Annotated in this window: 54 protein-coding genes and 1 pseudogene (2 of these 55 running past the window's edge); 25 read left to right on the top strand and 30 right to left on the bottom strand. The window is 62.5% G+C overall.

Annotated elements, in window-relative coordinates; translation table 11 throughout:
* The 6 genes from IF189_RS03245 to IF189_RS03270 all read left to right on the top strand — a co-directional run.
* Window positions 1-223, top strand: the end of a protein-coding gene (locus tag IF189_RS03245; protein ID WP_114881278.1) for an NUDIX hydrolase. It extends 335 nt beyond the left edge of the window; 223 of the gene's 558 nt are visible here — the last part of the coding sequence; its start codon lies off the left edge, out of view; its stop codon occupies window positions 221-223.
* Between the two features lie 187 nt (window positions 224-410).
* A complete protein-coding gene (locus tag IF189_RS03250; protein ID WP_065260252.1) occupies window positions 411-782 on the top strand; it encodes a translation initiation factor Sui1 in 372 nt (123 codons plus the stop codon).
* Window positions 783-1,001: 219 nt separating this feature from the next.
* A complete protein-coding gene (gene speA / locus IF189_RS03255; RefSeq protein ID WP_114881280.1) occupies window positions 1,002-2,915 on the top strand; it encodes an arginine decarboxylase in 1,914 nt (637 codons plus the stop codon).
* A 232-nt stretch (window positions 2,916-3,147) separates the two neighbouring features.
* Window positions 3,148-4,491, top strand: coding sequence for a type VI secretion system Vgr family protein (locus IF189_RS03260; RefSeq protein ID WP_134825349.1), 1,344 nt, complete (start codon window positions 3,148-3,150; stop codon window positions 4,489-4,491).
* Window positions 4,488-5,282: a DUF4123 domain-containing protein gene (locus tag IF189_RS03265; protein ID WP_134825350.1), complete on the top strand. Its 795-nt coding sequence runs from the start codon at window positions 4,488-4,490 to the stop codon at window positions 5,280-5,282. Before IF189_RS03260 ends, IF189_RS03265 begins: the two co-directional genes overlap by 4 nt.
* Before the next feature lie 17 nt (window positions 5,283-5,299).
* Window positions 5,300-6,175, top strand: a complete 876-nt coding sequence (locus tag IF189_RS03270) for an alpha/beta hydrolase (protein ID WP_134825351.1) — start codon at window positions 5,300-5,302, stop codon at window positions 6,173-6,175.
* On the opposite strand, the gene IF189_RS03275 is transcribed toward IF189_RS03270, so the two are convergent.
* Window positions 6,169-7,518 (bottom strand): MATE family efflux transporter, encoded by a 1,350-nt coding sequence (locus tag IF189_RS03275; protein WP_134825352.1) that lies wholly within the window; start codon window positions 7,516-7,518, stop codon window positions 6,169-6,171. The two genes, IF189_RS03270 and IF189_RS03275, sit on opposite strands and share 7 nt — an antisense overlap.
* A gap of 37 nt (window positions 7,519-7,555) precedes the next feature.
* Window positions 7,556-7,849, bottom strand: coding sequence for a hypothetical protein (locus tag IF189_RS03280; protein ID WP_085711241.1), 294 nt, complete (start codon window positions 7,847-7,849; stop codon window positions 7,556-7,558).
* 145 nt (window positions 7,850-7,994) lie between these two features.
* On the opposite strand from IF189_RS03280, the gene IF189_RS03285 reads away from it, so the two are divergent.
* From IF189_RS03285 to IF189_RS03305, 5 genes are all read left to right on the top strand, one after another.
* A complete protein-coding gene (locus tag IF189_RS03285) occupies window positions 7,995-8,297 on the top strand; it encodes a MazG-like family protein (protein WP_134825353.1) in 303 nt (100 codons plus the stop codon).
* A complete protein-coding gene (locus IF189_RS03290) occupies window positions 8,297-9,046 on the top strand; it encodes a methyltransferase (protein WP_134825354.1) in 750 nt (249 codons plus the stop codon). The genes IF189_RS03285 and IF189_RS03290 overlap by 1 nt, the downstream gene beginning before the upstream one ends.
* A gap of 12 nt (window positions 9,047-9,058) precedes the next feature.
* On the top strand, window positions 9,059-9,670 hold the full coding sequence (locus IF189_RS03295; protein ID WP_085732749.1) for a DUF4136 domain-containing protein: 612 nt from the start codon (window positions 9,059-9,061) through the stop codon (window positions 9,668-9,670).
* A 54-nt stretch (window positions 9,671-9,724) separates the two neighbouring features.
* Window positions 9,725-10,282, top strand: a complete 558-nt coding sequence (locus IF189_RS03300) for a DUF4136 domain-containing protein (protein ID WP_114881287.1) — start codon at window positions 9,725-9,727, stop codon at window positions 10,280-10,282.
* A gap of 148 nt (window positions 10,283-10,430) precedes the next feature.
* Window positions 10,431-12,428 (top strand): pilus assembly protein TadG-related protein, encoded by a 1,998-nt coding sequence (locus IF189_RS03305; protein ID WP_134825355.1) that lies wholly within the window; start codon window positions 10,431-10,433, stop codon window positions 12,426-12,428.
* Here IF189_RS03305 and IF189_RS03310 read toward each other — a convergent pair.
* Window positions 12,425-15,175, bottom strand: a complete 2,751-nt coding sequence (locus tag IF189_RS03310; protein ID WP_134825356.1) for an ATP-binding protein — start codon at window positions 15,173-15,175, stop codon at window positions 12,425-12,427. The genes IF189_RS03305 and IF189_RS03310 overlap by 4 nt on opposite strands.
* The gene (locus tag IF189_RS03315; RefSeq protein ID WP_119429367.1) at window positions 15,172-15,618 is read right to left on the bottom strand and encodes a TadE/TadG family type IV pilus assembly protein; all 447 of its coding nucleotides are present in this window, start codon (window positions 15,616-15,618) and stop codon (window positions 15,172-15,174) included. The genes IF189_RS03310 and IF189_RS03315 overlap by 4 nt, the downstream gene beginning before the upstream one ends.
* 75 nt (window positions 15,619-15,693) lie before the next feature.
* On the opposite strand from IF189_RS03315, the gene IF189_RS03320 reads away from it, so the two are divergent.
* Together IF189_RS03320 and IF189_RS03325 are read left to right on the top strand one after the other, a co-directional pair.
* Entirely contained in the window at window positions 15,694-16,164 is a 471-nt protein-coding gene (locus tag IF189_RS03320; protein WP_134825357.1) for a prepilin peptidase, read from the top strand.
* 125 nt (window positions 16,165-16,289) lie between these two features.
* A complete protein-coding gene (locus IF189_RS03325; RefSeq protein WP_134825358.1) occupies window positions 16,290-17,066 on the top strand; it encodes a response regulator transcription factor in 777 nt (258 codons plus the stop codon).
* A gap of 37 nt (window positions 17,067-17,103) precedes the next feature.
* On the opposite strand, the gene IF189_RS03330 is transcribed toward IF189_RS03325, so the two are convergent.
* The 8 genes from IF189_RS03330 to cpaB are packed head-to-tail and all read right to left on the bottom strand — an operon-like array spanning window position 17,104 to window position 24,557.
* Window positions 17,104-17,376 (bottom strand): DUF3613 domain-containing protein, encoded by a 273-nt coding sequence (locus IF189_RS03330; RefSeq protein WP_085711249.1) that lies wholly within the window; start codon window positions 17,374-17,376, stop codon window positions 17,104-17,106.
* 16 nt (window positions 17,377-17,392) lie between these two features.
* On the bottom strand, window positions 17,393-18,115 hold the full coding sequence (locus IF189_RS03335) for a tetratricopeptide repeat protein (protein ID WP_134825359.1): 723 nt from the start codon (window positions 18,113-18,115) through the stop codon (window positions 17,393-17,395).
* A 15-nt stretch (window positions 18,116-18,130) separates the two neighbouring features.
* On the bottom strand, window positions 18,131-19,015 hold the full coding sequence (locus IF189_RS03340) for a type II secretion system F family protein (RefSeq protein ID WP_134825360.1): 885 nt from the start codon (window positions 19,013-19,015) through the stop codon (window positions 18,131-18,133).
* Between the two features lies 1 nt (window position 19,016).
* Entirely contained in the window at window positions 19,017-19,901 is an 885-nt protein-coding gene (locus IF189_RS03345) for a type II secretion system F family protein (protein ID WP_192552801.1), read from the bottom strand.
* A gap of 18 nt (window positions 19,902-19,919) precedes the next feature.
* The gene (locus tag IF189_RS03350) at window positions 19,920-21,188 is read right to left on the bottom strand and encodes a CpaF family protein (RefSeq protein ID WP_192552802.1); all 1,269 of its coding nucleotides are present in this window, start codon (window positions 21,186-21,188) and stop codon (window positions 19,920-19,922) included.
* On the bottom strand, window positions 21,185-22,375 hold the full coding sequence (locus IF189_RS03355) for an AAA family ATPase (RefSeq protein WP_192552803.1): 1,191 nt from the start codon (window positions 22,373-22,375) through the stop codon (window positions 21,185-21,187). Before IF189_RS03355 ends, IF189_RS03350 begins: the two co-directional genes overlap by 4 nt.
* Window positions 22,372-23,595 (bottom strand): type II and III secretion system protein family protein, encoded by a 1,224-nt coding sequence (locus IF189_RS03360; protein ID WP_114881296.1) that lies wholly within the window; start codon window positions 23,593-23,595, stop codon window positions 22,372-22,374. Before IF189_RS03360 ends, IF189_RS03355 begins: the two co-directional genes overlap by 4 nt.
* A gap of 20 nt (window positions 23,596-23,615) precedes the next feature.
* Complete coding sequence (gene cpaB / locus IF189_RS03365) at window positions 23,616-24,557, bottom strand: Flp pilus assembly protein CpaB (RefSeq protein WP_192552804.1); 942 nt, start codon at window positions 24,555-24,557, stop codon at window positions 23,616-23,618.
* A gap of 331 nt (window positions 24,558-24,888) precedes the next feature.
* Between cpaB and IF189_RS03370 the strand changes: the two genes are divergently transcribed.
* From IF189_RS03370 to IF189_RS03380, 3 genes are all read left to right on the top strand, one after another.
* Window positions 24,889-25,098, top strand: a complete 210-nt coding sequence (locus IF189_RS03370; RefSeq protein WP_192552805.1) for a Flp family type IVb pilin — start codon at window positions 24,889-24,891, stop codon at window positions 25,096-25,098.
* Window positions 25,099-25,215: 117 nt separating this feature from the next.
* Window positions 25,216-25,428 carry a Flp family type IVb pilin gene (locus IF189_RS03375; RefSeq protein WP_134825365.1) on the top strand — a complete coding sequence of 71 codons (213 nt, stop codon included), beginning with the start codon at window positions 25,216-25,218 and terminating at the stop codon, window positions 25,426-25,428.
* A 63-nt stretch (window positions 25,429-25,491) separates the two neighbouring features.
* Complete coding sequence (locus tag IF189_RS03380; protein WP_085732763.1) at window positions 25,492-25,899, top strand: response regulator; 408 nt, start codon at window positions 25,492-25,494, stop codon at window positions 25,897-25,899.
* A gap of 81 nt (window positions 25,900-25,980) precedes the next feature.
* Here IF189_RS03380 and IF189_RS03385 read toward each other — a convergent pair whose 3' ends face one another.
* From IF189_RS03385 to IF189_RS03400, 4 genes are all read right to left on the bottom strand, one after another.
* Window positions 25,981-27,651 carry a ShlB/FhaC/HecB family hemolysin secretion/activation protein gene (locus tag IF189_RS03385; RefSeq protein ID WP_192552806.1) on the bottom strand — a complete coding sequence of 557 codons (1,671 nt, stop codon included), beginning with the start codon at window positions 27,649-27,651 and terminating at the stop codon, window positions 25,981-25,983.
* A 134-nt stretch (window positions 27,652-27,785) separates the two neighbouring features.
* The gene (locus tag IF189_RS03390) at window positions 27,786-29,339 is read right to left on the bottom strand and encodes a collagen-like triple helix repeat-containing protein (RefSeq protein WP_192552807.1); all 1,554 of its coding nucleotides are present in this window, start codon (window positions 29,337-29,339) and stop codon (window positions 27,786-27,788) included.
* 349 nt (window positions 29,340-29,688) lie between these two features.
* Entirely contained in the window at window positions 29,689-30,543 is an 855-nt protein-coding gene (locus IF189_RS03395) for a MaoC family dehydratase (RefSeq protein WP_192552808.1), read from the bottom strand.
* Between the two features lie 2 nt (window positions 30,544-30,545).
* Window positions 30,546-31,898, bottom strand: coding sequence for a 3-oxoacyl-ACP reductase (locus IF189_RS03400; protein ID WP_192552809.1), 1,353 nt, complete (start codon window positions 31,896-31,898; stop codon window positions 30,546-30,548).
* A 177-nt stretch (window positions 31,899-32,075) separates the two neighbouring features.
* On the opposite strand from IF189_RS03400, the gene IF189_RS03405 reads away from it, so the two are divergent.
* On the top strand, window positions 32,076-33,353 hold the full coding sequence (locus tag IF189_RS03405) for an acetyl-CoA C-acetyltransferase (protein ID WP_192552810.1): 1,278 nt from the start codon (window positions 32,076-32,078) through the stop codon (window positions 33,351-33,353).
* A gap of 215 nt (window positions 33,354-33,568) precedes the next feature.
* Here IF189_RS03405 and IF189_RS29075 read toward each other — a convergent pair whose 3' ends face one another.
* Entirely contained in the window at window positions 33,569-34,336 is a 768-nt protein-coding gene (locus IF189_RS29075) for a methyl-accepting chemotaxis protein (RefSeq protein ID WP_371850984.1), read from the bottom strand.
* A gap of 138 nt (window positions 34,337-34,474) precedes the next feature.
* Window positions 34,475-35,617, bottom strand: a pseudogene (locus IF189_RS29080) (cache domain-containing protein); the annotation flags it as partial.
* 343 nt (window positions 35,618-35,960) lie between these two features.
* Here IF189_RS29080 and IF189_RS03415 point away from each other — a divergent pair.
* The gene (locus tag IF189_RS03415; RefSeq protein WP_085684872.1) at window positions 35,961-36,857 is read left to right on the top strand and encodes a PA4780 family RIO1-like protein kinase; all 897 of its coding nucleotides are present in this window, start codon (window positions 35,961-35,963) and stop codon (window positions 36,855-36,857) included.
* A 56-nt stretch (window positions 36,858-36,913) separates the two neighbouring features.
* Complete coding sequence (locus IF189_RS03420; RefSeq protein WP_192552812.1) at window positions 36,914-38,131, top strand: MFS transporter; 1,218 nt, start codon at window positions 36,914-36,916, stop codon at window positions 38,129-38,131.
* Here the strand turns inward: IF189_RS03420 and cueR are convergent.
* The 3 genes from cueR to IF189_RS03435 all read right to left on the bottom strand — a co-directional run bounded on the left by cueR (window position 38,085) and on the right by IF189_RS03435 (window position 41,380).
* Complete coding sequence (gene cueR, locus IF189_RS03425; RefSeq protein WP_134825374.1) at window positions 38,085-38,498, bottom strand: Cu(I)-responsive transcriptional regulator; 414 nt, start codon at window positions 38,496-38,498, stop codon at window positions 38,085-38,087. The two genes, IF189_RS03420 and cueR, sit on opposite strands and share 47 nt — an antisense overlap.
* Window positions 38,495-40,885, bottom strand: coding sequence for a heavy metal translocating P-type ATPase (locus IF189_RS03430; protein ID WP_134825375.1), 2,391 nt, complete (start codon window positions 40,883-40,885; stop codon window positions 38,495-38,497). Before IF189_RS03430 ends, cueR begins: the two co-directional genes overlap by 4 nt.
* A gap of 108 nt (window positions 40,886-40,993) precedes the next feature.
* Complete coding sequence (locus IF189_RS03435; RefSeq protein WP_114881306.1) at window positions 40,994-41,380, bottom strand: hypothetical protein; 387 nt, start codon at window positions 41,378-41,380, stop codon at window positions 40,994-40,996.
* A 148-nt stretch (window positions 41,381-41,528) separates the two neighbouring features.
* On the opposite strand from IF189_RS03435, the gene IF189_RS03440 reads away from it, so the two are divergent.
* Entirely contained in the window at window positions 41,529-41,726 is a 198-nt protein-coding gene (locus tag IF189_RS03440) for a heavy-metal-associated domain-containing protein (protein ID WP_085711270.1), read from the top strand.
* 117 nt (window positions 41,727-41,843) lie between these two features.
* Window positions 41,844-43,046, top strand: coding sequence for a multidrug effflux MFS transporter (locus IF189_RS03445; protein WP_192552813.1), 1,203 nt, complete (start codon window positions 41,844-41,846; stop codon window positions 43,044-43,046).
* 11 nt (window positions 43,047-43,057) lie between these two features.
* On the opposite strand, the gene IF189_RS03450 is transcribed toward IF189_RS03445, so the two are convergent.
* From IF189_RS03450 to IF189_RS03460, 3 genes are all read right to left on the bottom strand, one after another.
* Window positions 43,058-43,231, bottom strand: a complete 174-nt coding sequence (locus IF189_RS03450) for a hypothetical protein (RefSeq protein ID WP_167443758.1) — start codon at window positions 43,229-43,231, stop codon at window positions 43,058-43,060.
* 166 nt (window positions 43,232-43,397) lie between these two features.
* Complete coding sequence (locus tag IF189_RS03455; protein WP_134825377.1) at window positions 43,398-44,411, bottom strand: zinc-binding alcohol dehydrogenase family protein; 1,014 nt, start codon at window positions 44,409-44,411, stop codon at window positions 43,398-43,400.
* Between the two features lie 36 nt (window positions 44,412-44,447).
* Window positions 44,448-44,741, bottom strand: coding sequence for a putative quinol monooxygenase (locus IF189_RS03460; RefSeq protein WP_134825378.1), 294 nt, complete (start codon window positions 44,739-44,741; stop codon window positions 44,448-44,450).
* A gap of 116 nt (window positions 44,742-44,857) precedes the next feature.
* Here IF189_RS03460 and IF189_RS03465 point away from each other — a divergent pair, with 116 nt between their 5' ends.
* The 3 genes from IF189_RS03465 (at window position 44,858) to IF189_RS03475 (ending at window position 48,335) form a co-directional block, all read left to right on the top strand.
* Window positions 44,858-45,787, top strand: a complete 930-nt coding sequence (locus IF189_RS03465; RefSeq protein WP_134825379.1) for a LysR family transcriptional regulator — start codon at window positions 44,858-44,860, stop codon at window positions 45,785-45,787.
* Between the two features lie 307 nt (window positions 45,788-46,094).
* Window positions 46,095-46,829 (top strand): ArsR/SmtB family transcription factor, encoded by a 735-nt coding sequence (locus IF189_RS03470; RefSeq protein ID WP_134825380.1) that lies wholly within the window; start codon window positions 46,095-46,097, stop codon window positions 46,827-46,829.
* A gap of 126 nt (window positions 46,830-46,955) precedes the next feature.
* Window positions 46,956-48,335, top strand: a complete 1,380-nt coding sequence (locus IF189_RS03475) for an MFS transporter (protein ID WP_134825381.1) — start codon at window positions 46,956-46,958, stop codon at window positions 48,333-48,335.
* A 49-nt stretch (window positions 48,336-48,384) separates the two neighbouring features.
* On the opposite strand, the gene IF189_RS03480 is transcribed toward IF189_RS03475, so the two are convergent.
* From IF189_RS03480 to IF189_RS03490, 3 genes are all read right to left on the bottom strand, one after another.
* Entirely contained in the window at window positions 48,385-49,338 is a 954-nt protein-coding gene (locus IF189_RS03480) for an adenosine deaminase (RefSeq protein ID WP_011332312.1), read from the bottom strand.
* Window positions 49,339-49,418: 80 nt separating this feature from the next.
* Window positions 49,419-50,384, bottom strand: coding sequence for an isopenicillin N synthase family dioxygenase (locus IF189_RS03485; protein ID WP_192552814.1), 966 nt, complete (start codon window positions 50,382-50,384; stop codon window positions 49,419-49,421).
* Window positions 50,385-50,445: 61 nt separating this feature from the next.
* Window positions 50,446-51,519 (bottom strand): BMP family ABC transporter substrate-binding protein, encoded by a 1,074-nt coding sequence (locus IF189_RS03490; RefSeq protein ID WP_134825383.1) that lies wholly within the window; start codon window positions 51,517-51,519, stop codon window positions 50,446-50,448.
* Window positions 51,520-51,805: 286 nt separating this feature from the next.
* Between IF189_RS03490 and IF189_RS03495 the strand changes: the two genes are divergently transcribed.
* The gene (locus tag IF189_RS03495) at window positions 51,806-52,897 is read left to right on the top strand and encodes a calcium:proton antiporter (protein ID WP_134825384.1); all 1,092 of its coding nucleotides are present in this window, start codon (window positions 51,806-51,808) and stop codon (window positions 52,895-52,897) included.
* Between the two features lie 57 nt (window positions 52,898-52,954).
* Here IF189_RS03495 and IF189_RS03500 read toward each other — a convergent pair whose 3' ends face one another.
* The 3 genes from IF189_RS03500 to IF189_RS03510 all read right to left on the bottom strand — a co-directional run.
* Window positions 52,955-54,313 carry an 8-oxoguanine deaminase gene (locus IF189_RS03500; RefSeq protein ID WP_134825385.1) on the bottom strand — a complete coding sequence of 453 codons (1,359 nt, stop codon included), beginning with the start codon at window positions 54,311-54,313 and terminating at the stop codon, window positions 52,955-52,957.
* A gap of 183 nt (window positions 54,314-54,496) precedes the next feature.
* On the bottom strand, window positions 54,497-55,192 hold the full coding sequence (locus IF189_RS03505) for an SDR family oxidoreductase (RefSeq protein ID WP_192552815.1): 696 nt from the start codon (window positions 55,190-55,192) through the stop codon (window positions 54,497-54,499).
* Between the two features lie 27 nt (window positions 55,193-55,219).
* Window positions 55,220-55,408, bottom strand: partial view of a MerR family transcriptional regulator gene (locus IF189_RS03510; protein WP_192552816.1) — the 3' portion only. 162 nt of this gene lie beyond the right edge of the window; the window shows 189 of its 351 coding nt (coding positions 163-351); its start codon lies off the right edge, out of view; its stop codon occupies window positions 55,220-55,222.

The following is a 55,408-nucleotide window of genomic DNA, read 5'->3' on the forward strand; positions in this document are numbered from 1 at the left end:
TTTCTACTTCGAGGACCCCGGCAATCGCCTGTGGTGTTCGGCGTTCTCGGCGGTGTGGGACGGGCCGCTGATCCTGCAGCCGGAAGAAGTGCTCGAAGCGCGCTTCATTCCGGTCGATCAGGTGATGCTGGAAATCGAGCAAAAGCCTTATTGCCCGGACTCTCTGGCAGCCTTGAAGCGCTATCTGAAGGCTCAACGAAGCGACGTCGCAAAGAACTCATAAATTGGCGCCGATTGGCACTTAGCAATCGGCGTTTTTGCCGTTACACTGCGCGACCTTTTCAAGCTGTGCCGGCCTGCTTTACAGGAGCAACCGGTGCAGTAGCGCTGCCCCTGCCTGAGTGGGGCTTCGCGGTCGATAGCCTTGCCCAAGGCTGCGATCAGTCTTTGTCCTCCCGAGAGGATTGCCGGTGGCCAAAAAAGCCGCATCCTTCGCCGCCCTGGGCGGCCTGGTATTTTCCACCGACGCAGGTCGTCATTGCCCGGAATGCAGTAAGCCGGTGGACGCCTGTATCTGCAGACAAACCGTGATCCCGGCCGGCGACGGCATTGCCCGCGTACGCCGCGAGAGCAAGGGCCGTGGCGGCAAGACGGTGACCACCATCACCGGCGTGCCCCTGGCCGAAGACGCACTCAAAGAGCTGGCGACAACGTTGAAGAAGCGTTGCGGCACCGGCGGTGCGTTGAAAGACGGGGTCATCGAGATCCAGGGCGATCATGTCGAGCTACTCTTGGCCGAGTTGGTCAAGCACGGTTTCAAGGCGAAGAAGTCCGGCGGCTAGCAGCCTCTGTGAAAACCACCAGCGGCTTGATCCGGCTCTGATTGTCATCAGTCCCGGCGTCGTCTCCATGGTTTTCACAGAGCCTGTTCATGACCGGTTTCTAAACTCAACGCTGTCAGCGCGGTCTACCGCCCCGCTGACGAACCGTCATTTTCATTCTTTAGACTGCGCCGGCCTGCAATCAGGCGACGCACTATGACTTCTTTATAGGGGACTTCGATGTCCGTACGACGCACACGCAAAGACGATGGCAGCCAATGGACAGTTGCGGACAGCCGCAGTGTTTACGGGATTCGCCATTGGGGGGCCGGGTATTTCGCGATCAATGACGCCGGTCGCGTCGAAGTTCGTCCGAACGGCCCGAGCAGTTCACCGATCGACTTGTTCGAACAGGTCGACCAGTTGCGCAAGAGCGGCCTGTCGTTGCCGCTGCTGGTGCGTTTCCCCGACATCCTGCAAGACCGCGTGCGTCAGCTGACCGGTGCTTTCGACTCGAACATCGAGCGTCTGGAATACCAGAGCAAATACACCGCGCTGTACCCGATCAAGGTCAACCAGCAGGAAGCGGTGATCGAAAACATCATCGCCACCCAGAATGTCTCCATCGGTCTGGAAGCCGGCTCCAAGCCTGAGCTGCTGGCCGTGCTGGCGCTGGCGCCGAAGGGCGGCACCATCGTCTGCAACGGTTACAAGGACCGCGAGTTCATCCGTCTGGCGCTGATGGGCCAGAAGCTCGGCCACAACGTGTTCATTGTGATCGAGAAAGAATCCGAGGTCGGGCTGGTGATCGAAGAAGCCGCCTCGCTGCGGGTCAAGCCACAGGTCGGCCTGCGCGTGCGCCTGTCGTCGCTGGCCTCGTCGAAGTGGGCGGATACCGGTGGCGAGAAATCCAAGTTCGGTCTGTCGGCGGCGCAACTGCTGTCGGTGGTCGAGCGTTTCCGCGCGGCGGGTCTGGATCAGGGCATCCGTCTGCTGCACTTCCACATGGGTTCGCAGATCGCCAACCTGGCCGACTACCAGCACGGTTTCAAGGAAGCGATCCGATATTACGGCGAGCTGCGCAACCTCGGTCTGCCGGTCGATCACATCGACGTCGGCGGCGGTCTGGGTGTGGACTACGACGGTACCCACTCACGCAACGCCAGCTCGATCAACTACGACATGGATGACTACGCCGGTGTCGTGGTCGGCATGCTCAAGGAATTCTGCGATGCGCAGAGCCTGCCGCATCCGCACATTTTCTCCGAGAGCGGCCGTTCGCTGACCGCGCACCACGCGATGCTGGTGGTGCAGGTGACCGACGTCGAGAAGCACAACGACGACGTGCCGCAGATCGAGAACAAGGAAGCGCTGCCGGAAACCGTGCAGTGGCTGGTTGACCTGCTCGGCCCGACCGACATCGAAATGGTCACCGAAACCTACTGGCGCGCCACTCACTACATGAGCGACGTGGCCGCCCAGTACGCCGACGGCAAGCTGACCCTGGCCGAGAAGGCCCTGGCCGAGCAGTGCTACTTCGCCGTGTGCCGTCGCCTGCACAACTCGCTGAAGGCGCGTCAGCGTTCGCACCGTCAGGTGCTGGACGAACTCAACGACAAGCTGGCCGACAAGTACATCTGCAATTTCTCGGTATTCCAGAGCCTGCCGGACACCTGGGCGATCGATCAGGTCCTGCCGATCATCCCGCTGCACCGTCTCGACGAAGAGCCGCTGCGTCGCGCGGTGCTGCAAGACCTGACCTGCGACTCCGACGGCAAGATCAACCAGTACGTCGACGAGCAGAGCATCGAGACCAGCCTGCCGGTGCACGGGCTGAACGAAGGTGAAGACTACCTGCTGGGCGTGTTCCTGGTCGGCGCCTATCAGGAAATTCTCGGCGACATGCACAACCTGTTCGGTGACACCGACTCGGTGAACATCTACCAGAACGCCGACGGCAGCGTGTACCACGCCGGGATCGAGACCCACGACACCATCGAAGACATGCTGCGCTACGTGCACCTGTCGCCGGAAGAGCTGATGACCCACTACCGCGACAAGTGCGCCAGTGCCCGCATCAGCGCCAGCGAGCGCACCCAGTTCCTCGATGCATTGCGCCTGGGGCTGACCCGTTCCTCTTACCTGTCTTCCTGACGGCAGGTTCCGAATCCATCGGGTTGTCTGAAATTGTTCCGCACGCAGCGGAAGTTTCGGATGACCTGATGCGACTTCTCTTTTTCTGCTAGCGAAATGACCTTCATCCTCACAAGAAAAGTGATGTCGTCTGCTTTTCGCGTAGGCCATTTCCTAATTTGTACTTCGGCTCTCTACTCGGCCATGGCTCTCAGCGAGAATCCCCGGCCGCCCCTCCTGTAGAGAATCGCCCATGTTCGATCCAGCCGACGAGCCGTCGTTTTGTCTCGATGTCGCGGGTCTGTCCGCCCCCCTCGAAGTCCTGGCCTTTACCGGTTGCGAGGCGATCAGCGAGCCTTTTGCGTTCGAAATCGATCTGTTGATCGACGATCCTCATCTCGACCTTGCCGGTCTGTTGTATCGCTCGGCACGCCTGTGCTTCGGGCCTCCTGGCAATGGGGTGCACGGACAGTTGCAGGGCCTCGTCCAGCATGAACATGGCGACGGCGTCCGGTTGTGCCGGGCGCGGCTGGGTCCGAAGCTGGGATGTCTGGGGCTGCGCCATAGCCAGCGAATGTTCAGTGGCCGATCGGTGCCACAGATTCTCGATCAGATGCTCAGGGAGCACGGCATTACCGGCCATCAGCGCCGGTTCGAATTGCAGGCCGATCATCCGCCCCGCAGATTCTGTACCCAATACGGTGAATCGGACCTGCAACTGCTGCAGCGTCTGTGCGCGCAGTCGCGGATCCACTATCACTTCGAGCATGGGCGCGAGAGCCATTGTCTGGTGTTTGGCGACAACCCGGCGCGGTTGCCGCGAGCGGGGGTGGTGACATTCGATGCTCATGCGTCGGCTCCTGCGGTGCGCCGTTGGCTGATTCGAGAGCAAGCCAGCGGAGCCTCTGAGGCAGCTGTGCATTCCCGGACGGCGCAGGGACATTCGGACATGCCAACCCTGCGTTGCGGTTGGTGGCTGAGTTTGTCCCCGCAGCCGTTTGCAGAGTGCGACAACCACTGGCTGTTGACCCGTATCGAGCACCGCGCTGATCAGATGCTCGAACCCTCCTACAGCAACCGCCTCTGTGCCGCCGAGCACCTGAAGGCGTGTGAACCGGTCGTCGAACGTCCGGTATTGCGCATGGGCAGTCTGCAGCGGGCCTGGGTGGTGGCGGTCGACGAGCCACAACCGGATCGTTCACGGCCGGTCGCGGTGCAGTTCGACTGGCTCTATCAGGGCGAGGGGGCAAAACCCAGCCACTGCTGGCTGCCATTGGCCCCGGCGTTGGCGGATACGACGCTGACGTCATTGCATGAAGGCGTCGAGGTGGTCGTGAGCTTTATCGAAGGCGACCCCGAGCAGCCGGTGATCAGTGGTGTTCTGCAGCCGGTGGCAAGCGCCGAAAGCCAGGGGGATGACGAACCGCTCCCGCTGCCCGACACCCTGGCAAGTGAAGGCCTGGCGCCATGGCTGAGTGCGCGCGAGCCTTTGCTGCTGTTATGTCTGATGCCAGGGGGCGGTAGCTACCGGCACTGTCGGGAGTTGGTATGCAGCTGTCGACTGGTCACCGGACTCAGCCCTGGCGACGGACGATGAGCGGGAAGGTACCGGGGCAGCGTGCGCAATGGCTTTTGCTGGATGTCGTGCATTCACCGCAGGCGTTGAGCGTGTTGCGTCAGGCGTTCTCTGGCGTACCGAGCCTGAAGCTGTTTGACGGTACGGAGTTTCAGCCCGTGTGCGAGCAGGGGCCGTTGTTGGTCGATTTGCGCGATTGCCCGGTGCTGTCGGCGTTGTGCCACACCGATCCGCACACCTGGTGCGGGCTGCTGCTGGGCAGCGATGCCTCGATTGAATCGCTGCGTGCGCATTTGCAGCGGATGCTGACAGTCTCTGTGGGCCTGAATCATCGTGCGCTGCTCAATTACTACGACCGGCAGACCGCCAGCTACTTTTTCGACGCCTGCGATGCTCGTCAATTGAGCTGCTGGCTCGGACCGATCAACTGGCTGCGCTGGTTCGGCGGTACCTGGGCTGACCGGGCCAGCGGCAGCCTGGGCTGGCAACAACTGCGCAACCCGGGCCTGGACGTAGAGCCGCTGGAGATTGAACAGGGGCTGACCCGTCATCAACGCGAGCGCCTGCATCGCTGCCTGCTGGAACAGCATATCTGGCGCTGGAGCCAATCGACGGGAACCGATTACTGCACGCTGTCCTCTCACGTTGAACAAGGCCTGACATTGGGTTTCAGCGAACGGTCGGTGCTGGACGACTGGTTGTGGCTACGCTTGCTGCATCCGCGCGCAGAACTGGTGCAACCGCTACAAGGGTTGACCCAGCAAGAGCGGCTCGATCATCTGCGTCGCCGCTGGCAGAACGACCCATCCTGACACGAGGTTTCGCGCGCATGGCCCACTCTTTACGGCATTGGTTTTGCGCGATTCCCGCTGGTTTTCTGCTGTTGGTACTCAGTGGTTGTTCGCCGCTTAAAATACTCAACGGCCTGACGCCTGCGGACAGCTACGTCAAAACCGCAGACATCGCTTACGGAGAAGAGCCGCGCCAGAAGCTCGATGTCTACGTGCCGCGCCATCTGCTCGAAGACGCCCCGGTTGTGGTGTTTTTCTATGGCGGCAGCTGGAACAGTGGCGAGCGTGGCGATTACCGGTTTGTCGGCGAGGCGCTGGCCTCCCGGGGCATCGTGACGGTGGTGGCGGACTATCGGTTGTACCCGCAGGTGCGTTACCCGTCGTTTCTCGAGGACGGGGCTCGCGCCGTCGCGTGGACCAGGGCCCATATCCATGAATATTCCGGCAATCCCCGGCGGCTGTACCTGATGGGACACAGCTCCGGGGCCTACAACGCATCGATGCTGGCGCTGGATTCGCGCCTGCTGGGCGCGGTCGGGATGTCCCCCGCCGACCTGAGTGGCTGGATCGGCCTGGCCGGGCCTTACGATTTCCTGCCGATCAAGAACCCTGAGGTGCGCCCGGTGTTTTTCTGGCCGGACTCGCCGCCGCAATCGCAGCCGATCCGGCATGTCAGCCACGGCGCGCCACCCGCACTGTTGATTGCCGCGAGCCGCGACAGCCTGGTCGATCCGACCCGAAATACCGGCGGCCTGGCGCGAACACTGCGCGAGGCCGGCGTGCCGGTGCAGGATTTGTACTACGCCCGGCCCAACCACGCGACGCTGGTGGCGACAATGTCTCGGCCATTACGTTGGCTGGCACCGGTACTGGATCAGGTTGTCGCCTTCATCCGGCACACGCCGTCTCAGTGAGCGGCGCCGGCAAACCAGCCGTCGTTGCGCCGCAGTCGCCAGGCCAATGTGCCGAGGGTCAGGCTGCGCAGCACCATGAACAGCAGGAAAGATATCCACAGCCCGTGATTGCCCAGCCCGCTCAATGCCCAGGCGAACGGCAGCAGCAGAGCGACCGTCAACAGCATGCCATTGCGCATTTCCCGGGCGCGGGTGGCGCCGATGAACAGGCCGTCGAGCAAGTAGCTCCACACCGCAATCAACGGCAGCACGGCGAGATAAGGCAGATAGATGAACGCGGTTTCGCGCACGCTCTGGATGTCGGTCTGCATTTCGATGAACAAGTGCCCGGCGAACAGAAACAACGCAGCAAAACCCAGGCTCGCCAGCAACGACCAGCCGCCGGCCACTACCAGCGAGCGACGTAGCGCAAGACGATCGCGAGCGCCGATGGCATGCCCGCACAAGGCCTCGACCGCGTGGGCCAGACCGTCCAGCGCATGGGCGGTCAGCAGCAGGCCGTTGAGCAGCAGCGCATTGGCCGCGACTGTGGCATCGCCCAACCGTGCGCCTTGCACGGTGATCAGAAAAAACACCGACTGCAGCGCCAGGCTGCGGATGAAGATGTCGCGGTTGACCCCCAGCAGCGGCCGCCAGCTCTGCCACACCCACAATGCCGCCCAGACGATATGGCCGGGATATGCGCGCAAGGCCTTGCGGGTGAGCGCCAGGCCGAGCAGGGCGCCGCACCATTCGGCGACCACCGAGGCCCGGGCCGAACCGACCACGCCCCAGTCCAGGCCGATGACGAACCACAGATTCAGCACGATGTTGATCAGATTGGTGGTCAGCAGAATCGCCAGCGGCGCCCGGGCGTTCTGGGTGCCGAGGAACCAGCCGACCAGCGCATAACTGGCCAGCGCCGCCGGCAGGCCGAACAGACGAGTGTGGAAGAAATCGCGGGTCAACTGATTGAGTTCCGGCGACGGCTGCATGAAGTGCAGGGCGACCCCGCTCAGCGGCACGCCCACAGCTCCCAGCAGCAGAGCCAGCCCCATCGCCAGCAACAAGCCTTGCAGCAGGATCTGCCGCAGCGCCGCACCATCGCTGCGCCCGGCCGCCTGCGCGGCGAACCCGGTGGTGCCCATGCGCAGGAAACCCATGGCCCAGGCCAGCACGGTGTAAAGGCTGGCCCCGACCGCCACCGCGCCCAACTGATGGGCGTGAGGCAGGTGACCGATGACGGTGCTGTCGACCAGCGCCACCAGCGGCACGGAAATGTTGGAAAGGATCATGGGGGCGGCGAGGGCCCAGACCCGGCGGTGGGTCGGGCGGTCGCGCCAGTCGGCGATCAGGTTGGACATGCGGGCTCCTTGGGGAGCGGCATTGTAGCGGGAGGTGTCAGTGAATGATCCAGCTCAGCAGCCACAACCCCAGCAGCAGCCAGATGATCCCGGCAATGATCGACGCATTCATGAACGCGCGGATCGCCGACCACAGCAGCATCAGCCCGACGATCAGCGCGATGATGCTGATGATCGAAGTGTCCATGCCCAGGGCCTTCGCCAGCCCGTCGACGAAGTTGCCGCCAGCATGGCTCAGCACGTTGAACAGGCCGCTCAGGCCGTCGACGATGAAGCGGATGATCGAGCCGAGCGCCTGGCCCAGCCATTCGAAAAAGCTTTCTACCTGCATGTTTGCATCCTGATGAAAGAGCTGAGCCTTGGGCCGCGCCGGGGGCGGCCGAGTTCCCTGCAAGCATAGAGGGTTTGCCGGGTGGTGGCTGCCCCTTGCCTTCGCGCGGCATCCCCCCGAAGCTATACACCTTCAGGAGAACCCGATGAACCTTGTTGAACTGACCGAACGCCTGCACGCCATTCGCGACCGCAATGACTGGCGGCAATTTCACAGCCCGAAAAACCTGGCCATGGCCGCCAGTGTGGAAATGTCCGAGCTGGTGGAAATCTTCCAGTGGCTGAGCGAAGACCAGTCCCGCGAACTGCCGGCGGACAAACTGGCCCACGCCGGCCAGGAAGTCGGTGACATCGTCCTTTATCTGTTGCTGCTGTGCAGCGAGCTGGGGCTGGACATGAATGAAGTGGTGCGCAGCAAGCTCGCCGACAGCGAACGGCGGTTCAGCTGATGAGCGACCGTCATTTCGATCAGTTGGCGACCCGTTTCGCGGAAAAAATCTACGGCGGCGCCAAAGGCGCGATCCGCCTCGCGGTGCTGCAGGCCGACCTCGCCGAAGCCTTGCCGGATCGTCCGTTGCGGGTGCTGGACATCGGTGGCGGCCTGGGACACATGTCGCTGTGGCTGGCCGAGCGCGGGCACGACGTGACCTTCACCGAGCCGGCTGAACCGATGCTTGAAGGCGCGCGTCAGCGTTTCGCCGAGGCAGGGCAGACCGCAACGTTCATTCAGGCGCCGTGGCAGGAACTGCTCGGTCAACTCACCGAACCCTATGACGTGGTGATCTGCCATGCGGTGCTCGAGTGGCTCGCCGAACCTCATGCGATCCTGCCGGTGCTACATCAACTGACCAAACCCGGCGGCTGGCTGTCGCTGGCGTTCTACAACCGGGATGCGCTGGTTTATCGCAATCTGCTCAAAGGCCATTTCAAGAAAATGCGCAAGAACGACATGGCCGGCGAAAAGCAGAGCCTGACCCCGCAGCAGCCACTCGATCCACGGGAACTGGCCACGCAACTCGACGGGTTGTGGCAGGTCGAAACCCAGAGCGGGATCCGGGTTTTCCACGATTACATGCCGGTGGAATTCCAGGCTCGTGCCGAGTTGATTGATTTGCTCGAGATGGAGCTCGCCCACCGTCGTCACCCAAGCTTCGCCGGGCTTGGGCGCTACTTGCACTGGATCTGCCGGCCGATCTGATCGGAGCATGAAATGAAAGGTCATTCCGGGTTATTGCTGATCTGTCTGGGGTTGGCCGCGTGTCAGGGCAGCAACCCTTACGTGGCGCAGTCGCGGCCCTTGCCGCCGGCGCCACCACAAGCGGCGACCACCTTCGACCGCAGCGCTTATCCCGCGCCGCCACGGGATTACGGGCGCTACCGCAGTTGGGCGTGGCTCAACGGACGCCTGCCGCCGGGCAGTGCCTGGGCGGATTCGGCGCAAGTGGCCGAGGCGGTCAGCAGTGCGCTGGACCAGCGCGGCTTGCGCCCGTTGCACGACAATCGCCCGGCCGACTTGTTCGTCAGCGCCAACCTGAGCCTGGAAACCCGCTTGCGTCAGGTCCAGGACGATTACGGTTACTACGGCGGATATGGCGGTTATGACCGTTACGGCCGCGGTTACGGCATGTACAACACCGTGCCGATTGTCCGTACTTATCAGGAGCAGGTCGTGGTGGTACGGGTCGATCTGTTCGACGCCGGCACCGGTCAGCCGGTCTGGAGTGCCAGCGCCGAAACCGGCACCCAGGGCAATCAGAGTGACCGGGCCGATGCGATCCGCGAGGCTGTCGAAAAGGCCATGTCGGCGTATCCTCCCAGTTAGCTTCCCGTGAACCGGAAGCTCCCTCAGGTTCATGTTTTCCACCGGAGAAAAACCATGTTCCGCCGTTTTGCTTTACTGGCCATGGCCGCGCTGCTCAGTGCCTGCGCCGCCAACCAGGTCAATCATGACTTTGACGCCAGCCGCGACTTTGCCGCCTACCGCAGCTGGAGCTGGAAAGAACCCGCCCTGCAATACCGCCCCGACGACCCACGGATCAAGAGCGACCTGACCGAACAACGGATTCGCCAGTCCGTCGCCGATCAACTGGATCAGCGCGGCCTGCGTCCGGCCGCTGCGGGCACCAAGGGTGACTTGAGTGTGCAAACCTACCTGATCGTCGAGGATCGCCAGCAACAGGTCACCACCAACTACGGCGGTGGTTGGGGTGGCCCATGGAACGGTTACTGGGGCGCACCGATGTACAACGAAACCCGCAACATCACCTACAAGGTCGCGACGATCCAGATCGACCTGCTCGACGGCAAGGACGGCAAACTGGTGTGGCGCGGCAGCGATGAACAGATGCTTAGTCGCACGCCGAATCCGGCGGATCGCAGCAGCGCCATCCATGAAACGGTGACGCGGATTCTGTCGAACTACCCTCCGCGCTGAGCCTGCGCACAAAAAACGGGAGCCAATGGCTCCCGTTTTTTATGGAGAAGCGGCTGGCGCGTTGCCAGCAGTGTCGTTGCGCCGCGTCTACACTGACATCCACCAATGGAGCTTGCGCCCGGCCCGTGCGCCGGCAAAGGAGTGCGCCATGTCGCGTCTTTCGCAGTGTCGCGGCCCCGCCCGACAGCGCGGGGCCATCGGCTTGATGGCGGCCGCGACCCTAAGTCTCGCGCTGATCCTGATGTTGCTGGTGGTGGACACCGGCCGTCTGTACATGGAACAGCGCAAGTTGCAGCGGCTGGTGGATAACGCGGCGCTGGAGGCGGTCAGCCGTGGCGGCAATTGCCTGCCGGGCCTCACGGCGGCCAGTTACGCGGGGCAAAGTGCGACACGCAACGGTTTTGTCACGGATGCGAACAACGTGCTGGTGGTCGACTGCGGCAAGCTGGTAACGGCCTCCAGCGGTTTGCGCACGTTCAGCGTGGACGCCACCCAGGCGGTGGCGGTCAAGGTCGCGGCCAACCACACCGTGACCACCAGTTTCGCCGGCGGCGTGCAGTCACTCTTCAGCGGCACGCCGTTGAGCCTGAACACCGTGCTCTATGCCTCGGCCGTGGCCGCGCAACCCCAGCCGACCGTGGCCCAACTGAACATCCGCAGCAACCTGGCCAACATCAGCACCGCCCAGTCGAGCATCCTCAATCCACTGGTCTCCGGCCTGCTGGGCGGCAGTGTGAATCTGACGGCGGTGGGCTGGAACGGCCTGCTCAACACCGACATCAACCTGCTCAGCTACCTGAATCAACTGGCGATCAACCTCAACGTCGCCGCCGGCAACTACACCCAGTTGCTCAATACCCAGACCACCGTGACGCAATTGATCCAGGCCGCGATTACGGTGGTCCAGCTCAATGGCGCAACCGCCGACGTGATTACCGCGCTGGGGCAACTGCAAGTGGCGGCGATCAATGCCGCGCCACTCAAGCTGGGTGACATCCTGCAATTGCAGACCGGCACCACGGCGGCCGGACTCGACGCCAATCTGCAACTGCTGCAACTGATCCAGGGCGTGATCCAGCTGGCCAACAGCAACAGCGCGGTGGCCGCCACCCTGCCGATCAGCGTGCTGGGGCTGGCCAATGTCACGGTGCGGGTCAAGGTCATCGAGCCACCGCAGTTTTCCGCCATCGGCGATCCGGCGCTGGCCAAGGCCAACCCCACCGGGCCGAACCGTATTTATGTGCGCACGGCACAGATCCGCACGATGCTCTCGGTGAATCTGCCGGTGTTGTCCGGAGTGACCGGGCTGACCAACGCCGTGCTGGGACTGGTCGGAACCCTGACCCCGACGCTCAATGCGCTACTCAGTCTGAACCTGGTCGCCACCCTGAATTCGGTGGGTTGCCTGCTCGGCGCCGGTTGCGAGCAACTGGACCCGTTGCTGCTGCCATCGCCGGAAATCGACATCAGCCTCGATGCCGGCGGCGCCATCAGTTACGTCACCGACTACAGCTGCCCCACCGGCAACACCGGGACCAAGAGCCTGACCGCCCACACCATCACCTCCGTTGCCGATCTCAAGGTGGGCAAGATTGATCCGACCAACGCCTTTTCTTCATCTGCCGAACCGACGGTCACGCCGTTGCCGCTGGTGGATCTGGGCACTGTGACCTGTCACAAGATTCTGGGGATCGGCAGTTGTGACGAAAGCACCCACGTGCAATACGGCGCCGGCGGCATCGCGATCATGGTCAACACCAGCGTGGCGCAGAACACTCAGGATCTGGTGTTTTCCAGCGGCACGCCGTTCCCCACGCCGCCCAACCTGAAGCTGCCGCCGAGCGTGATTTCCGCTGCGCCCACCAGCAATATCGTCAACAGCCTGGCAAGCACGCTGGCGGGGATCAATCTGATTGTTTACAAGCCGCAGGGCAGCAATCCGCTGGGGGCGATCATCACTGGCGTTGCCAGCCTGATCAGCGGTGTCACGACAATTCTGCAACCGCTGATCACCAATCTGGTCAGCCCATTGCTCGACCCGCTGCTGAACAACTTGCTCAACGGGCTGGGCATCAATCTGATGGACGTGGACGTCGGCGCCAACATGACTTGCGGCCAGACCGGCAAGGCGTATCTCGTCATCTAGTCGTCGGGGGCGATCGGCAGTTCGATGCAGAACCGCGCACCGTCGGCCGAGTTGCGCACGCTCAGATGGCCGCCCATGTTCTCGATGATCCCGTAACTCACCGACAACCCCAGACCGGTACCGACGCCCACCGGTTTGGTGGTGAAGAACGGTTCGAAAATCCGCTCCAGCAGACGCGGATCAATGCCGCCGCCGTTGTCCTCGACCCACAGGCGCACCTTTTCTTCATCCCGTTCGGCATAGATTGAAATCCACGGTTTGAAGCCTGACTCCGACTCACGCTTGCCCAACAAAGCATCCCGGGCATTGACCATCAGGTTGATCAACACCTGCTCCAGTTGATCGACGTAACCGCGCACCTGGACGACAAAAGCCGTCTCACTGATGCGCAAGTCGACGCCTTTGCCACGCATGCCTTCGGCCAGCAGCGACAGCGTGCCTTCGATAGCGCTGGCGGGATTGAACAGTTGTTGTTCGATTTCCGAACGGCGGCCGAACACCCGCATGTGATCCACCACTTTCGCGGCGCGCTGGACCTGGGCGTCGATGCGGTTGAGTTTGTCGGTCAGGTAATCGATCTGCACGTCGCCATTGCTCAGGCGCTTTTGCACGTTGACGATGGCCATGCGCATGACGTTCAGCGGCTGATTGATTTCGTGGGCGAGACCGGTGGCCATTTCGCCGAGGGTGGCCATTTTCGCGCTCTGGGTGAGTTGCTGCTGGGAGCGGCGCACTTCGGTGTTGTCGCGGCCGACGGCTTGCACTTCGATCAGTGTCCCGTGCTCATCGAACACGCCGCGATCCGACCACACCCACCACGCATGCTCGCGCCCCGGCAATTGCAGATTGATTTCGGCGGTGCTGACGGGGGACTCCGGGGTCAACAACGCCAGACGCTCGACGAAGTCTGCGCGTTGTACGTCCGACATCCAGCTGCCCAGATTGACCCCGGGTAATTCTTCGGGCGCGCATTCCAGATACTTCGCCAGCGGCTGGTTGCCGAAGGTCAGGATCAGGTCCGGACGATAGCGGCAGATCATCGCCGGCGAGTCCTCCACCAGTATTCGATAGCGTTCTTCACTCTGTCTGACTTGTTCGGCGGCCAGCGTGGCTTCGGTGACGTCCAGCCACAAGCCGACGGCTTCCACCGGCAGGCCGAGGTCATTGCGCAGCAGCCGGGCCTCGTCGAGCAGCCAGTGGTAATCGCCGCGACTGTCACGCAGGCGATAGCGGGCGCGTACCGAGCCCTCGCGCAACAGCTGGCGGGTGCGTTCGAAATACAGCGCCCGATCATCCGGGTGTATCCGCTCCACCAACGCACCGGCATCGCAGTCTTCCAGGCTCCAGCCCAGCAACGGTTGCAGGCTGGCGCTGAAAAACGCCGGCAGTAAGGCCCCTTCGACGTAGTGCTGGACGTAGATGACCGCCGGCGAGCTGGCGATCAGGTTGTCCAGTCGCGCATGGGCCGCGGCGGCCAGTTGCTGCTGGTTCTTGATGTCGCTGATGTCCAGCATGAAGCCCGCCAGCCGGCGGTGATCGCCGGTGCCGCTGACCTGCCCCTGAAGGCGATACCACGCCGGCGTCTGACTGGCGTCGCGAGGATGCAGGCGCACGCATAGATCGAGGATTTCTCCGTGCATCTGCAGGGCCTGCAGGCGGCTGCGCACTTCTTCGCGGTCAGCGGGGTGGATCAGGTTCAGCCAGTGTTCCAGGGTCAGCGTCGAGGTGTCCTGTTGCAGGGTGGCGGCCAGCGTCGGGGCCAGTTGAATGTGTTCGCCACTGCTGCCGATTTCCCACCAGCCGGTGCCCAGCAATGTCTGCAACGACTCGAGGCGCTCCAGTTGCAGTTGATGCTGCTGTTCACGCAAACGCCCGAGCAACGGCCCCGCCAGTGCGCCGGCCAGCATCAGCCAGTCACGGTCGGTCAGATACGGTGCGGTCTTGTCGACTGCGTAAAAGCCGCAGAGCAGCCACGCCATCACGCCTCGATCATCGCTGTAGGGCACGGCGAACCCCTCGGCATTGCCGAACACCCCCTGCACCCGTGAATGTTCATATTGGCCGTAATGCGCGCCGAGGCGTTGCGGGCCGGTGCCATTGAGACTGTCCAGCGGCGTACCAAGGCGCTGGCCGTCGTGCCACAGCGCGGGTGCGTCGTGGGCGTGGAACTGGTAGTGAACCTGCCACACCTGTTCCTGCTCATTGAGCAAGGCGAGCGCCACACAGGGGATCTGCCAGCGCTGAGCGATGATCTGCAGTTGATCGCTGACGACCACCGGCAGTCGTCCCAGGCTGCAACTGCGCAACTGCTTGCTGATCTGCCCGGCAATCCCTTGGCACGCCTCGCGTTGATGGGCTTGCTGGCGTTCGGACAAGAGGTCGGCAATGTCGATCAGTTGCAGCAGCCAGCCGTTGCCCAGAGGCTGGGCCCAGCCGCGCAGGTGCAGGGTCTGTTCGCCCAGGCCGGGGAAATCCAGGTCCAGCAGCAGCCCTTGCCATTCCTGTGGCCGGCCTTCGATCGCCAGGGTGCTGTGGGGCAGCAGTAAATCGTGCAGTGGCAACGGTTTGTCATGGGGTATCTGCTGTGCCAGCAACAGGCGCAAGGGGCCGGCCATCTGCAATACGACGCCTTCGCCATCGAGGTACAGGTGCAGGCCCGTCGCGGGTGAGCCGAGCACGTCCGGCAGGTCGCCGGCCAGCGGCGCGCGCTTGAGCAGGCGGCCGAACAGATTGTCCCCGGACGTCAAAATTTCAGGCTCGAGCTGGCGGTCAGGTTGGTGGGCAGGCTGGGGACGGCGCCGACGCCCGGCAACACCAGAAACGGAATGACCTGATTGAGTTTGCTGACGGGGTAATTGACGCTGACGGTGAGCGTACCCTGCGTCGTGTCATAGATCGCTGAAGTGTCCACGCCGACCACCACGTTCAGGGCGCTGGGCAGGCCTGAAAACTGCTGGGTCAGGGCGGCATTGGCGGTGTTGACGACGACTGTCGAGTAGTTGGGCGTCGTGGGGTCGACCGCGACGCTGCGCCGTACCGCTTCAGCGGTGGCCTGATTGAACGTCTGCATCAGCACGAACGGCAGGGCGTAGCTGACCAGGCCGTAAAACACCGCGAAAAAGATCACGAACACCAGGGCGAATTCGATCGCCACCGCGCCTTTTTGCGCCTTCCGAGAGCCGGTTTTCATCCGTGCGTCTACCCTGACAGTCACTGCGTAGTATCAGCATAGAATCATTCAGCCAAAACGGACGGTTTTTACCGGATGCAAAGCCTTGTTCTTCTGATCTGGTTGACCTTGTGTGCGGCCCAGGATGCCCGGCAACGGAGGATCGCCAATGCCATGACCTTGGGTGTTGGCGCCCTGGCACTGGTTTATCTGCTGTATTTCGGAACGACCTGGATCGGTGCCGCGGCGGAGCAGGGCGGCTGGGCCTGTCTGGTGGCGCTGGCGTTCACCCTGCCGGGGTATTTCATGGGGCGCATGGGGGCCGGCGATGTGAAATTAATGACAGCCCTCGGCCTTGCGACGGACGGTCTTTCGTTGCTCGGGGTTTTTATCGGCGCCGGCGTCGCAAGCGTCGTCTGGATCCTGCTGGCGCCAAGAGTCTGGCTGCATATGAGTCAAGGGCTTAGGCATCGTCTTCGATATATGGCGCCATCCATGTCAAAAAAGCTGCCATTTGCGCCGTTCGTGCTGATCGGTTTCCTGCTTGTACTACCTTGGATCCATTAGTCGCCAAACGCCACTAGTCTTATGTACATAGTCGGAAAGTGCGTCTACTTTCAAAGGTACTGGTTATACGGCCAACGGCTGACAGTACAGGAATGGTCAGTTTTGGCCCGGGCATGGAGTGGCACGTGAACAAGCTTACATCTGCGGTAAAAGTCCTCGTTGTCGATGATCAGGCGCTGATCGTCGAGGAACTCTGTGAGTTCCTCGAGAGCAACGGCTATCGCTGTGTCCCCTGCGGATCCGGCAAAGAGGCCGTCGAGCGTTTTGCCGAGGATCCGGCGATCGGTCTGGTGCTGTGCGATCTGCACATGCCGGACCTCGACGGCATTCAGTTGGTGCAGGAACTGCAGCGACAGGCCGGCAAGGCGCGGGTGTTCGAAGCGATCATGCTCACCGGCCGGGCCGACAAGCAGGATGTGATCAAGGCGTTGCGCGCCGGGATTGCCGACTACTACCAGAAACCGGTCAACCTCGACGAACTGCTCGAAGGTCTGCAGCGTCAGGAGGCGGTGCTGCAGGAGCGGCAGAAAACCCTCCAATTGGGGCACTTGAATCAGAAACTGCAGGACCTGTCGTCGTCCATCGATGATCTGTACCAGGACCTGGACAAAGTGCGCCGCGGGCCGGCTCCCGTCAGTGAGCAGGCATCGGGTGACACCGACGCGCTGGAGATCCCGGCCATCTTCAATCAGTTGTCGCCGCGACAACTGGACGTGGCGCGCCTGGTGGGCAAGGGGCAGACCAACTACCAGATTGCCTGCGAGCTGGGCATCACCGAAAACACCGTCAAGCTTTACGTCTCGCAGGTGCTGCGTCTGACCCACATGCACAACCGCACCCAACTGGCGCTGGCCTTGTCGCCGAGTGCGGCAGCGTTGCGGCAGCGGGTGACCGCGCACTAGTCCGTTGTCCCTGGCCGCCATCGTGCGGCCAGGGACGTCAGTTCTTCCTTTCGATCTTGCCCCCGGCGTCGGGGTCATAGAAATCGGGGATGTCGTATTTGTATTTCTTCAGCCAGCGCTGCATGGCCAGTTCACGTTCGGTCGCCGTGGCGGCCTGCGGATCGGGAGAGGCGGCCTTGTTGCGGCTTTGCAGCAGCAGCCAGCCTTCGGTTTCCTGCTGCTGGGCCGAGGCGGGGCCGGCGTCGATGGCCAGTGCGCCGAGCGGCAGGCTCAACAGACTCATGCAGCACAGTGTCTTGCAGATGTTCATGTGGCCTCCCTGAGGTTCACTTGATCGTCGCCGGTTGCGGGTCGGTCGCCACTGCGACCTGATTGCCGGTGGCAGGTTTTGCCTTGATCGGGGACTTGAGTTTTTCCGCCCGCTCCTGAGCGTCGGTGAACTGTTCCGGGGTCAGGTGCGCGCGACTGACGATTTCGGCGGCTTGCTGCCAGTTGTTCTGGTAAATCAGCAACGTGATCAGGTTCAGCGTCGCCAATTGATTGTTCTGCTTGAGCTCGATGGCCGTGAGGAACTCGAAGCGCGCGTCTTCGAGCCGCAATTGATTGAGGTACACCACGCCCAGATCGTTGTGGATGTTTTCATTGGTCGGCGCCAGTCGAACGGCCCGTTGCAGGTGAGCCTGGGCCTGGCCGTTATCGCCACGGGCGGCATACAGCTGACCCAGACCGTGTTCGGCGTCGGCGCTCAGGCAAGTGCCGAGCAGGCCGCGATACAGCGGTTCGGCTTCGCTGCGCCCCAGCAGACGATAGACCTTGGCCTTGCGCAGACGCACCTCCACGAGGTTGTCAGGCAGGCTTTGCAGGTTGGCCAGGCTGGCGTGCAGCTTGCCGTCATTGGCCAGGTCGTCCACCAGATTCAGCGACAGCTCCTGCTCGGCGCTCAGCTTGCTGCAATTGGTCGGCGCCAGCATGGCGGTCCACGGCGCCTGACCATCGGTTGCGCAACCGCCCAGCAGCAACAGGCTTGCCACCACCATCAGTGCTTTCATCAAACGCTCTCCATGTCAGGACGCAAACGCCCGGGTGATTGCGGTAAATCCGGGGCCCGCCAGTACGATCAGCAAGGCCGGAAACAGGAACAGCATCATGACTACCGACATCTTCGCCGACATCTTCGAGATGTATTCCTGCAAGCGCGTCAGGCGTCGGTCATCCAGCAGTTGCTTGAGCGCCAGCAGCGATTTCATCGCGCCGCCGCCCTGTTGAATCAGTTGTTGCAGGATCACGCAGGTGTCGGTGAACTCATCCACCGCCAGCATCACCGCCGCCTTGTTCAGCTCCTGCCCGAGCTCCAGCCCCGAGTCGACGCGGGCGAGGATCAGGCGCAATTCGCTGGTCAGTTCCGGCAGCAGCTTCTGCCCCTCGATGCTCAACACGCGCAGTGCCTGTTCGACCGCCATGCCGGACTCGAACAGGATGCGCAGCAGAGGAATGAACGTCGACACTTCCACTGAAATGATTTTTTGCCGGCGGGCGGCGGCATAGGCCAGCAGGCGCTTGGGCAGCAGGTAGCCCAGACCGGTGGCGAACATCGGCACCAGCCAGCCCTTGGGCGCCTGGGGAAAGAACACTTCCTGCAGAAACAGGCCGATGCCCAGTGCCAGTAACGGCGTGCCGATCTGGCACGCGGCGAACAGCGAGCGCTCACTGGCGCGGCGCCAGCCGAGACGGTTGAGCAGGGTCTGGGTTTCGCTGTCCATGCTCACCGAACGCTGGCCGAACCGGCTGTTGCCCAGCGCTCGCAACAAGCTACGCAAGCGGCTCTCGCGCACCAGATGGCCCTGCAGGCGCTGGTTGACCTGACGTACCCGGCGACGTTCGGTCAGCAAATGGTTGCCGACCAGCAACAGAGCCCCGAGCAGCAGCATGAGACTGGCCAGGATCACCATCTCAGACACTCCTCAACATGCGCCACAGCGCCAGGCTGCCGATGACCTGCAACACCACCGCGATGATCAGCATGGTCTGGCCGCCGGGGTCTTTCCACATGCCGAGCATGTACCCGGGATTGGTCAGCATGAAGTAGCTGACGATGATCACCGGCAGCGATCCCAGCACCCACGCGGTCAGGCGGGTTTCGCCGGTCAGGGCGCGCAGCTGGCGGGCGCCCTGATCGCGTTCGCGGATCAGCTTGATCAGGTTTTCCAGCAGCTCGCTGGCATTGCCGCCGTAGCGGTGATTGACCTTCAGCCCCAGGGCAAACATGCGCAGTTCGTCCTGTTCGTAGAGCTCGGCGAAGTCGCTCACCGCATCTGGCAGGTTCACCCCCAGTTGCACGTTGCGCTGGACCCGGCCCATTGCGGTCTTCAGCGGATCCTCGCTGGAGTCGATGCCACCGAGCACGGCATCGTTCAGGGTGCGCCCGGATTTGAGGCTGCGCACCGTGTGGTCCAGCAACTGCGGCAGTTGCTCGATCATGCGGTTGAGCCGGCGGCGATACCGCCAGGCGATGTACAGGCGTAACACCAGGGGCGGTGCCAGCATCATGATCAACAGGCCGATCCACTCGGCGCTCAGGTAACCCAGCATCATCGCGATGGCCCATAACGCCAGCCACAACCCCAGACGCTCGCCGGGGCGGCCCAGGCCGGCCCGCAGAAACATGCGTTCAAGCCCCGTCCATGAAGTTTTGCCGGGCGCTGTCTGCGGTTGCCCGGCAGCCAGTCGCGTGAGCACCCGTTCGTTGGCGGTTTTGCGCACGCCATGCAGGAACAGGCGAATCGACAGCCCCAGCAGCATCAGGCAAATGACGATGAGAATCACCGGCCCCATCATGACGAAAGCTCCATGCGCTCAGCCCAGGCTCGACTCGTGCCGCAACTTGTCGCCGGCCGGGTTGACCGCTTCGCGCTGGAAGCCGAACCCGGTGCGTCGATCGAGGCGGAACAACGTGTTGGTGACGTAGATGTCTTCGCGCACGCCGACCACTTCCACCACCTCGCTCACGCAGCGGCGGCCGTCGGGCATGCGGGTCAGCTGGATGATCATGTCGAGCGCGGCACAGATCATTTGCCGCAACGTGCGTTCGGCCACCGTGCGACCGGTCAGGCCGACCAGGGTTTCCAGACGCAGCAACGCATCCTGGGCGTTGTTGGCGTGGACCGTGCTCATCGAACCGTCGTGACCGGTGTTCATCGCCGTGAGCACGTCGAGCACTTCGACGCCACGGATCTCGCCAAGAATGATCCGGTCCGGGCGCATCCGCAGGGCGTTGCGGATCAGGTCGCTGGCCTTGACCTCGCCATGGCCCTCTGCGTTCGGCGGCCGGGTTTCCAGGCGCACCACGTGCGGGTGGCCGAGCTGCAGTTCGGCGACGTCCTCGATGGTCACCAGCCGTTCGTGGGGGTTGATCAACTGACTGAGAATGTTCAGCAAGGTGGTCTTGCCGGTGCCGGTGCCGCCGCTGATCAGGATGTTGCAGCGTTTGCCCACGGCCTCCTGGAAGCAATCGAAGATCGCCAGGTCGATGGTCTGCATGGCGATCAGGTCGCTGCTCTTGAGCATGTCCTTGCGGAACTTTCGAATCGACAGACACGGCCCGTCGAGGGCGATCGGCGGGATGATCGCGTTGACCCGGCTGCCGTCGGGCAGGCGCGCATCGACCATCGGCGACGACTCGTCGAGCCGTCGCCCGAGCGGCGCGAGAATGCGCTGCATGACCCGTTCGACGTGATGTGCATCGATAAAACGCAGGTCGCTCTGGTGCAGCACGCCGTCACGCTCGATGAATACCCGGTGCGGGCCGTTGACCAGAATTTCGGTCACGGCGCTGTCGCGCAGCAACACTTCCAGCGGGCCGAAACCGGTCAGCTCATCGACGATTTCTTCCGCCAGCCGCTCCATCTCGTAACGGGAAATCGCCAGGTGCAAACGGGCGATGTATTCGGCGACCTTGTCGGTGACGAACTGCGCCAGCAGTTGCCGCGAACCTTCCAGCAGGTTTTTCCCGGACTCCTCGATGGCATCGATGATGTAGCGATGCAGGACCAGTTTCAGGCCTTCGTGGTCGGTGTTGCCCGACTGACCGCGAGCCGGGGCACCGAAAAGTTTTTCCGGACTCATGAGCTGCCCCGCAACCGGTCGAACCAGGTGACCTTGGGTTTGGCCAGGCCTTCGGAGCGTTTGGCCAGTCGTTCGCCAAGCGCCCGCAGGCTCTGGGTGAGTTTTTCCCGGGGGGCCAGTTCAAACAGGCTGACGCCCTGGTTTTTGGCGTTCAGGCGCAGCTCCGGGCTCAACGCCAGCACGGCGATCACTTCCAGATTGAAGGTCTTGCCAAGGGTGTCCGCATCCGGCGCGACGTTGCTCAGATAGCGGTCGACCAGCAGCCGTCCGTGATCGAGCTTCATGCCTTTTTCCCGCCACAGGTTGAACATTGCCAGGTTGCGCCGGCAATTGAGCACGTTCTGGTCGGTGTACCAGATCAGCTTGTCGCAATGGCTGACAAAGGTGCGCAAGGCTTCGCTGTCGGGCTGGCCGGTGAGGTTTACGACAATGTGCTGGAAGTGCTGGCGCAAGGCGCTGAGCAACATGTACAGCTCGGCGGCGCTGGTGCTCTCCAGGGCTTCGTCATTGTCGGCGTATGCGAGAATCCGCAGCCCGGCTTCGGCGCTGGTGAAGGCGCTGTCGATCAGCGTCGCGTCGAGCCTGCGCAAGTGGCGCAAGGCATCGCCGAAGTGGAACGAACTCTCCAGCCCCAGCAGCGCCAGACTGTCGCCACGGGGCAGGCCGAGGTCCAGCAACAGTGTCTGCTGCCCGCTCTTCTGCACCACCAGCGCCATATGGTTGGCCAACAGCGCGCCGTCGGAGCTGCTCTGCACACCGTACAGAACCGTCAGGCCACCCAGCTGCGTGTTGTGGGTCACCGGCGGCATGCGTTTGCTCAAGCGGCGTACCAGCCCCGCGACTTCGCTGGAGCGCGAACCGTAAGCCACAAAATCCCGTGCCCCGGCGCGCATGGCGTTGAGCACCAACTGATTGTCCATGCCGTCGCCGAGGGCGACGATCGCCAGCATCGGCTTGGCTTCCAGCGCGCCTTCGATCAGTGCGCTCTGGGCCACCACGTGTTCACGGTCGAGGCCGACGAACACCAGGCTGGCGAAGGTGACATCCACCAGCGCGAGCAATTCATCGAGGCTGCCGGTGCCGGCGCTGACCACTTGACCCAGTGGCGCAAGCGCGCTTTGCAGCCATTCCAGATCGGTGCTGTTGCGGGTGATGGCGAGAAAGGTCTGGCTCAGGCTCTGGCTCATTGGGACAACCCGCTGCGCTTGTCGAAGTTGCCGTTCTCCATGAAGAACATGCGATAGAAGTTCGGGTCGTAGTTGCGCAGTTTTTCTCCCGGCAGCGACGGCAGTTGCGCTTCCGCCGACAGTGGGCGCACCAGATGCGGGGTGACGATCATCAGAAGCTCGCGCTCTTCGCGTTTGATCTGCGAGCTTTTGAAAAACGCCCCGAGCACCGGGATATCGCCGAGCCCCGGAAACTTGTCGACCTGGGAACTGTTGGTGGTGCTGATCAAGCCGCTGATGACAAAACTCTCGCCATCGGCGAGGGAAATGCTGGTGTCGGTGCGGCGGATGGTCAGGGCCGGCACCGTGGTGCCGGCGATCTGCACCGCATTGCTGAAGTCCAGTTCGCTGACTTCCGGTGCGACCTTCAGGGCGATGCGGTCGTGGCTGATGATGGTCGGCGTCAAGGTCAGGCGGATGCCGAACTCCTTGTATTCGATGGAAACACTGTCGCTGCCGGAACTGGGGACCGGGATCGGGATCTGGCCACCGGCAAGGAAGCTCGCGCTCTGCCCGTTCAGCGCCACCAGGCTTGGCCGTGCCAGGGTGTAGGCGAAACCGCTGCCTTCAAGGGCGTTGATGATCGCCATGGTATTGCCGCCGATCCACGAGAAGTTGAACAGCGAGTTGTCCACCGGCAGTCGCGGCTGCGGCACACCATCGATGGGCGGCAGTGTCCCGGGGGAACCGAACAGGAAATTGCCACGGGTGCCGATCAGTTTGGCCGAGGCCTGTTTGAGTTTGGTGCGGCTGACTTCTACGAAGCGAATGTCGGTCTGAACCTGCGAAGGCAGCTGCGCGTCATCTGAAGGCAACGGGCCGGCGCCGGTGAGGGCGTTCGTGGCAGCACCCTGGACAAATACCATGCTCTGGCGCGGCTCGCTGGAGCAGCCGGTCCAGACCATCAGGCTGGTGGCGCCGGGGGCTACGCCCGTGAGCAGGAACGACGAGTTGCCGGTGGCGTGCACGTCGGCGATTTTCGGATCGCCGATGGCCAGGCGGGTGATTGCCACCGGCGATTGCAGATCCTTTTGCCAGCCCTCATTGACTTCGATTACCGGCGGCAAGCGGCTCAAGGCCGAACAGTTGCCGGTGGCCGCCTGGGCGGCGTTGATCGACAGTCCCGTCAACAGCAAGGCCCGGAGCAGGGGATTGAAGGTCGGCCAGAAACGACTCTGCATGCACTTGGATCCTTGCTCTGTCATGGGTTCTGTTGGGTGATCTGATTGCCGCGAATCACTTCCACCGCCGGACGCGTTGCACCGCTGTGCTCGCCGCCGGACGGGACTTTCGGCGCGGCGCCCAGCGCAAGCTGGGTGAACTGAAAGAGTTGGCTGTTGGCGGCCACCAGTTTGTCCGGTGCCTGGTTTTCGCCGGCCCAGTATTTGGCCAGGCGCTGTTCCTCACTGCTGCGCACCGCCAGGCGCAAGGTGCCGACCTGGGTGGCGAGCATCATCCGGCTCAGCAGTTGTTCCGGTACCGCCAGCACCACGGTGCGCGCGGTGAGCCGGCGCTGATCCTGTTTGAGCTTGTCGTCGGCGCTCAGCGCGGGTGTGGCCGGCTGACCGTCGTTGGTCAGGCCGTACTGTTCGCCGACGCCGAGCACACGGATCGCCGGCACCACGATCTGCGCCGACTGTTGCGGGTTGCTGGCGTCCTGGCGCAGGTAGAGCAAGACATCGACGTAATCGCCGGGAATCAGTTGCCCGGCGGCACCGATGACTTCATCCACCGACACCGCCAGTGCGCGCTCGTCGCTGTGGATCATGCGCGCCAGTGCACCGCCTGCCTCGAAGCTTTCAGCGTTGAGCCAGGTGCCGGCACTCAGGTGACGCCACGGCGTGCGGCCCACAGCCTGATCGATTGCACTCAGGCTGCCGGCGGGGGCGCTGCGCAGTTTTTCGATGGCCAGGTCGGCGGCGGTGAGGGGGGTGAACGGCGGGACGTCATGCACCAGCACCACCACAGGCTGGCGGGTCTGGTCTTCGGCGGCGGCGACGGTCTTTTCCACCGTGACCACCGCAGGCGCGGGAGCCTCGGCAACCGGTGCCGGTTGTCGGCTGAGCACCAGGCCCCAGTAGCCGACGACGATGGCCCCCAGCAGAAGCACGGCGGCAAGACCCATGGTGACACGACTGTTCATGACGGCTCTCCCTTTCCTGCTGCACTACCAGCCCGCACTTCCAACCAAGGGAACATCGCAATCAGGCAGCTATGAACATCCAACTATTTCGCTATTTCCACGCTAGCTGAAACAAGCCAAAACGCCATTACTGGCCGGCAAATAACCTACGAAAGTATGGGTGTTGGCCAATTAGCAGTCGAAATCCGGGGATCGACGAAGCGGTTAATCCTTTGTGATTAATCCGTTCTTACAGTTGTTGACGGGGCCTTTGTTGACAATGCTCAGATAGCACGGTGGAAGCTTTGCCGCTGTCGCGACATCGGCGCCATGGGCGCAAAGGAGTGGACGTATGATTCTCGATTATCTGCTGGCCAGGGCCCGTTTGTTTTTCAAGAGTGACGAAGGGGCTTCGGCTATCGAGTACGCGATTGTGGTGGCGATGGTGGCGGTGGTGGTCGTGGTGTTCGTGACACCGATGGGCACCAAGGTCTACAACATTTTCAGCCAGATACTGACCACACTGGGTGGCACGGCGCCGACCAAGCCTGGCATACCTTGACCGAACGCTCTCTCCCTCTGTCGATGCCTGTCTGCTGCTGAGCAGGAGCGTTCAGGCATTGCCTCGATCCTTGGCTTTCCGGTGCCCGGAAGATCCCGGGCATGAAGGAGAATGTCCATGCTCTTTGATTACTTGATGATGCGTGCCCGCTCGTTCCTGGCAAGCACCGAAGGCGCGTCGGCCATCGAGTACGCGATTGTGGTGGCGATGGTCGCTATTGTGGTTGTGGTATTCGTGACGCCTGTCGGCGCCAAGATTTACGCGATCTTCAGCAACATCCTCTCGGCCTTGGGCGGTACGCCACCGACGGCACCGACGCAGTTACCCTGACTCGATGGGTGGCAAATCTCGCACTACACTCGGTTCCACCTTCAGCTTCTCAGGGATTGACCAATGACTGCTTCTTCACTGCCCCGCCAACAGTTGCTTCTGGTTGACGATGAAGAGGACGCATTGCTCGAGTTGGCGGAGTTACTGGAGGGCGAGGGCTTCGTCTGCCATACCGCGACCTCGGTGAAGCTCGCCCTGCATCATCTGACCCGCCATCCCGATATCGCCCTGGTGATCACCGATCTGCGCATGCCGGAGGAAAGCGGCATGTCGCTGATCAAACGCCTGCGCGAACACACCTCGCGTCAGCATCTGCCGGTGATCGTGACGTCGGGGCATGCGGATATGGAAGACGTCAGTGACATGCTGCGCCTGCAAGTGCTGGACCTGTTCCGCAAGCCGATCTATCACGTGCGGCTGCTGGAAACCCTCGACAATCTGTTTCCCAAGCCTCGGGTCAATGTTTCCTGAACCCTGAGACCGCTGCAGTGACCGTCAGTGGTATCAAGGCTGATGGTCACTGCGAAAGAACTTCAATCCGACGCCTGACGGCTACAGCTGATAGCTGAAGCTGATGCTGTAGCGCGGCCGGCGGTTGTAGGTATCCAGCGCTTCATCCGACATGGGTTTGGCCGCTTCCAGGGCGATGTTGTAGTACTTGGCATCGCCAAATCTGAGGCCCACGGCTGCCGATGACAGGCTGTTGGCCTGCACCGGCAACTGGTTGAACCAGCTGCGGGAGCGGTCGAGCACGACATAGGGTTGCAGAATGCGCACCCAGTTGCCGTCGCGGTTGAAGCTGTAGTTGACCTCGTAAGCCACGCCCCAGCCCTTGTCGCCGGACGCCTGATCGTCGGGGTAGCCACGACCGAAATTCTGCCCGCCAAACACCGCGCGTTCGCTGTCGGGCAGGGTGTCGTCGGTCCAGTACAGCGCGCCGGACAGCACGCCTTGCCAGTTATCGAAGAACATGTCGCTCTGCACCCCGGAAAGGCGCAGGCGCAGGAAATTGAGATCGATGGCGCTGTTGTTGGTGTGCGCCCCCATGCTGTCCAGCCCTTGATAGACGCCGCCGCTGAGAATCCGCAACTGGCGGGCGTCGGCCTTGCGCCAGTCGCTTTCGAAGGCGAGGGCGCGGATGTCGGTACGCTCTTCGACACTCAACGGATAGCCGATGACGTTATAGCGGGTCTTGTCGTTGACCGCGTACAGGCGCGCTCCAGCGGTCAGCAGTTCGTTCGAGGCGGCAATCAGCGGCAGACTGAAACCGACCGAGTACCGGTCATTCTCGCGGTGGGGCTTGAGTTCCAGGCCATTGTCCAGCGCGACGTTGGTGCCGGGGTCGGCACGGTAGCGCGAGGCGGACAGATTCAGTTGCGTGCCTTCGGCGTCGAGAAACTGGCTGTAGTCCAGACGGTAGTAATGCTCGTGATCCTTTCCCGGTGGAAACAGCCCGCTTAGCGTCAGCTGTTCACCCATCGACGTCTGTGAGTTGCTGCTCACACCGAGCAGGGCCTGGGTGCCCTTGCGGTTGTCTTCGGTGGTGCTCAAGGAACTGGTGAAGGGTTTGCGGCTGGCCTGGGCGACCAGTGTGGTCGCGCCGTCGGTAGTTCCCGGCGGTGGCACCTGGGCCTGGATCGTGACGCCGGGAATACGGGTCATCAGTGTGGTGTAGCGTTCGAAGGTCTTGCGGGTCAGAGGACGTTCGGCCTGGATTTTCGCCGCCAGCCTGTCGAGCAGCCCCTTGACCCGGCCCACGTCGCCCTGCACCTGCACATCCCGCACATAGCCTTCCACCAGTACCACGCGCGCCACACCGTTATCGAAATTCTGTTTCGGCAGGAAGGCGTAGGACAGCAGATAGCCGTCGTTCTGGTAGCGTCGGGTGATATTGCGGGTGGCTTCGATCAGGTCGGCGAGGCTGGACTCATGGCCGATCAGAGGCTTGTAGATCTCTGCCAGCTCGTTCAGCGGGTAGATCGTGCCGCCTTCGATCTGCACGGTTTTCAGGTTGATCTTCGTGCCCATCATCAACGGCTCGGCCGCTGCGGCACCGGGCTCCGGGACTTGCAGCGGGGCTGCGCTCGGCCGGTAGGCATCGGCAGGCAGGTTCGGCACCGGCAGGTTGCGGATGGTTTCGTTACTGTTCAGAAAGCTGGGCAGGGTGTCGGCGAGGGCGGTGGAACTGAGACTGAGCAACAGCAGGGATGCCATAACGCGCATAAGACACTCCATGTTCAAACCGCAGCACCGGGCAGGGTTTTCCTAAGAAAAAAAGCGGAAGACTCACGGGAATCTTCCGCCTTCAACCAAGCGTAGGCGCTGTAGGTTCGGCCGTCGAATCGGCCAGGTGCAATTCAGCGTTTGTTGCCGCCCAGCGCGCCGGTCAGGCCACCGAGCACACCGCCCAGACCGCCACCGACGCCAGTGCCGGTACCACCGGTGGATGCGCCACCGTTGACCAGCCCGCCGACCGCCGCCACGGTACCGCCCACGTTGCTGACCAGGCCACCGACGGCGGTGGTGACCGGGTTGTTGGTGGCGGCGATGGCGCCACCGAGATTACCCACCGCACCGCCCACCTGGCTGGTGATACCGGCCACCGGAGCACCGAGCCCGGTGGCGCTGCCGACGTTCTGGGTCAGGCTGGTGACGGCGCTGGTGACAGGTGCGAGCCCGCCACCGACGCCGCTGCCCAGACTGGCCAGAGGCGTAGTAGGGCTGGTGATCGGCGAGCCCGAGCCACCGAGGACAGTGTTGAGCGAAGCGACGGTATTGCCGGCCGAAACCAGCACGTTGCCCGGCGCGCCGAGTGTGCCGTTGCCTGCACCCAGCCCGGCGCCGACGTTGACCACGGCGCCGCCGACGGTTTGCAGCAGGCCATTGTTGCCGAGGCCGCCACCGAGCCCGCCACCCACGCCGGTGCCCGACCCGGTGCCGTTGTCCACCAGCCCGCCGGCCTTGCCGACGGCAGTGCCGACATTGCTCAGGGCGCCGCCGACAGTGTTGGTCAGGGCGTTGCCATTGCCGGCCGAGGTGACGTTGTCGCCCACGCTGTCGACGGTGCTGCCGACTTTTTGCAGCACGCCGTTCAATGGCGCGCCCAGTCCGGTCGCGCTGCCCAGTTTGTCGGTGGTGCTTTCGACCATGGCGATCACCGGAACGAGTCCGTTGCCGACGTCTTTGGTCACCGAACCGAGTGGGCCGGTGGTTGTGGCCGTGCTCAGGGTATCGCCGAGCATGGTGACTTTTTCACCTACCCCGTTGAGCAACGGCGCAACTTTGGTGACCACACCGCCGACCACGGGAACGCTGCCGGTGGCGGTGGTCAGTTTGCTGCTCAGGTCCGATACGCCGTTGCCGACATCTTGCACCACGCCACCGACCGCCGAGGCGGTAACGCCCAGGCCATTGTCGGTCGTGCCCAGTTTGCCGAGACCATTGGCCACACCGTCGCCCAGCGTAGTCACCACGTTGCCGGCAGTCCTGGCGGCGCTTTGCACGACACCGCCGACCACGGGTACACCACTGAGGGAGTCACCGACCTGACCGACACCAATGCCGACACCGGCGACGGTGCTGCCGACATCCTGCACCAGCGTCGAGGTGACCAGCGCCTGCGGTGTGTTCGGGTTGGTGGGGTTGGTCGGATCCGTCGGATTGGTTGGATTAGTCGGAGTGGTCGGGTCCGTGGTGCCGGTGCCACCTGTTCCGCCTGTTCCTGCAGTGCCGCCGGTCCCGGTCGTACCGCCGCTGCCGCTTGTTCCGCCAGTGCCGGCGGTGGAGCTGTCCGGCGTCGAGCTGCTGGAGCTGCTGTGATGACCGCCACCGCCGCTGCTGCAACCGGCCAGGCCGAGGGAGAGGATCAATGCCAGTGCTGTTGCCGATTTGCACCACACTTGAGTTTTCATGATGGTAATTCCTTGCACCTGTCACAACGTTCGTTGTCTTCGATGGCTTGCCGATTCTGTTGTCGGCAATGCCTTCGCCCGTTGTGCTCATATCAATCGCAAGGTTGGATCCACGCCATTCTCGAGTTGGTATTAACGCCTTTATATAGATCGGTGAACCTGCTGCTTAACGACTAATGCCGAGGATATAAACGCGCAAAAAAAAGCCTTGAGAATCAAGGCTTGATGTTTGACGTGCGGGCGGGTGGCGGGCGTAAAAACTTAAGTTATATACACACAATTAATCATGTTGCGCCGCTGTGATCCGCCCCCCTCAGCGACGGGAGAGCGGCCAACGCGGCGCATCGATTCAGGCAATCGGTTGCCAGTTGCCGACCATGTGCTCGAGTTCTCCGGCACCGATCAGACGCAATTCACCGCTGGAGCCCGCCGCACTGGCGAACAGCGATACTTCGCTCGGCAGGCGCACAGGCTTGCGAAAATGCACGGTGACTTCCAGATTGGCTCGGGGCAGATGATCCGCCAGGGCTGCCAGCGTACGTGCCTTGTTCCACAGGCCGTGGGCAATGGCGGTGGGGAAACCGAACAGCTTTGCACTGGCCGCGCTCAGGTGGATCGGGTTGTAGTCGCCGGAGACTTTGGCGTACTGCCGACCGATGTCTGCCGGGGCTTTCCAGTGCGCCACCTGCATCAGTGGCAGCGCGGGTTCCCACGTCTGTTCGAGCGCTTCGCCCTCAAGCTTCACGCCTCGACAGAGCATCCGGCTTTCGGCTTCCCATAGCGGGCCGAGCTGATCGTCGAGGGTGGTCAGCAGGTCGAACGTCGCACCTTTCGGATGGGGTTGCAGGTTGTGCACCCGAACGCTGACCTGTGCACGACTGATCCCGCCCATCGGCCGCAGCACGCGAATGCGGTTGCTCAGGTGAATCAGCCCCAGCAGCGGGAAGGGAAAGTCCTTGGCCGTGAGCAATTGCATCTGCAACGCAAACGCCAGGACGTGTGGATACGTCGGCGGCAGCAGACCGTCATCGGCAAAACCGCAGACCTTGCGATAGGCCGCCAGGCGTTTGCCATCGACGTCGACCCAGCAGCGCAAACCGCTGTCGGGTAACGTGGTGCCGGTGATTTTGCGCCGGGTCGCCGCCCGGACATACAACGCCGGCAGGCTCGGTTCGCGGTGCAACGTGTGCCATTCGATGCTCATGCCTAAGCCCCCAGAACACTTTGTCCACAGACCCGCAGCGCCTGCCCGGTGAACGCGCCGGTGCCCGGTTGCGCCAGCCACGCTACCGTCTCGGCAACGTCTTGCGGCAGGCCGCCCTGGCCCAGCGAACTCATGCGCCGGCCGGCTTCACGCAGGCCGAACGGAATGTGCGCGGTCATCTGGGTTTCGATGAAGCCCGGCGCCACGGCGTTAATGCTGATGCCACGTTCCAGCAACGTCGGAGCCCAGGCCTGGGCCAGCCCGATCAGCCCGGCCTTGCTCGCCGCGTAATTGGTCTGCCCGCGATTGCCGGCGATGCCGCTGATGGAGGCCAGCAGAATCACCCGCGCATTGTCGTGCAACGTACCGCTGTCGAGCAGGGCTTTGGTCAGTACCTGCGGCGCGTTGAGGTTGACCGCCAGCACCGCGTCCCAGAACTCGGGCGTCATGTTGGCCAGGGTCTTGTCGCGGGTGATGCCGGCGTTGTGCACCAGAATGTCGAGGCCGTCCGGCAACTGTTCGATCAGTTGCGCGGCAGCATCTTCGGCGCAGATGTCGAGGGTGATGGCGCGCCCACCGAGGCGCGCGGCCAGGGCTTCCAGATCGGTTTTTGCGGGCGGCACGTCAAGCAGGATCACTTCGGCGCCGTCACGGGCCAGGGTTTCGGCGATGGAGGCACCGATGCCGCGCGCCGCGCCGGTGATCAGCGCCTTGCGCCCGGCGAGCGGGCGCGTCCAGTCAGTCACCGGCGTGGCGCAAGGGTTCAGGCGAATCACTTGCCCGGACACGAACGCGCTTTTCGGCGAGAGGAAAAACCGCAACGGCCCTTCAAGCTGATCTTCGGCGCCTTCGCCCACGTAAATCAATTGCAGCGTGCCGCCGCTGCGCAGCTCCTTGGCCAGCGAGCGGGAGAAACCTTCAAGTGCACGTTGAGCACTGGCGGCAAACGGTTCCCGCAGGGTTTCCGGGGCGCGGCCGAGGATCACCAGGTGCGCGCTGCTGTCGAGGTTCTTCATCAATGGCTGGAAGAACTCGCGCAGTTGCTTGAGCTGGTCGGTGTGCTGCAGATCGCTGGCGTCGAACACCACAGCCTTGAGTTTCGGACCATGGCCGGGAATCCACTGCGTGGCGGACGCAGGCTGGTCGCCGTAGCGATAAATGGCATCGGTCAGCCGGTTGGCGAAGGCGCTGACCCGTTCGGCCAGCGGCCCGCCGCCGATCAGCAGCGCGCCCTCCACCGGCCGCAGGCGTCCGGCCTGCCAGCGTTCCAGGCGCACCGGCGACGGCAGGCCCAGGGCCCCGACCAGACGGTGGCCGATGGACGAGTTGGCGAAGTCGATATAGCGGTCAGACATGGAACGCTCTCCAGAAGATGGGGTTCAAAGTGTGGACTGCGAAGGGCAATCAATCGTTCGATCCACACATTTAGGCCTACGCTAGAACAGCAGAGTAGTTTGCCCCCGGTGTTTTTGGGGCCCGGCGGGATTTTCAGTACCCGATTTTCAGACTGGATATTTCACAAGGAGTTTTTCATGAGTCAGCTGCGCCGCGTCGCGATCATTGGTGGCAACCGCATTCCGTTCGCCCGTTCCAACGGCCCGTACGCCACCGCGAGCAATCAGGTGATGCTCACCGCCGCCCTGGAAGGCCTGATCGAACGCTACAACCTGCACGGCCAGCGCATGGGTGAAGTGGTCGCGGGGGCGGTGCTGAAATTGTCACGGGATATGAACCTGACCCGCGAGTGCGTGCTCGGCTCGCGTCTGTCACCGGCCACTCCGGCCTATGACATCCAGCAGGCCTGCGGCACCGGTCTGGAAGCGGCGCTGCTGGTGGCGAACAAAATCGCGCTCGGGCAGATCGATTGCGGCATTGCGGGCGGCGTCGACACCACGTCGGACGCGCCGATCAGCGTCAGCGAAGGCCTGCGCAAGATCCTCCTGCAAGCCAACCGCGCCAAGACCACTGGCGACAAACTCAAGACTTTCCTGCAATTGCGTCCGAAACATCTGATTCCCGAATTCCCGCGTAACGGCGAGCCGCGCACCGGTCTGTCGATGGGGCAGCACTGCGAATTGATGGCGCAGACCTGGAACATTCCTCGAGAAGAGCAGGATCAACTGGCCCTCGAAAGCCACCACAAACTCGCCGCGTCCTACAGCGAAGGCTGGCACAACGACCTGATGACGCCGTTCCTCGGCCTGACCCGCGACAACAACCTGCGCCCGGACCTGACCCTGGAAAAACTCGCGACGTTGAAGCCGGCCTTCGAGAAAAGCGCCAAGGGCACGCTGACCGCCGGCAACTCCACGCCACTGACCGATGGCGCCTCGGTGGTGTTGCTGGGCAGTGAAGACTGGGCGAAAGAACGTGGCCTGCCGATCCTCGCTTATCTGCGCGACGGCGAAGCGGCGGCGGTGGATTTCGTCAACGGCGCCGAAGGATTGTTGATGGCCCCGGTGTATGCAGTTCCGCGCTTGCTGGCGCGCAATGGGCTGACCTTGCAGGATTTCGACTACTACGAAATCCACGAAGCGTTTGCCGCACAGGTGTTGTGCACGTTGAAGGCCTGGGAGGACCCGGAGTACTGCAAGACCCGGCTTGGATTGGACGCGCCGCTGGGCTCGATTGATCGCAGCCGTTTGAACGTCAAGGGCAGCTCGCTAGCGGCGGGGCATCCGTTTGCCGCGACGGGCGGGCGGATCGTGGCCAACATGGCGAAGCTGCTGGATGCGGCGGGGCGGGGGCGTGGGTTGATTTCGATTTGTGCGGCTGGCGGACAAGGTGTCACCGCCATTATCGAGCGTTAGAAGAGCAAAAGCTTTCCCTCACCCCAGCCCTCTCCCGGAGGGAGAGGGGGCCGACCGAGTTGTCTTACGCTGTACATCGACCTGAAAGATCGGAGTCGATTATGGATTCACAACGCTCGTTCAGGTCGGCGTAGTTCTCAAGCATCCCCCAATCAGTCCCCTCTCCCTCCGGGAGAGGGTTAGAGTGAGGGGGGCTTTTCAGGCTGCCCCCAATCTCAAGTCCGGAACCTGCGCACCAACCCATCCAGCTCATTCGACAACCCCGCCAGACTCTGCGAATCCAGCCGCGCCGAATTCGCCAGCTCCGCCACCAACTGCGCATCACCATGAATCTGGCTGATGTGCCGATTAATGTCCTCAGCCACCTGATGCTGCTCTTCCGCCGCCGTCGCAATCTGGGTGTTCATGTCGCGAATCACATCCACTGACTCACGGATCTGGCCAAAGCTTTCCCGCGCCTCACCGATCCGTGCCACCGACTGCTGCGACACATCGAGGCTGGCACGCATCTGCTGGGTCACGGCGCTGGTGCGCTTGGCGAGGTTGCCCAGCAGCCCGTCGATTTCCGCCGTCGAATCCGCCGTGCGTTTGGCCAGTGCGCGAACTTCATCGGCCACCACCGCAAAACCACGCCCTTGTTCGCCGGCCCGCGCCGCCTCGATGGCCGCGTTGAGCGCCAGCAGGTTGGTCTGTTCGGCGATGGAGCGGATGGTGCCGAGGATCGACTGGATATCGTTGCTGTCGCGTTCCAGTTGCTGCATCGACTGCGCCGACTGTTCCAGCTCCTGGCTCAGTTGATCGACGCTGTGCACCGCCGCATCGATCTGCTGCTGACCTTCGCGGGCCTGGCGCTGGCCGCTGTCGGCCGACTCCGCGGCCTGGCTGCACGAGCGGGCGACTTCGTTGGCGGTGGCGACCATTTCGTGGAACGCGGTCGAAACCATGTCCACGGCTTCGCGCTGGCGTCCGGCGGCTTCGGCCATGTCGCCGGAGACCCGGGTCGAACTCTGCGAAGTGGCGAGGATTTTCCCGGCGGCACCGCCGATGTGCTGGATCAGGCTGCGGATCGCGGTGAGGAACTGGTTGAACCAGTTGGCCAGTTGCGCGGTTTCGTCGCTGCCACGGATGTCGAGGTTTTTGGTCAGGTCGCCTTCGCCCTGGGCGATGCCTTCCAGACCGCTGGCCACGCTGCGGATCGGCCGCACGATCAGGCTGGCGAAACTGGCGCCGACCACCGCGAAGATGACCGCCAGCACGGCGGCGATGATTGCGATCAGCCAGGTGAGTCTGGTGGCCGAGCTCATCACGTCGTTCTGTTTGATCAGGCCGATGAAGGTCCAGCCCAGTTGCTCCGACGGCCAGACGTTGGCCATGTAGCGCTCGCCGTTGAGCTCGACTTCCACCAGCCCCTTGCCGGCCTTGGCCAGTTGCGCGTAACCCTCGCCGAGGCTGTCGAGGGGTTTGAAGTTGTGTTCGGGCTGCTTCGGATCGACCAATACGGTGCCGCTGTTTTCCAGCAGCATCAGGTAACCGGTTTCGCCGAGTTTGATCTGTTTGACGATCTCGGTGAGCTGCTTGAGCGTGACGTCGATACTGACCACGCCACCGTTGCTGCCGAGTTTGTTGTCGATGGTGCGCACGGTGCTGACGTAGGTCGCATCGTCCTGCGCCCAGTAATAGGCGGCGGTGCGGAACGGTTTGCCGGGTTTGGCCTGCGCGGCCTTGTACCAGGGGCGCTGGCGCGGATCGTAGTTGCTCAGTTTGGGATCATCGGGCCAGGAGACGTAACCGCCGGCAGCCGTGCCGACAATCGCGTAGGCGTAGGCCGGGTGGCTGTTGCCCAGATCCTGCAGGAAGGCGAAGACCTTTTTGTCCATCTCGCCCTGCGGGACGCTTTCGGCGTTGGCGCTCATGTAGGTCTTGAGGCTGTCGTCGGTGTTCTTGATCAGCGGTTGGGTCGCCAGGTAATCAACGTTCTGGCTGATACCGTCAAAAAACAGCTGCATGGCATTGCTGACCTGTCGGATCTCGCGTCCGCTGCTGTCGACAAAGCCTTCCCGGGCATCGCTGCGCAGGTTCAGTACCACCAGCGTGGCGACCAGCACCACTGGCAAACAGGCGATGATTGCAAACGCCCAGGTCAACTTCTGTTTGATGTTCATCCGCGCTCCAGATTTTCTTGTAGGCCCACGCAGTGCAGATGACTCGCGGTTTATTGGCAGCCGAAAAACGTTGTTTTCCACTCCACTCCTTGAGTGCGACATCGAAGTTTTTTTGGAACGATTGTCGGACAAATTCCTCTGTCTGTGAGGACTTCGGCTGCCGAAGAGGGAAATTGAGGCTGTAAGAGAAAATTCTTACGAAAGGAACGAAGCTGGATGTCAGATTCTGTCGCAAATGCCCTCAAGTCCTTGCGCCAACAAGTTCGACAGGCTCGGCTATGATTCGCAGCGGTCGATACAAGAGCGGTGGATTGACGTATTTGATCCGGCACAGTGTGTGCATCCACAGGTTCACAGGTCGGCAACCCTTCCCCGTGATGCGGGGATTGCCGTATAACGAGTGACATTCGCGTGTTTGGCAATAAAGGACCCACAATAAAAGCTGATGAAGACTCCAAAACGCATTGAACCCCTGATCGAGGACGGTCTGGTCGACGAAGTGCTGCGTCCACTGATGAGTGGCAAAGAAGCAGCTGTTTATGTGGTGCGCTGCGGCAATCAGTTACGTTGCGCAAAGGTCTACAAGGAGGCGAACAAACGCAGTTTCCGCCAGGCGGCCGAGTACCAGGAAGGCCGCAAGGTTCGCAACAGCCGGCAGGCCCGGGCGATGGCCAAGGGCTCCAAGTTCGGGCGCAAGGAAGCCGAAGACGCCTGGCAGAACGCCGAAGTCGCGGCGCTGTTCCGCCTGGCCAACGCCGGGGTACGGGTGCCCAAGCCGTACGACTTCCTCGAAGGCGTGCTGCTGATGGAGCTGGTGGCCGATGAATACGGCGATGCCGCGCCGCGTCTGAATGACGTGGTGCTGGAGCCGGATCAGGCCCGCGAATACCACGCGTTCCTGATTTCGCAGATCGTGCTGATGTTGTGTACCGGTCTGGTGCACGGTGACCTCTCGGAGTTCAACGTGCTGCTGACGCCGACCGGCCCGGTCATCATCGACCTGCCGCAAGCGGTGGACGCCGCCGGCAACAACCACGCGTTCAGCATGCTGGAGCGTGACGTCGGCAACATGGCGTCGTACTTCGGCCGCTTCGCCCCGGAGTTGAAGAAGACCCGGTACGCCAAGGAAATGTGGGCGTTGTACGAAGCGGGTACGTTGCACCCGGCCAGCGTGCTGACCGGCGAGTTCGACGATCCCGAGGACCTGGCCGATGTCGGCGGGGTACTGCGCGAGATCGAAGCGGCGCGTCTGGACGAGGAGCGCAAGCAAGCGATCCGCGCGGCGGACGACGAGCCCAAGGGCAAGTCCGACGAACCGCCTCCGCCACCGTGGATGCAGTGAGCATCTGAAAAACAAAACCCGGCTCCGGCCGGGTTTTACACATTCAAGGATTGATTGTGACCACCACCTCCCGCAATGCCCGGCTGATCATCACGGCCCGGCTGATTTCCGATTTCGGCGCTTTCCTGAACATGGTGGCGCTGGCCACTTATGTCTACCTGCTGAGCGACAGCGCCATGAGTGTCGGGATCTTCCTGGCCAGTCGGGTGGGCGGCGGGATTTTCGCCAGCCTGATCGGCACCGCGTTTTATCGCCGATGCAGCGGTCGCTGGCCGTTGATGGCCTTCGATCTGCTGCGCGCCGCGGTGCTGGGGTTGTTGCTGATCGTGCCGGTCAGTCAGCAGGCGTTGTTGCTGCCGCTGATCGCGTTCGCTCTGGGTTTTGGTAATTCGATGTTTGCCATCGGCCTCAACAGTCAGTTGCCGCGATTGATCGAGCCGGCGCAGTTGCTCAAGACCAATGCGTGGATCACGTCCGCCTCTTCCATGGCGATGGTCGGCGGCAGTCTGGTGTCCGGGCTGCTGGTGGCCGGGTTTGGTTTTGAAACGGTGTTTGCGCTGAACGCGCTGACCTATTTGCTGGCGGCCGTGTTGATTGCTCCGCTGCGGTTCAGCGCACCTGAACCGGTGGCCGAATCAAGCGCCAAACAGGGTGAGTGGTCGGCGTTGTTGCAGGGATTGCGCAGTGCCCCGGTGGTGGCGGCGATGCTGGCTGTGACGATGGCCGATACTTTGGGTAGCGCTGCGCACAACGTCGGCTTCCCGATCATTTCCAGATTGCTGACCCCGGACTCGGCGAGCACCACGCTGGGCCTGATGCTCGCGGTGTGGGCCGTCGGCAAACTGCTGGGCGCACGAATTGCCAGTCGCCTGAACGGCTCTGACAATATCCATCTGGAGCGACGCTACTTCGGCGGCGTGCTGTTGATGTCCTGCGGTTTCATCCTGATGTTCCAGCAGCACAGCGTCGTCGGTCTGTTGCTTTTTTCACTGCCGGCCGGGTTGGGCGATGGTTTCTCGGAAGTGGGTTTGATGTCACGGTTGCAACGGGAACCGGAGCCCCTGCGTCTGCCGATCTTCAGCTTCCTGACGCTGTTGCAGATGACCGGGTTCGGCATCGGCATGCTGATCGCCGCACCGTTCTACAACTGGTGGGCGCCGGGTGCCGTGGTGTTGCTGTTCCACGGCATTCCCCTCGTCACTGTGCTGTCGATGAAGATCCTCTTGCTCAGGCGCGGGCGGGCTGCGCGCAGCAGCCCGACGCCAGCTCCTTGAGGATCGGGCAGTCCGGGCGGTGGTCGCCGTTGCAGTGTTCCACCAGGTCCTGCAGGGTGTCGCGCAGCTCGCCGAGTTCGCGAATCTTCTGATTCAGCTCGTCGATGTGCTGGCGGGCCAGGGCCTTCACATCGGCGCTGGCGCGCTGGCGGTCCTGCCAGAGCGTCAGCAGTTTGCCGACCTCCTCCAGCGAGAAACCCAAGTCCCGCGAACGCTTGATGAACGCCAGCGTATGCAGGTCATCGTCACCGTAGACGCGATAGCCGCTGTCGGTGCGATGAGCAGCCTTGAGCAGACCGATCGACTCGTAATAACGGATCATCTTCGCGCTCAGGCCGCTCTGGCGGGCCGCTTGGCCGATGTTCATCGGTTGTCCTCCAGATCCTCGGGTTTCCAGGTTTTCAACAGTAGCGCATTGCTCACCACGCTGACGCTCGACAGGGCCATCGCCGCGCCGGCCAGCACCGGATTGAGCAAGCCAAACGCTGCCAGCGGAATGCCGATCAGGTTATAGACGAAGGCCCAGAACAGGTTCTGGCGGATCTTCGCGTAAGTCTTGCGGCTGATCTCCAGCGCGGCCGGCACCAGTCGCGGATCGCCGCGCATCAGGGTGATACCGGCGGCGTGCATGGCCACGTCGGTGCCGCCGCCCATGGCGATGCCGATATCGGCAGCGGCCAGCGCGGGGGCGTCGTTGATGCCGTCGCCGACCATGGCCACGACACCGGTTTTCTTCAGCTCGGCGACGGTGGCGGCCTTGTCCGCGGGCAACACCTCGGCGTGGACGTTTTCGATGCCCAGCGCTTCGGCGACGACGCGGGCGCTGCCGCGGTTGTCACCGGTCAGCAGGTGGCTGTGGATATGTCGCGCAGCCAGTTGTTGCACCGCGTGCAGCGCGCCGGGCTTGAGGGTGTCGCCGAAGGCGAACAGACCGAGCACGCGGGTAGCGGGGCTTTGTTCGATCAGCCACGACAGTGTCCGGCCTTCGTTTTCCCAGGCCTTGGCGGACTCCGCCAACGTGCCGGCGTCCAGACCGGTTTCTTCCAGCAGTCGACGATTGCCCAGCGCCAGACGTCGACCGTCGAGATGGCCGGCGATGCCGCGACCGGTCAGGGACTGGCTGTCGCTGACATCCGGCACCGCCAGATTGCGCTCGGCACAGACATCCAGCACCGCTTTGGCCAGTGGATGTTCACTGCCGCGTTGCAGTGCGCCAGCCGCTGTCAGCAGAGCGCTTTCATCACCGTTGATCGCACTGAAATGCGCGATGCGCGGGGTGCCGGAGGTCAGGGTGCCGGTCTTGTCGAACACGACGCTGCTGACTTCATGGGCACGTTCCAGCGCTTCGGCGTCCTTGATCAAAATCCCGTGGCGCGCCGCCACGCCGGTGCCGGCCATGATCGCGGTCGGTGTCGCAAGACCAAGAGCGCAGGGGCAGGCGATTACCAGCACCGCGACGGCGTTGATCAACGCGGTTTCCAGTGGCGCGCCGTACAGCCACCAGCCGATCAGCGTGGCCAGGGCCAGCAGCAGAACCGTCGGTACGAACACCTGACTGACTTTATCCACCAGTTTCTGGATCGGCGCCTTCGCGGCCTGAGCGTCTTCCACCAGACGGATGATCCGCGCCAGCACGCTTTCCGCACCGAGCGCCGTGGTGCGCACCAGCAGGCGGCCTTCGCCGTTGATTGCACCGCCGGTGACCTTGTCGCCCGGCTGCTTGGGCACCGGCAGGCTTTCGCCGCTGATCAGTGCTTCGTCGGCGTGGCTCTGGCCTTCCAGCACTTCACCGTCCACCGGGAAACGTTCACCGGGTTTGACCAATACCAGGTCGCCGAGGCGCAGGGCACTGATGGCGACGTCCTGTTCACGGCCATCGATGACCTGAATCGCCCGCTCCGGCCGCAAGGCTTCCAGTGCTCGGATGGCGCTGGCGGTCTGGCGTTTGGCGCGGCTTTCCAGGTATTTGCCGAGCAGCACCAGCGCGATGACCACTGCCGAGGCTTCGAAATACAGATGCGGCATGCCCTCGGTGGTCGTGGCCCATTCATAGAGACTCAAGCCGTAACCGGCGCTGGTGCCCAGGGCCACCAGCAAATCCATGTTGCCGGCCCCGGCGCGCACGGCTTTCCACGCGGCCACATAAAAACGTGCACCGAAGATGAATTGCACCGGAGTGGCGAGGGCGAATTGCGCCCAGGCCGGGAGCATCCAGTGAATACCGAACGGTTGCAGCAGCATCGGCAACACCAGCGGCAAGGCGAGGGCGATGGCGCAGATCAGCGCCCAGCGCTCGTGGTTCAGGCGTTGCTGATGATTGTCGGTCTGGTGTTCAAGTTCGAAGAGGCTGGCCGAATAACCGGCCTTGCTCACGGCGGCGATCAGGGTTTGCGGATCGACGGCGCCGAGCAGCTCGAGGTGGGCGCGTTCGTTGGCGAGGTTGACGCTGACGCTCTTCACCCCTGGCACTTTGTTGAGGGCACGTTCGACACGACCGACGCAGGAGGCGCAGGTCATGCCGTCGATGTTCAATTCCACGGTTTGCTGCGGCACGCTGTAACCGGCGCGCTCAACCGCTTCCATCAGTGCCGGCAGGCTGTCGCCGGGAGCCTGCACCCGGGCCTGTTCGGTGGCGAGGTTGACGCTGACGGCACTGGCGCCGCTGACTTTGCTCAAGGCGCGCTCGACGCGGCCGGCGCAACTGGCGCAGGTCATGCCGCTGATGGGCAGATCGAACGTGATGGAATCGGACATCGGTCGTACTCCCTGTAGTGGATGCCTACAGGATCAACCTTGCCATGCTGGCAAGGTCAAGGCCAAAAAAAGGGGGAGCCTGCCGGCTCCCCCTTTTCGGGCCCTGGCTCAGTATTCGAGCGCGGCTGGCCGCAGGTACAGTCCCCTTTGATCGTTGGACGCGATCCGGTACTTCACCACACTGCCGGCCTTGAGCGTGATTTCCTGCGCCGGTGGTGCCAGCATCCCCGGCTTGCAGCCCGGCATCTGGCTTGGCTCCAGTTTCAGACGAATGGAAACTTTGCCGTAGGGCAGATTGAACGATGTGGTCTGTTCCTGAAGCAGCCGCCCGGCCAATTGGTCCTGGATATACACGCCGATCTCGCAGGAAGTCGGCACTTCCAGACGCTCGCGGGAGATGATCAGAACGGCGTAATCCTCGCCGGTCGCGTTGGCCTGGGGCAGGCAGGCAAAGAAGCTGAGTAGGCCAAACAGGCTGAAAGCTGACCAGCGCATGGCTGAATCTCCTGAATTGATGTCATGGATGCACGCAGCTTGGCCGAGCGCGGCGCCGATTGCCAGCCCGGCAGTTGTTTGCAGAACTTGACCTTGCCATCGTGGCAAGCTCGACACTGCCGGCAACCTCACTCAAAGGAGTCATTCCATGCAAGTGTTCAGTGTTGAAGGCATGTCCTGCGGTCACTGCGTCAAGGCCGTTACCCAGGCGGTGCAGAGCAAGGATCCGGCGGCCAGCGTGCGGGTCGATCTGGCGGCGAAGGAAGTCGGTGTCGAAAGTGCGTTGAGCGCCGAACAAGTGATCGAGGCGATCAGCGAAGAAGGCTACGCCATCAGACTCGCCTGAACTTTTTAATAGTTAGCGAGCTACCGGATTGTTCAAGGCGTCCTCGCGCGGCTAGACTGTCGGGCTGCACTCTTAACCAAAGTGCCCGCCCAACTGCCTGCCAAACCTGGACGCCTGATGAACTTCCGTACCATTCTGATTCTCGGTGCCTTGACCGCTTTCGGTCCGCTGGCGATCGACTTCTATCTCCCCGCATTTCCCTCCATGGCGCTGGCGTTCGGCACCGATGAGAAACACGTCCAGCTGACGCTGTCGGCTTATTTCTTTGGCTTGTCCATCGGCCAACTGGCCTACGGTCCGGTGGCGGATCGTTTCGGACGGCGGATTCCATTGCTCACCGGCCTGGTGCTGTTCACGCTGGCGTCATTGGCCTGCGCTTATGCGCCGAATCTGGAGTGGCTGATCGGTGCGCGGTTCGTTCAGGCACTGGGCGGTTGTGCGGGGATGGTGATTGGCCGGGCGGTGGTCGCCGATAAATGCGATGCCGTGGAATCGGCGAAGGTCTTTTCGCAACTGATGCTGGTGATGGGGCTGGCCCCGATCCTGGCGCCGATGCTCGGCGGTCTGCTGGTCAACACCACGGGTTGGCAGTCGATCTTCCTGGTGCTGACCGGGTTCAGTGCCTTGGCCGGTCTGGCGGTTGCCCTCGGCCTGCCGGAAAGTCTGCCGGCCCATGTTCCGCGCCAGCCACTGTCCGGTGCGCTGCGTCAGTACGCTCGCCTGCTGACCGACCCGATCTACATGGGCCATGCCCTGACCGGTGGCATCGCCATCGCCGGGATGTTTGCCTACATTGCCGGCTCGCCCTTCATTTTCATCAAGCTGTACGGCGTTCCGCCCGAGCATTTCGGCTGGCTGTTCGGCACCAACGCCGCGGGCTTCATTCTGGTGGCACAGGTCAATGCGCGACTGTTGGCCAAGCGTGGCCCGGCGTTTCTGTTGTCGCGGGCGGTCTGGGTCTACTTCGGTGCCGGGCTGACATTGCTCGCGGTCAGTGCCCTGCACACCGAGGCCCTGTGGCCGCTGCTGATTCCATTGTTCATTTGCGTGGCGAGTCTTGGCTGCATCAGCCCCAACGCGGCGGCGAGTGCGATGAACGGCCAGGGCGCTCGCGCCGGCAGTGCTTCGGCATTGCTCGGGTGCATGCAATTCAGCGTCGCCGCCGGGGCTTCGGCGCTGGTGGGGGTCTTGCACGACGGCACCGCCGTGCCGATGGCCATGATCATCAGCCTGTGCGGTCTGTTGGTGGTCAGCGCGGCGATGCTCACCCGGCGCATGCAGAATGCCCGGGCGCTGGCAAAGGCGCAGGCCGAAGTCTGAACGGAAAAAACTCAGCCGACAGCGCGTTGCTGGGTAATCTCGGGAATCTGATGGGGCGCGTGCAGACGCGCTTCGAGGGTGCGGGTGAAGGCCAGGGCTTCGGCTTCACTGCGGAATGTCACGGCGTGCTGGTCAAGGCGAACTTGCCATTGGGACTTTGCCACTTCTTTTATCAGGATCTTCATTGCTGACCTCCCGTACGTAAAAGATTGCATCGCAGAGGTTTCGATTGTAGACCCGAATACGATCGCAATTGTGACAAGGGTCAAGCATCTGACTGACGGCAAAAAGTGACCGCAGCCCCCGAGTCAGCCACTTCTGGCGCTGACGAAGACTGCGGCCTCCGGAGTTTTAGAAACTTTCTAAAACAATTTTCCCCTTGGCCTTGCCGCTTTCCAGCAATTCATGGGCACGGCGCAGGTTGCTCGCGTTGATCTTGCCGAAATGCTCGCCCACCGTCGTCTTCAACGTCCCGGCATCGATCAGGTCCGCCACGCGGTTGAGCAATTTGTGCTGCTCGATCATGTCCGGCGTTTCGAACAGCGAGCGGGTGTACATGAACTCCCAGTGCAGCGACAGGCTCTTGCGCTTGAGTTTGGTCACGTCCAACGACTTCGGATCATCGATCAGCGCCAGTTTGCCCTGCGGCGCCAGGGCCTCGACCAGTTGGTCCAGGTGCTGATCGGTCTGGGTCAGGCTGGCGACGTGTGTCACGTGGGCCAGGCCGGCGCGCTTCAGTTCTTCGCTCAACGGCTGGCTGTGATCGATCACCAGGTCAGCGCCGAGCTCGCTCACCCAGTCGTGGGTCTGTGGACGGGAAGCGGTGCCGATCACTTTGAGCCCGGTCAACTGGCTGGCCAGTTGGGTGAGGATCGAACCCACGCCGCCGGCCGCGCCTACGATCAACAGGCTCTGACCTTCGTCAGTGTTGCCTTCGCGGATTTGCAGGCGTTCGAACAACAGCTCCCACGCCGTGATGGCGGTCAGCGGCAGGGCGGCGGCTTCGGCGAAGCCGAGGCTTTTCGGCATGTGGCCAACGATCCGCTCATCTACCACGTGCAGTTCACTGTTGCCACCGGCCCGGGCGATGGAACCGGCGTAGAACACCTTGTCACCGGCCTTGAACAGCGTCACTTCGCTGCCGACCGACTTGACCACACCGGCCACGTCCCAGCCCAGCACTTTGGCGGCGGCGCCTTCTGGCGCGACGTTCTGCCGAACCTTGGTGTCGACCGGGTTGACCGAAATCGCTTTGACTTCCACCAACAGGTCGCGCGGGCCGGCCACTGGCTCCGGCAGTTCGATGTCTTGCAGGGATTTTTCGTCGCTGATGGGCAGGGATGCGTAATAGGCGATGGCTTTCATGGATGACTCCGAAAAGTGCTTACTTAAAGGAAGGATTCAGGCGATGGCGCGCAGACGTTTGAGCTCGAAGTGTTCGAGGAACGCCTCGGCCTTGCTGCGGAAATGCTGGATATGCGCACTGTCGTCGTGGGCCTGCAGGGCTTCGTCGCTGGCCCACTGTTCGATCATGTAGAAGGCCAGCGGGTTGGCCAGGTCCTGGTGCAGATCGTATTGACCGCAACCGGTTTCGGCGCGGGTCGGTTCGATCAATGCACGCAGGTGCTGTTCGAGGGCGTCCTGCTGGCCGGGTTTGGCGATCAGGGTGGCGATAGCGGTGAAGGGCTGGGACATGGTCGACTCCGGAACGAGATGAATTCGATGGGAGGCATGATTGGCTATTTCTACGCGAGATAAAACCGGCTAAAAGAGCAGTCTCTTTCAATGTTTTTTTGATAATCGAGGCTGGAATGCTGCGTTTCGATGACTTGCAGTTGTTTGTCCGGGCGGCGGATCTGGGCAGCCTGTCGGCGGCGGCACGGGGGATGGACATGTCCGCCGCCGTGGCCAGCGCGGCGCTCAAGCGTATCGAGCAACAGCTCGGCGCACGGCTTCTGGCGCGTTCCACCCGCAGTCTGCGGCTGACGTCCGAGGGCGAAGGTTTCCTCGAATACGCCCGGGCGGCGCTGAGCAACCTGGATGAAGGTCGTCGTCTGCTGGCCAGCGGTCAGGATCAGGTCAGCGGAATCCTGCAGTTGTCGGCGCCCTCGGATTTCGGCCGCAACCTGCTGCTGCCGTGGCTCGACGAGTTTCAGCGTGAACACCCGAAACTGACCGTGCGCCTGCTGCTGGGCGACCGCATTGCCGACCTGTTTCGCCAACCGGTGGACATCGCCTTGCGCTACGGCGAACCGGAAGACTCCAGTCTGGTCGCGCTGCCCATCGCCGCGCAGAACCGGCGGGTGCTGTGCGCCTCTCCGGGCTATCTGGCGAAACATGGCGAGCCGACGCAACTGGAGCAGCTCGCGCAGCACAATTGCCTGTTGTACATGCTGGGCCGTCGGGTGCACGACCACTGGAGTTTTCATGACGGCAAACGCGAAGTCGGCCTGACCGTCAGTGGCGACCGTTTCAGCGACGATGCCGATGTGGTGCGCCTATGGGCCGTCGCGGGGGCGGGCATCGCGTACAAATCCTGGCTGGATGTGGCCGGTGATGTTCTTGCGGGGCGATTGAAAGTGCTGCTGCCGGGGCTGCTCTGCGAGCGGGCTCCGCTGAATCTGCTGTGCGCCCATCGCGCACAATTGAGTAAGCCGGTGAACCTGTTGAGGGAGATGCTCGCCAGCCGTTGCGCGGAATTGAGTAGCCGATTTCCCGCTTTTCCGCAGGTTGATCATTAGTCGCAGGCAAAAAGCGAAATTTCTGTCAGGAACAATCACCAGATGGACCTGCTCCGGCGCAGGACGCTGCGGGCAACCCGCTTATACTAGCGCTCGCCTGAAGCCTGCACCCGCACGCAGGCACAGGCATGATCGGACAGACACCGGCCGGGTAACGGTGACGGTCGTGTCGAGTACTGCGAATACCGGGTGGCAGTGTGTTGCCTTGCCTCGGATCAAGGCGTTTTTGCGCGGCTTGGCCGACGACTGATTACTGGTCAAGATGTCTCTGAGCAGTAAACGATACGATTCAACAGGGAGTGAATACATGGAACATGCACCTTGCATCAGCCAGATCGCCACGTTGCTGGCCGATCCCAAACGCAGCGCGATGATGTGGGCGCTGATGGATGGTTCGGCCCGGCAGACCGAGGAACTGGCGCTGCTGGCGGGGCTGTCGCCCTCATCGGCGAGTGCGCATCTGGGGCGCTTGTCCGCTGGCGGTCTGTTGAAGGTCGAGGCTCGCGGGCGTAAGCGCTTCTTTCGCCTGGCGGCTCCGGAAATCGGCGCGGCCATCGAGGCTTTGGCCAGCGCCACGATCGCCAGTGCCCCGCGGGAAATCCCCGATGTCTTCAAACGCGCCACACCCATCGCCAAACCCCAGTCCGCGCCCTCTTCCCTGCTGCGTGCGCGTTTTTGCGACGACCATCTGGGCGGCACACTGGCGGCCGACCTGTACCAGCGTCTGCTGGATGCCGGCTGGATCGAACAGCTCGAACATCGGGTGGTGGTCACCCACAAGGGGGCGACACAATTGGCCAGTCGCGGGGTCTTCATCCAGGCGCTGGCCCACCGTAACGCACAGGTAGCCTGTGCGTGCCCGGACTGGAGCGAGCGTCGCCCGCACATGGGCGGCTCGCTGGGCGCGGCGTTGTTGCAGCTGTTCATGCAGTCCGGCTGGTTGACGCTGCCCAACGACTCCCGCGCCCTGCAACTGACGGCGACGGGACAACGGGAAATTCATCGATTCGCTCGAGAGACCGAGCTGGAAATGGCGCTGTAGAGCGCTTTGCTCCATTGCCCGGATGACTGGCGTCGCCTACGGCTGCGAACAGGTCGCATCTGGCACAAAAGCTGAACGGCTATCGCGCACACTCGATCCGCAGACATTTCGGATGGAGGAGGTGGCATGGACACGGGAAGCTTCAGCGCGGCGGATCGACTGGAACGCCTGCCGGTCAGCGGTTATCACCGGATCATTTTCATCATCATCGCCCTGGCGTTTTTCTTCGACTCCATGGATCTGGCGATGATGACCTTCCTGCTCGGCTCGATCAAAACCGAATTCGGCCTGAGCAGCGCCGAAGCCGGTCTGCTGGCCAGTTCGAGTTTTTTCGGCATGGTGCTGGGGGCGTCGCTTTCCGGGCTGCTGGCCGATCGTTTCGGTCGCAAACCGGTGTTTCAGTGGAGCATCGTGTTGTGGGGGCTGGCCAGTTACCTGTGTTCCACCGCACAAACGGTCGAGAGTCTGACGCTGTTCCGCATCCTGCTGGGGATCGGCATGGGCATGGAGTTTCCGATTGCCCAGTCGATGCTGTCGGAGCTGATACCGGCCAAGCGTCGCGGGCGTTACATTGCCTTGATGGACGGTTTCTGGCCGTTGGGGTTTGTCGCCGCCGGGGTGCTGTCGTATTTCCTGCTGCCGCTGATTGGCTGGCGTGACATCTTTCTGGTGTTGGCGGTGCCGGCGGTGTTTGTGCTGGCGATCCGTTTTTTCATTCCCGAATCGCCGCGCTGGCTGGAGCAGGCCGGCAAGCATGAGGCGGCGGACAAAGTGTTGTGCGGGATCGAGGATCGGGTGCGAAAGTCGCTGGGCGGGGCTGCATTGCCGGAGCCGGTTCGCCTGCCTCGGGTGATCACGCCACCGGGCAATTTCCTGTCGGCCCTCGGGCAGATCTGGTCGCCGCTGTACCGCCAGCGCACGATGATGATCTGGAGCCTGTGGTTCTTTGCGCTGCTCGGGTTCTACGGCCTGACCTCCTGGCTCAGCGCGTTGCTGCAACAGTCAGGGTTTGCGGTGACTCAGTCGGTGTATTACACGGTGCTGATTTCCCTCGGCGGGATTCCCGGATTTCTGATGGCGGCGTGGCTGGTGGAGCGCTGGGGGCGCAAACCGGTGTGCATCATCACGTTGCTTGGCGGCGGGGTGATGGCCTTTCTGTATGGCCAGAGTGCGGTGTTCGGCGGCAATGTCGGACTGCTGATCGGCACGGGCCTGTTGATGCAGTTTTTCCTGTTCGGCATGTGGGCGGTGCTCTACACCTACACGCCTGAGTTGTACCCGACGTCGGCGCGGGCGACGGGTTCCGGGTTCGCCTCGGCCATCGGGCGCGTGGGTTCGCTGCTCGGGCCGTTGGTCACCGGGCTGGTGTTTCCGATTACCGGGCAGGGCGGGGTGTTTGCGCTGGGGGCGTTGTGCTTTGCGATAGCCGCGGGAGTGGTGTGGCTGTTCGGGATGGAAACCCGGGGCAAGACGCTGGAAGAGTTGACCGAAGCGGTTGTGCGCTGAGACATGAAAAGCCGTTCGAACACCGGTGTGTTCGAACGGCTTTCTGCTGTTACGGCTTTACCAGCCGTGCATCCAGGCTGTTCTGCGCCAGGCGTTTGGCCTGATCCTGGGTCATGCCCAGATGTTCGTGCAGCGCATGGAAGTTCTCGGTGACATAACCGCCGAAGTACGCCGGGTCATCGGAGTTCACCGTGACCTTTACGCCGCGCTCGAGCATGTCGAGGATGTTGTGCTGCGACATGTGATCGAACACGCAGAGCTTGGTGTTCGACAGCGGGCACACGGTCAGCGGAATCTGCTCGTCGATGATCCGCTGCATCAGGCGCTCGTCTTCGATGGCGCGCACGCCATGGTCGATGCGCTGGATTTTCAACAGGTCGATGGCTTCCCAGATGTACTCCGGCGGGCCTTCTTCGCCGGCATGGGCAACGGTCAGGAAGCCTTCGTGACGGGCACGGTCGAACACACGCTGGAACTTGCTCGGCGGGTGACCCATCTCGGAGCTGTCCAGACCTACCGCGACAAACGCATCACGGAACGGCAGCGCCTGGTCGAGGGTTTTCTGCGCTTCGTCTTCGCTCAGGTGGCGCAGGAAGCTCAGGATCAAACCACTGGTGATGCCCAGTTGCTGCTCGCCATCCTTCAGGGCGGCGGCGATGCCGTTGAGCACCACTTCGAACGGGATGCCACGGTCGGTGTGGGTCTGCGGATCGAAGAACGGCTCGGTGTGGATCACGTTCTGTTCTTTGCAGCGCAGCAGGTAAGCCCAGGTCAGGTCATAGAAATCCTGGGAGGTGCGCAGCACGTCGGCGCCCTGGTAATACAGGTCGAGGAATTCCTGCAGATTGTTGAAGGCGTAAGCCTTGCGCAGGGTTTCGACGTCGCTCCACGGCAGGGCGATCTTGTTGCGTTCGGCCAGGGCGAACAGCAGCTCGGGCTCCAGCGAGCCTTCGAGGTGCAGGTGCAGTTCGGCCTTGGGCAGGGCGTTGAGCCAGTCGTACATATTCTTTTCTCATCAGGTGCAATGACGGCATTCTACAGATGCGCGCCGAAACAATTGGCAAAACCTGACCAACCGATCCATCACACCGCTTCCTGCTCCCTTCGATAGGCGTAGGTATCGGCGAAGCGCGACAGCAGGAATTCTGCGCAGGTGGTGGTCGGATATTTCGCCGGATGTCGGTCGTCCTGGCAACCGGGCAGGCATTCGATGCGGGTGTCCGGGTGCGGCTCGGCGAAGAACGGCATCGAGTAGCGATCCACGCCGAGCGGGCTGATGACCCGATGCGGAGTCGAGCGATAACGGTCGTTGCTCCAGCGCGCCATCATGTCGCCGAGGTTGACCACAAACGTGCCGTCGATGGGCGGTGCGTCGATCCACTGGCCTCGGACGTTTTTCACCTGCAAGCCGCCGGCGGTGTCCTGATACAGCAGTGTGATACAGCCGTAATCGGTGTGTGCTCCCGCACCTTGCTGTTCGGCGGAACTGGCGGTATGGCGCGGCGGGTAATGAATCATTCGCAGCACGCTGACTGGCTCATTGAAGCGCTTGTCGAAGAAATCGCGCTCGATGCCCAGCGCCAGGGTCATGGCCCGCAACAGGGTTTGCGCCAGGGCCTGCATGTCGCGGTAGTGCTGTTCCATCAGCGTCTCCCAGCCGGGAATGGCCGGGTGACGATTGGGACCACGCAAGGGTTTTGCCGCCAGCACGTCGGGATGATCCGCCGGCAGGTGCAGGCCCATGTCGAAGGTTTCCTTGAGGTCGCTGGGTTTGTCCGGGTCGAGTTGCTCTGTGGCGATGGCGCCGTAGCCGCGATGATGGACGGTCCGGGTGATGTCGATCTTCAGCTTTTCTGCTGTCGGCAATGCGAAGAAGTGCCGGGCGTGATCGAGCAGGGATTCAATGCGCTGCGCCGGAACCGGATGGCCCTTGATGTAGAAGAAGCCCCATTCGCGGCAGGCGTGGTCGATCTGCTCGGCGACGGCGGGCCAGGCGTTCTGGTCGGTGGAGTAGAGCGGCGAGATGTCGATGATCGGAAGCTGATCCATACACAACCCTTGAAAGTTAATGATCGTTCCCACGCAGAGCGTGGGAACGATCTGGGGGAATTTACTTCGGCATCTCGGCCTTCATGCCTTCGACGTAGTAATTCATCGACGCCAGTTCCACGTTGGTCGCGCTCTTGCCCGCCGGGATTTTCTCGACCCCGGCCTGATCCTTGATCGGCCCGGTGAACGGCTGCAGGGCACCGCTCTTGATGTCGGCGATGATCTGCTCGGCTTCGGCCTTCACCGGTGCCGGCACCAGATCGCTGATCGGCAGTTCGACCGTGCCTTCTTTCAACCCGCCCCAGTAATCCTGGGATTTCCAGTTGTGGTCGATCACGCTCTGGGTCGCTTGAATGTAGTGCGGCGCCCAGTCGTTGACGATCGAGGTCAGCACCGCTTTCGGTCCGAAGTGTGCCATGTCCGAAGCGTAGCCCACGGCGTACACGCCACGCCGTTCGGCAGCCTGGATCGGCGCCGGGCTGTCGGTGTGCTGGAACACCACGTCCACGCCCTGGTCGATCAGCGCGTTGGCGGCGTCGGCTTCCTTGCCCGGGTCGAACCAGGAATTGACCCACACAACCTTGATCTCGGTGCCGGGGTTGTATTTGTTCAGGGCCAGCTGGATGGCGTTGATGTCGCGGATCACTTCCGGGATCGGGAACGAGGCGACATAGCCAATCTTCTTGGTCTTGGTCATTTTCGCCGCGAGGAAACCACCGACGTAACGGCCCTCGTAGGTGCGCGCCAGATAGGTGCCGAGGTTCTTGTCCTGCTTGTAGCCGGTGGCGTGTTCGAAGGTCACCTTGGGAAACTGTTTGGCGACTTTCACCGTCGGGTTCATGTAGCCGAAAGAGGTGGTGAAGATCAGGTCGTAATTGTCCTTGGCCATGTTGCGGATCACCCGCTCGGCGTCGGCACCTTCGGCGACGTTTTCCACGTAGTTGGTGGTGATCTGCGTGCCGAGTTTTTCCGCCAGCGCCTTGCGCCCCTGTTCATGCTGATACGTCCAGCCGTGGTCGCCGATGGGGCCGATGTAGACGAAGCCGACCTTCAGTGGATCGGCGGCACTGGCGCCCAGGCTGAGGCCGAGGCCCATGGCGATGCACAGCAGTTTCTGCAATGGACGTTTTTGCATGAACGCGAACTCCCTTTTGTTGTGTGTGGGGAGGGCAATGCAAAAGACTGACCAAGCGGACAACAATCTGGCTCGAAACCGAGGCGCGCCCATCGCGGGCAAGCCCGCTCCCACAAAAACGCCGCCATTTTTGTGGGAGCGGGCTTGCTCGCGAAGAGGTCGCAAAGGCCAATAAAAGTGCAGGCGTAGGCAAAGCTGCCATCGGCTGGTGCGCTAAGGTGTAACGAACCATTAGCGCTACCCCGCAGTCAGTAACTCATTCGCCCTCAGCGCCCGAAGGCCCGCCATGCTCACGATCCTCAAGCAAGAAAGCTTTCTGCTGCTGGCCCTGATCGCCGCCGTCGTTGCGTATCCGCTGGAGCACTGGTTGCTGCACAGCGGCCAGGTTGTCGCCCTGACGGCCGGGCTGGTGTTGATCGCATTCATCGTCGCCGCCTCGATGCGCGTCGCCCATCAGGCCGAACTGCTCGCGGAAAAAGTCGGCGACCCGTACGGCACGATGATCCTGACCCTCGCCGCCGTGCTGGTGGAAGTGGTGATTCTGGCGATCATGATGAGCAACGAAGCCTCGCCAACCCTGGTGCGCGACACGATCTATTCGGCGGTGATGCTCGACATCAACGGCATCCTCGGCCTCGCCGCGCTGATGGGCGGGATCAAGCATGGCGAGCAGTCCTACAACGACGACTCGGCCCGCAGCTACAGCGTGATGATCCTCACCGCCATGGGCGTGTCGATGGTGGTGCCGGAGTTCATTCCCGAGGCCAACTGGAAAATCTATTCGGCGTTCACCATCGGCGCGATGGTGGTGCTTTATGCGTTGTTCCTGCGGATGCAGGTCGGGCCGCACAGTTATTTTTTCAGCTACAGCTACCCGGATAAACGCCGCAAGAAACAGCCGCCGGAGGAGGAACCGGAGAAGGTCAATCTGCCGCTGTCGATCGCCATTCTGGTCTTCGGCGTGGTGGTGATCGGCGCACTGGCCGAGGTGATGTCCAAGACCCTTGATCTGGGCCTGGAAGGGACGGGGGCTCCGCCGGTGATCACGGCGATTCTGGTGGCGGCGATTTCGGCGGCACCGGAGATCCTGACCGCGTTGCGCGCAGCGTTGGCCAACCGCATGCAGTCGGTGGTCAACATTGCGATGGGGGCGTCGTTGTCGACGGTGATCCTGACCGTGCCGGTGATGGAAGCGATGGCGCTCTATACGGGGCAGCCGTTTCAGATGGCGATGACGCCGGTGCAGACGGTGATGATCTTCATCACGCTGATCGTCAGCGCGATCAACCTCAATGACGGCGAGACCAATGCCATCGAGGGTATGACGCACTTTGTGCTGTTTGCGACGTTCATCATGTTGTCGCTGTTGGGGTTGTGATCGATCGTTCCCACGCGGACGGTTCGACGCCTCGACGTGGGAACGATCAGGAGGGGATCAGGTACCGGCGATCAACTGCCGCGCCGCCTGACTGTGATCGGCAATCAGGCCTTTGAGGTCCAGCCCTTCAACCTGCCCGTCAACCACACGCCATTTACCGCCGACCATCACCCGGTCCGCCCGGTCCGCACCGCACAGCAGCAGTGCCGAAATCGGGTCATGGCTGCCGGAGAAGCGCAGTTCATCGAGCTTGAACAACGCCAGATCCGCCTGCTTGCCCACCGCCAGTTCACCGATATCGGTACGGCCCAGCAGGCTCGCCGAGCCCTTGGTTGCCCAACCCAGAACACGTTCCGGGGTGATCTTCTCGGCGCCATAACGCAGGCGCTGGATGTACAGCGCCTGACGCGCTTCGAGGATCATGTTCGACGCATCGTTGGACGCCGAACCATCCACGCCGAGACCGAACAATGCGCCGGCATCGGTCAGTTCGATGCTTGGGCAGATGCCGGACGCCAGACGCATGTTCGAGCTCGGGCAATGGCAGATGCCGGTGCCGGCCGCGCCGAGGCGGGCGATTTCGTCGGGGTTGAAGTGGATGCCGTGGGCCAGCCAGGTGCGCGGGCCGAGCCAGCCGACGCTGTCCAGATAATCCACGGTGCGCAGGCCGAAGCGTTGCAGGCAGAAATCTTCTTCGTCGAGGGTTTCGGCAAGGTGAGTGTGCAGACGCACATCGAGTTTGTTCGCCAGATCGGCGCTGGCGGACATGATTTCCGGGGTCACCGAGAACGGCGAGCACGGGGCCAGGGCGATCTGGATTTGCGCGCCGTCGCCACGTTCGTGGTACTCGTGAATCAGCCGCTGGCTGTCGTCGAGAATCACCTGACCTTCTTGCACCGTCTGTTGCGGAGGCAGGCCGCCGTCCTTCTCGCCGAGGCTCATCGAACCACGGGTGAGCATGGCGCGCATGCCCAGTTCACGCACGGTTTCGACTTGCACGTCGATGGCGTTTTCCAGGCCGTCCGGGAACAGGTAGTGATGGTCGGCAGCGGTGGTGCAACCCGACAACAGCAACTCGGCCAGCGCGACCTTGGTGGCGAGGGCGAGTTTTTCAGGCGTCAGGCGTGCCCAGACCGGGTATAGGGTTTTCAGCCATGGGAACAACGGCTGGTTGACCACCGGCGCCCAGGCGCGGGTCAGGGTCTGATAGAAGTGGTGATGGGTGTTGATCAGGCCCGGCAGGATCACGTGTTCACGGGCGTCGAACACTTCATTGCATGGGGCGGAAGGTTGCTGGCCGGCGCCGAGCACTTCGGTGATCACACCGTCTTGCAGCACCAGACCGCCACGGGCATCGAGACCGTTGGCCGTGAAAATGGCGAGGGGATTTTTTAACCAGATACGGGTCGCAGGCATTGTGGCCGGCTCCTCTGAAAGTTGGGTTCAGGGTTGCCAGCTCAGTGTTGCCCTGTCTGCTGATCCAGGGTCGCCGCGAAGGACGAGGTGCGGAGTTTCGAACAAAATGTTGCGACGGGCAAGCCCAACCCGACCAGACACCGGGATAACCCTGTGGGAGCAGGCTCCCACAGGGTCCAGCGCTTACCAGGGAATGGTTTCACCCTTGTAGTTCACGAAGTGATGGCCGCCCTTGCCGGCAAATGCGTCCACCTGATCCACCAGGCCACGGGTGCTGGTGTCCACGTCGATGTCGGCGCCTTCGCCGCCCATGTCGGTTTTGACCCAGCCCGGATGCAGCGACAGCACGGTGAGTTTCTGATCGCCCAACTGCGTGATGAAGCTGTTGGTCATCGAGTTCAGCGCTGCTTTGCTGGCCTTGTACAGCGCCAGTTCCGGCGCATCGGGCATGGTCACGCTGCCCAGCACCGAGCTCATGAACGCCAGCACGCCGCTGCCGTCACGGATCTGCCCGACGAAACGCTGGGCCAGGTTGATCGGCGCCACGGCGTTGGTGAAGAACAGTTGGCCGACTTCCGCCAGCGTCGCGCCGCCCGGGGTCTGCACGTCAGGGCCTTTGACCCCGGCGTTGACGAACAGCAGGTCGAAGGTCTCGCCCTTGAGCTGCTGGCTCAGGGCGATCACCGCTTGCTGGTCGTCCATGTCGAGTTTTTCGATCTGCACGTTGCCCAGTGCTTTCAGCGCCTCGGCGTTCGCAGGGTTGCGAACCGTGGCGGTGACTTGCCAGCCATCGGCCAGCAGGGTTTTCACCAGACCCAGACCCAGGCCCCGGGAGGCGCCGATGATCAGTGCGTGCTTGGCAGGATTAAGTGCGGACATGATGGGCTTTCCTTGAAAGTTGAAAGATCACGGGTTCAATGGACAGCGTTGACCGAGCCGTTGCTGCAACTCATGGCGCAGCTCACCGAGTTCGGTCATGCGGGTTTCGATCAGCTTGAGCTTGTCTTGCAGCAATTGCGTGACGGCGGTGTCCGGATCCGGCGATTGCCACAGCGCGCCAACGCTGCTGCCGATCTCGCCGAGGGTAAAGCCCAG

The organism is Pseudomonas sp. IzPS59 (genome assembly GCF_014863505.1).
GTDB classification, from domain to species: Bacteria; Pseudomonadota; Gammaproteobacteria; order Pseudomonadales; family Pseudomonadaceae; genus Aquipseudomonas; species Aquipseudomonas kribbensis.

Bases quoted from the DNA above. Each gene is read 5' to 3' on its own strand.
- IF189_RS03275 (WP_134825352.1), bottom strand. From the start codon at position 7,518: ATGTCCAACCTGATCGCCGACTGGCGCGACCGCCCGACCCACCGCCGG.
- speA (WP_114881280.1), top strand. From the start codon at position 1,002: ATGTCCGTACGACGCACACGCAAAGACGATGGCAGCCAATGGACAGTT.
- IF189_RS29075 (WP_371850984.1), bottom strand. From the start codon at position 34,336: ATGGCCGAAGCCGCCGGACGCCAGCGCGAAGCCGTGGACATGGTTTCG.
- IF189_RS03500 (WP_134825385.1), bottom strand. From the start codon at position 54,313: ATGCCTGCGACCCGTATCTGGTTAAAAAATCCCCTCGCCATTTTCACG.
- IF189_RS03445 (WP_192552813.1), top strand. From the start codon at position 41,844: ATGAACTTCCGTACCATTCTGATTCTCGGTGCCTTGACCGCTTTCGGT.
- IF189_RS03305 (WP_134825355.1), top strand. From the start codon at position 10,431: ATGTCGCGTCTTTCGCAGTGTCGCGGCCCCGCCCGACAGCGCGGGGCC.
- IF189_RS03355 (WP_192552803.1), bottom strand. From the start codon at position 22,375: ATGAGCCAGAGCCTGAGCCAGACCTTTCTCGCCATCACCCGCAACAGC.
- cpaB (WP_192552804.1), bottom strand. From the start codon at position 24,557: ATGAACAGTCGTGTCACCATGGGTCTTGCCGCCGTGCTTCTGCTGGGG.
- IF189_RS03345 (WP_192552801.1), bottom strand. From the start codon at position 19,901: ATGATGGGGCCGGTGATTCTCATCGTCATTTGCCTGATGCTGCTGGGG.
- IF189_RS03475 (WP_134825381.1), top strand. From the start codon at position 46,956: ATGGACACGGGAAGCTTCAGCGCGGCGGATCGACTGGAACGCCTGCCG.
- IF189_RS03440 (WP_085711270.1), top strand. From the start codon at position 41,529: ATGCAAGTGTTCAGTGTTGAAGGCATGTCCTGCGGTCACTGCGTCAAG.
- IF189_RS03295 (WP_085732749.1), top strand. From the start codon at position 9,059: ATGAAAGGTCATTCCGGGTTATTGCTGATCTGTCTGGGGTTGGCCGCG.
- IF189_RS03485 (WP_192552814.1), bottom strand. From the start codon at position 50,384: ATGGATCAGCTTCCGATCATCGACATCTCGCCGCTCTACTCCACCGAC.
- IF189_RS03330 (WP_085711249.1), bottom strand. From the start codon at position 17,376: ATGAACATCTGCAAGACACTGTGCTGCATGAGTCTGTTGAGCCTGCCG.
- IF189_RS03350 (WP_192552802.1), bottom strand. From the start codon at position 21,188: ATGAGTCCGGAAAAACTTTTCGGTGCCCCGGCTCGCGGTCAGTCGGGC.
- IF189_RS03265 (WP_134825350.1), top strand. From the start codon at position 4,488: ATGAGCGGGAAGGTACCGGGGCAGCGTGCGCAATGGCTTTTGCTGGAT.
- cueR (WP_134825374.1), bottom strand. From the start codon at position 38,498: ATGAACATCGGCCAAGCGGCCCGCCAGAGCGGCCTGAGCGCGAAGATG.
- IF189_RS03470 (WP_134825380.1), top strand. From the start codon at position 46,095: ATGGAACATGCACCTTGCATCAGCCAGATCGCCACGTTGCTGGCCGAT.
- IF189_RS03465 (WP_134825379.1), top strand. From the start codon at position 44,858: ATGCTGCGTTTCGATGACTTGCAGTTGTTTGTCCGGGCGGCGGATCTG.
- IF189_RS03290 (WP_134825354.1), top strand. From the start codon at position 8,297: ATGAGCGACCGTCATTTCGATCAGTTGGCGACCCGTTTCGCGGAAAAA.
- IF189_RS03390 (WP_192552807.1), bottom strand. From the start codon at position 29,339: ATGAAAACTCAAGTGTGGTGCAAATCGGCAACAGCACTGGCATTGATC.
- IF189_RS03490 (WP_134825383.1), bottom strand. From the start codon at position 51,519: ATGCAAAAACGTCCATTGCAGAAACTGCTGTGCATCGCCATGGGCCTC.
- IF189_RS03285 (WP_134825353.1), top strand. From the start codon at position 7,995: ATGAACCTTGTTGAACTGACCGAACGCCTGCACGCCATTCGCGACCGC.
- IF189_RS03260 (WP_134825349.1), top strand. From the start codon at position 3,148: ATGTTCGATCCAGCCGACGAGCCGTCGTTTTGTCTCGATGTCGCGGGT.
- IF189_RS03370 (WP_192552805.1), top strand. From the start codon at position 24,889: ATGATTCTCGATTATCTGCTGGCCAGGGCCCGTTTGTTTTTCAAGAGT.
- IF189_RS03450 (WP_167443758.1), bottom strand. From the start codon at position 43,231: ATGAAGATCCTGATAAAAGAAGTGGCAAAGTCCCAATGGCAAGTTCGC.
- IF189_RS03455 (WP_134825377.1), bottom strand. From the start codon at position 44,411: ATGAAAGCCATCGCCTATTACGCATCCCTGCCCATCAGCGACGAAAAA.
- IF189_RS03340 (WP_134825360.1), bottom strand. From the start codon at position 19,015: ATGGTGATCCTGGCCAGTCTCATGCTGCTGCTCGGGGCTCTGTTGCTG.
- IF189_RS03395 (WP_192552808.1), bottom strand. From the start codon at position 30,543: ATGAGCATCGAATGGCACACGTTGCACCGCGAACCGAGCCTGCCGGCG.
- IF189_RS03300 (WP_114881287.1), top strand. From the start codon at position 9,725: ATGTTCCGCCGTTTTGCTTTACTGGCCATGGCCGCGCTGCTCAGTGCC.
- IF189_RS03375 (WP_134825365.1), top strand. From the start codon at position 25,216: ATGCTCTTTGATTACTTGATGATGCGTGCCCGCTCGTTCCTGGCAAGC.
- IF189_RS03400 (WP_192552809.1), bottom strand. From the start codon at position 31,898: ATGTCTGACCGCTATATCGACTTCGCCAACTCGTCCATCGGCCACCGT.
- IF189_RS03315 (WP_119429367.1), bottom strand. From the start codon at position 15,618: ATGAAAACCGGCTCTCGGAAGGCGCAAAAAGGCGCGGTGGCGATCGAA.
- IF189_RS03435 (WP_114881306.1), bottom strand. From the start codon at position 41,380: ATGCGCTGGTCAGCTTTCAGCCTGTTTGGCCTACTCAGCTTCTTTGCC.
- IF189_RS03460 (WP_134825378.1), bottom strand. From the start codon at position 44,741: ATGTCCCAGCCCTTCACCGCTATCGCCACCCTGATCGCCAAACCCGGC.
- IF189_RS03335 (WP_134825359.1), bottom strand. From the start codon at position 18,115: ATGAAAGCACTGATGGTGGTGGCAAGCCTGTTGCTGCTGGGCGGTTGC.
- IF189_RS03495 (WP_134825384.1), top strand. From the start codon at position 51,806: ATGCTCACGATCCTCAAGCAAGAAAGCTTTCTGCTGCTGGCCCTGATC.
- IF189_RS03320 (WP_134825357.1), top strand. From the start codon at position 15,694: ATGCAAAGCCTTGTTCTTCTGATCTGGTTGACCTTGTGTGCGGCCCAG.
- IF189_RS03385 (WP_192552806.1), bottom strand. From the start codon at position 27,651: ATGCGCGTTATGGCATCCCTGCTGTTGCTCAGTCTCAGTTCCACCGCC.
- IF189_RS03270 (WP_134825351.1), top strand. From the start codon at position 5,300: ATGGCCCACTCTTTACGGCATTGGTTTTGCGCGATTCCCGCTGGTTTT.
- IF189_RS03360 (WP_114881296.1), bottom strand. From the start codon at position 23,595: ATGCAGAGTCGTTTCTGGCCGACCTTCAATCCCCTGCTCCGGGCCTTG.
- IF189_RS03505 (WP_192552815.1), bottom strand. From the start codon at position 55,192: ATGTCCGCACTTAATCCTGCCAAGCACGCACTGATCATCGGCGCCTCC.
- IF189_RS03380 (WP_085732763.1), top strand. From the start codon at position 25,492: ATGACTGCTTCTTCACTGCCCCGCCAACAGTTGCTTCTGGTTGACGAT.
- IF189_RS03415 (WP_085684872.1), top strand. From the start codon at position 35,961: ATGAAGACTCCAAAACGCATTGAACCCCTGATCGAGGACGGTCTGGTC.
- IF189_RS03405 (WP_192552810.1), top strand. From the start codon at position 32,076: ATGAGTCAGCTGCGCCGCGTCGCGATCATTGGTGGCAACCGCATTCCG.
- IF189_RS03280 (WP_085711241.1), bottom strand. From the start codon at position 7,849: ATGCAGGTAGAAAGCTTTTTCGAATGGCTGGGCCAGGCGCTCGGCTCG.
- IF189_RS03430 (WP_134825375.1), bottom strand. From the start codon at position 40,885: ATGTCCGATTCCATCACGTTCGATCTGCCCATCAGCGGCATGACCTGC.
- IF189_RS03480 (WP_011332312.1), bottom strand. From the start codon at position 49,338: ATGTACGACTGGCTCAACGCCCTGCCCAAGGCCGAACTGCACCTGCAC.